Here is a 57,671-nt window from a genome sequence, read left to right as displayed (position 1 = left end):
CTTTAGGAGAGTTGGGGGCTGCCTGGGGTCCAGTATGTCTTGTAACGGGGGATATGTAGCTGCCGCTCGAGTGCGTCTGCTCGTCGATAATGACCCTCCGACGCCCGTCACTTAACTACTGTTTGGCCTGGTCGGGACGATATTCGTGGTGGGAGGTGTGTAAGGCGCCCCCGCTCTTCAGATGCGGGTGCTCTAGCAGAGATGGTGGCTGTTTCATCCTGGACAACAACGAGGGCGGGTCCTGGTCGTAGATGGCCGAATCACCTTTGCCGCATTCGCGCCGATCTGCCTGCCTCGGGGCGTGTGGGCTCATTGGCATGGCGGCCTTGCTGTTCTGACGGCTGTGGCCGACGGTCATTAAGAGATCGTCTACTTTGTTCGACTGTGGCCGGAGCCGCTGGGCTCGACGATGGTCTGCCCGGCCTGGTACACGCCGTCGGACTCGCAGGTGGAGTCGCAGTGGCTGAGCGTTCCCTTGCGGATGACGCCGTAGAGGGTGCCGTCGTGGTAGTGCCAGCCGGTGCTGCCGCCCGGCTCGACCGTGATCTCGCGCAGGATGTAGTCCTGGTCACCCACTGTCCTCTGGAACAGGATCGTTGCGCTGACGCCGCTGCTCGGGGTGGCGTTCGCCGTGCCGGGAAGCAGGGCGAGGCACGCGGCGGCGGCGGCGGTCGCCGCGAGTCCCATGCGATGGAGCTTGTTCATCTCGTCCCTTCTGATGCGTGGCAGCCGTGCGCTTGGGGGCGCGGCCGCGGTTCGTCCCTGTAGACAGGGCAGCTCCCGATCTTGTGACACGGCTTCGCGACGTTACCCGGGGGCGACCACGCGCGGGGAGGGGACGGGTGCCGGTCAGCGCGGGATGGTGTCGCGGTGGGCGGCCAGCCACGTGTCGAACGACTGCAGCCTCGGGTTGAGCTCGCGCAGCAGTTCGAAGTCGATGAGCTCGGCGATGTCCGGGGCGGCCGCGATCAGGTACTGGAGCATGTTGCCGACCTCGCCCGCGCCCGGGAATCCCGCGGCCCGGATCATGTCGGGGCTGACCGCCTGGTAGGTGACGGGCTCGCCGAGCGCCAGGCTCAGCGCGGCGGCGTACTGCTCGCCGGTGAGCAGGGACCCGGCGACGCTCACCCGCCTGCCGGCCATCCCGATCCCGTGGCGGAAGATCCCCAGCGCGGTCCTGCCGACGTCCTCCGCGGCCTGCGCGGCCACCCGCGCCTCGCCGAACCCGAGCGGCAGCACCAGCGCGCCCGTCTCGTCACGCCGGGGCGCGAACATGTCCCGGAACGCCTCGTAGTAGACGTTCGCCTGCAGGAAGGTGGTGGGCACGCCCGACTCCAGGAAGAACCGGTCGGCCTCGGCCTTGCCGTCGGCGTGCGGCACCTTATATGAGCCCTCGAAGCTCGGCGTCCCGTCGCCCGGCCGGAAGTAGCCGCGGGTGTCGGACAGCGTGGACCAGACGAAATGCCGTACGCCGGCCTCCTGCCCCGCCCGCGCCGCGTTGCCGGCCTGCTCCCGCTCCTTGGTGGTCGCGGGCCGCGCCCGCTCCTCCTCGGGCGTGCGAGGCTCCCAGAAGTTGGTCACCACGAAGGCGCCGTGGGCGCCGTCGAACGCCTTGCGCAGGCTGCCCGCGTCGTCGAGATCGGCCCCGACGACCTCGGCCCCGAGCGCGGCCAGCTCCCCGGCCCGCGCCGAACCCGGGTCCCGGGTCAGGGCCCGCGCGGCGAACCGCCCACTGCGGTCGTCGAGGATCGCGCGGACCAGCCCGCCCCCTTGCGCTCCGGTCGCGCCCACCACGGCGATGATCTGCTGCTCGCTCACAGAGACAAACCCCTCACATGCTCAGGTTGATGTATCAACCCGGCCACCATACAACGCCAGGTTGATACGTCAAGCAACGGATAGAGTGGGCGTCATGGGATGGGAACAGGAGCTCGGCGAGGCCGACCGGATGTGGCGCACGTACATCGAAATGGCCAAGCACCTCAACTCGCACCTGCAGCAGCACCTGCAGCGCGAGTGCGACCTGTCCGCGGCCGACTTCGAGGTCCTGGTCCGGCTCACGGAGTCGGAGCGGCGGGAGATGCCCGTCGCGGAGGTGGCCGCCGCGACCCAGTGGGAGAAGAGCCGCCTGTCCCACCAGCTCACCCGGATGGCGCAACGCGGGCTGGTCGAGCGAGTGGACTCCAACGACCGCCGCTACCCCGACGTGCGGCTCACCGACAAGGGCTACGCGGCGATCAACAAGGCCGTCCCCGAGCACACCGAGATGGTTCACGCCCTGTTCGTCGACGTGCTGGGGCCCGAGCGGCTGGCCGGCTTCGCGCAGGCCTGCGCGGACGTGCTCCGCGCACTCGACGAGCACCGGGAGCGGGACTGCTCGTTGTGATCATGCTCCCGCGTCGCGGAAAGCACCCCTAGGGTGTGGCGAAAAGCGGAGATCATTCGTGCCCCGATTACCCCTGCTCCCCTGGGTGGCCACGCTGGCCGCCGCCGCGTATTCGACCTGGGACGTTCATCAGGCCGAGTACGGGGCCTACTGCGTCCCCGGCTGCGTGGGCTGTTCGGCGGATACGGCTTCGGCCTTGCCGAGCTGGCCTCGCCCCTGGTGGGGGACGCCTCCGACCTCGCCGGCCTGGCGGTCCAGTGGGGCGTGCCCGCGATCCTCGTCCTCGCGGGCCGGCCGCCGGCCGCTCGTCTGAGAACTTCGGCAGAGAGCTCCGCCGCACCCACCTGACGCCGTGCGCGGGCGCGAGTTGGAGGCCTGAGACGGTTGGGCGCGCCCGGCCCCCATGAGGGCCGGGCGCGCAACCTCTTTATGTGAACGGTGAGGCCGAGTCAGTACCCGGTTGCCGGTCGGCGGTCAGGCGTCGGACCGACCGTGCCGTGTCTGTCACTGAGTGACTGGATCAAAGGCCCACAGGTCCACCGGGAGATCGGGTGTGCGTGCGCTGAGCGTCAACGGCAGGTTCTCGCCGTGAGCGTCCAGGTACAGGCGCTCGTCGGGGGCCGTGTGGTTGCTCAAGAACATCGCCGTCCCGTTGAACGTCGCACACCACAGGTAGCCGTCGTCGTTGGGGCGGAAGGTGTTCAGCGTGATCTTGTTGCCGTCCTGCGGCAGTGTCTGAGTCGCCGTCGCATTGACATATTTCCCGCCGTAGGCCAGGTAGTAGCAGTGATCATCGCCGGTTTTGTCCGCGTAGATCGTGATGAACCCTTCGTTGCCCGCTTCGGTGTCGTAGCGCACCTCCACCGAGGTGCCCTCCTCAGTGCGGCCGTCCGCGACAGTGACCATCAAAGGCGGTGAACTCTTTGAGAAGGATCTCGGCGCCTCGGTGACGGGGTCTTGGGCTCGATGACCACGACACGTACGCCTGGGTGGTGACCTCCTGCCGCAGCGATTCGGAGAAGGCGGTGATGCCGAACTTCGTCGCAGCGGAGACACCGGCGTTGGCCGACGCGATCCGGCCCGAGGTCGAGGAGTGGCCTGCCGACTTGTGACAACCACCGCGACGATCTGTCACAGATCGCGACGCCGTCCGGTCTTTCTAGGCGAACCGGACGCCGCAAGAGCGACAGGAGCGTGAGCGTGCCCTCAACCAGGACCACCATCCGGATCCGGGTCAGGATGAGCTCGCGGCCCATCGACGAGCCGCATCGCGTGTCGAGCCAGCTCGAGCTCCTCTTCGATCTCACCTTCGTGGTCGCGGTCGCGGCCATCACGGCACAGTTCGCGCACGCCATCGCCGAAGGTCATGGCCTGACCGGGCTGGTCCCGTTCCTTCAGGTGTTCTTCGCGATCTGGTGGGCGTGGATGAACTTCACCTGGTTCGCCTCGTCCTACGACACCGACGACGTCCTCTACCGGCTGCTGACCATGGTGCAGATGGCGGGCGTGCTGGTCCTTGCCGCCGGAGTGCCCGCCGCGGTCGGCCACGCCGACTTCGGGATCATCACGCTGGGGTACCTCATCATGAGGATCGGGCTTGTCGCCCAATGGCTGAGGGCCGCGTTCGAAGACCCGGCGAGCCGCCGTACGGGGCTCCGCTACGCCGCGGGCATAGGTCTGGCCGAGTTGGGCTGGTTGCTCCGGCTCGCTCTCGTGGAGGCGGGCCTCCTGCCGGCGTCACTCCGGCTGCCGTTCTTCGCCTGCCTGGTCGTCCTGGAGCTGGCGGTGCCGTGGTGGGCGGAGCGGGTCAGGGCAACCACCTGGCATCCACACCACATCGCCGAGCGCTACGGCCTGTTCACGATCATCCTGCTGGGCGAAAGTGTCCTGGCCGCGAGCAGAGGGGTGGAAGGGGCGCTCGAAGCGGGTCCCCTCGTCGTCATCGCCGGATCCGGTCTCGTCCTGCTGTTCGCCCTGTGGTGGCTGTACTTCCTGGTCGAGGCAGGGGAGGGGCTCAGCGACCGGCGTCATCGGTCGTACTGGTGGGGGTACGGCCACTTCGGCATCTTCGCCGCGCTGGCGGCTCTTGGCGCCGGGCTCGAGGTGGCTGTGGAGCAGAGCGGGCGCCAGGTGGTGGCATCGCCGATGGCGATCGGCTACGCGGTCGCCATCCCGGTCGGGGTGTATCTCATCCTGCTCTGGGCGGTCCACGCGCTGGTCGACGCGGACTCCGTCATCCCCCGCACTGCCGTGGCAGGGTGCGTCGGCGCCGTCGTGTTGTCGCCGCTCGCGGCGCCATGGATCGGGGTGGCCGCCGTGGTCGCGCTGATCGCGGCCGCCTGCGTCGCGCTGGTCGCCGTCGCCATCTGGGCGGCACGTAGCTGAAGGAGCATCATGCACGCATCAGAGAACAGAATCGCCACGTCCGTCCTGGTCATCGGGACCGGAGGGGCCGGGCTGCGGGCGGCCATCGAACTCGCCGAGCGCGGGGTGGATGTCCTCGCGGTCGGCAAACGGCCGAAGGCGGACGCACACACCTCGCTCGCGGCGGGCGGCATCAACGCGGCCCTCGCCACGATGGACCCCGAGGACACCTGGCAGCAGCACGCGGCCGACACTCTCAAGGAGAGTTACCTGCTGGCCAACCCCGAGACGGTGTGCATCGTCACCGAGGGGGCCGCGCGTGGCATCGAGGACCTCGTGCGGTACGGCATGCCGTTCGCACGCGAGCAGGACGGGCGGATCTCCCAGCGCTTCTTCGGCGCCCACACCTTCCGGCGCACCTCGTACGCGGGGGACTACACCGGACTCGAGATCCAGCGCACGCTGATCAACCGGACGACCCAGCTCGACGTCCGCGTCCTCGACACGGTGTACATCACGCGGCTTCTCGTGCGCGACAACGCGGTCTTCGGCGCGTACGGGTTCGACCTGACCGACGGCAGCCGCTACGTCATCCATGCCGATGCGGTGATCCTGGCCACGGGCGGGCACACCCGGATCTGGCGGCGCACCTCCTCCCGCAGGGACGAGAACACCGGCGACTCCTTCCGCCTGGCCGTCCTGGCCGGCTGCCGCGTCCGCGACCCCGAGCTGGTGCAGTTCCACCCATCTGGCCTCATCGCGCCGGAGAACGCGGCCGGCACGCTCGTCTCCGAGGCGGCACGGGGCGAGGGCGGGATCCTGCGCAACCGGCTCGGCGAGCGGTTCATGTCCCGGTACGACCCTGAGCGGATGGAGTTGTCCACGCGCGACCGGGTCGCGCTGGCCGCCTACACAGAGATCAAGGAAGGTCGCGGCACCCCGGACGGCGGTGTGTGGCTGGACGTGTCGCATCTGCCGCGCGAGACGATCATGACGCGGCTGCCTCGCGTCTACCAGACGCTCCTGGAACTGCAGATGCTCGACATCACCAAGAAGCCGATCGAGGTCGCGCCGACCGCGCACTACTCGATGGGCGGGGTCTGGGTACGCCCCGAGGACCACGGCACGGGCGTCGACGGCCTGTACGCGATCGGTGAGGCGGCCAGCGGCCTGCACGGCGCCAACCGCCTGGGCGGCAACTCCCTCATCGAGCTCCTCGTCTTCGGCCGCATCGTCGGCCAGGCGGCGGCGGAGTATTCCGCGCGCCTCGACGCCCAGCGCCGCTCCGCCGAGGCGCTCGCCGTGGCGCGGGAGGAAGTGGACGAGCTCCTGTCCGCCGACGGCCCGGAGAACGTGCGGTCGCTGCAGCGAGCGCTCCGCGACATCATGACGGAGCACGCCGGAGTGGTACGCGACGAGGGCGGCCTGCGAAAAGGCCTCGCCGAACTGGCCGCGGTCGAGGCGCGCATCAGCGGGATAGGCGTGCACCCGGACATCGCCGGCTTCCAGGACCTGGCTCACGCCTTCGACCTGAAGTCCGCGGCACTCGCCGCGCGCGCGACCATCGAAACCGCGATCGAGCGCCGCGAGACCCGCGGCTGCCACAACCGCTCCGACTACCCGGAACTCGACCCCGCACTGCAGGTCAACCTCGTGTGGTCCGGCCCCGGATCGGTGGAGCGGGAGAGCATCCCGCCGATTCCCGCCGAGATCGCGGCGCTCATGCGCGAGGTCTCGACCGTGGGAAAGCTCGTCGAGTAGCCGGATCTTGTCACAAGTGCCGGGGCTGTCCTGTCTTAGCTGGCGATCAGCCACATCACTGAACGGGGGAAGTTGTTGTGACCGCGTTGGCGATGGTCGCCGAGTTCGACGATGTCGCGGGCTGGACCGCCGACGCCGTCGAGCTGCTCGGGGAGCGGCATGCCGTACCGGCTGCCCGCCAGGGCGAGCGCTTCGCCCGCCTGTTCGCCACCGGCCAGATCGCCGTCCGTCTGATCCACGCGGTCAGCAGGCCGGCCGTACAACCCATGGAGGAGACATGTGCACCCCGAACGGTGAGAACGAGTTCCTGTACGAGCTCCACGTCGAGATCGAGGAGGAGCTGATCATCGCCGAGGCCAGCCACCCGGAGAAGGAGATGGGGCGGCCGGTCACCGAGTGGCTGTACGACCCGACGGACGTCGAGCGCGAGGAGATCGCTCTGCGGGTGCTGCGCGACGCGGTCGAGGTGCTGGAGGACGGCTCGCGGCCGGGTGGCGACGTTGCCTGAGCCACGGATCGACACGCTCGACAGCCTCCGCGAGCACCTGCAGTGGGCGATCGAGCTGGAGCACGCGACGCTGCCGCCGTACCTGACCGCGCTGTACTCCCTCGACCCGGAGCGCAACCCGGCGGCCGTCGAGGTGGTGAGCAGCGTCTTCGTGGAGGAGATGCTGCACCTGGCGCTGGCGGCGAACCTGCTCAACGCCGTCGGCGGCGCCCCGCGGCTCGACACGCCCGAGATGCTGCCGCCGCACCCCCGCAAGCTGCCCCACGGCGACCTCGAGCTGTCGCTGGTGCCGTTCGGCCCGGAAGCGCTGGAGATGTTCCTGCGCCTGGAACAGCCCGCACCGCCCGGCGCCCCGCCGGAGGACGACAACTACGAGACCATCGGGCAGTTCTACGCCGCGATCGAGCAGGGGTTGCGCTACTTGTGCGAAACGCTCGGCGAGAAGGAGGTCTTCTCCGGCGACCCGGCCCGGCAGGTGAGCGGCGGCCACTTCCGCCATACCGGCGGCAGGCTGGTCGCCGTCACCGACCTCGCCTCCGCGCTGGACGCGCTTGAGGAGATCGTCGAACAGGGGGAGGGCACCGCCCGCAGCGAGGTCTGGGACGGTGACCAGGACGAGGTCGCCCATTACTACCGCTTCATGGAGCTGAAGCTCGGCCGCCGCTACCGGCGCGGGGACACCCCCGAGTCCGGGCCCACCGGTGAGAAGCTCTCGGTGGATCTCACCGGGGTGCTCCCCATGACGCCCAACCCCGCGGACCGCGCCGCGCAGGAGGAGTTCAACCACACCTACTGCGCGATCCTGCACCTGCTGGAGGTGGCCTTCAACGGCAGCCCGAGGATGCTCGCCGTCGCTACCGGGGAGATGTACGCGCTCAAGGCCCAGGCGCAGGAGCTGATGCGGCGGGGCGGCCTCACCTTCGAGTACGTCCCGCCCGAGCTGCGCCGCTGGAGCGCGGGCGACCAGCAGCGGGTCGTCGTTCTGCGCGACGGGCCGTACGTCGTGTACGGCCGCGTCCCCCTGCGGCGCAAGCGGAAGATCGTCTCCGCCGAGCAGAAGCACGCGCTCACCTGGAAGACCGGCGAGCCGCTGGAGACCGAGGAGACCTATGCGCTGTGCCGCTGCGGCCATTCGGGCGCCAAGCCGTTCTGCGACGGCACCCACGCCGCGATCGGCTTCGACGGCACCGAGGCCACGCCGATGCGGCCCTACCAGGAGCTGCAGCACGTGCACGACGGCGTCGGCATCTCCGCGCAGCGGGTGGGCGAGCTGTGCATCCACGCCGCCTTCTGCATCGGCCGCGCCAGGCCCATCGCCGAGATGCTCGACGACACCGCCGACAGCGACGTGCGCTCGAACATCATGGGCCGCATCGATCACTGCCCCTCCAGCTCCTACAGCTACGCCCTCGAACGCGGCGGAGAGACGATCGAAGCCGACCTCCCGCGCGCCATCTCGGTGCTGGAGGAGGAGGACGGCCTGGCCAGCGCGCTGTGGGTGACCGGCGGCATACCCATCACCCGGTCGGACGGCCGGCCCCTGGAGACCAGGAACCGGATGACGCTGTGCCGTTGCGGCCACTCCGGCAACAAGCCGCTGTGCGACGGCACCCACCGCGAGATCGGCTTCCACGAGTGAACAACCAGAAAGGCAATCCCATGAACCAACCCGTCGTCCTCCTCGTCCACGGCGCCTTCGCCGAGTCGGCCAGCTGGAACCGCGTCATCCAGCGCCTGCGCAGCAACCAGCTCACCACGGTCGCCGTGGCCAACCCGCTGCGCAGCGTGGAGGGCGACGCCACCTACCTGCGCGACGTGATCAACGGCATCGGCGGCTCTGTCGTCCTGGCCGGCCATTCCTACGGCGGCATGGTGATCAGCCAGGCGGCGGCGGGCAACCCGGCTGTGCGCGCCCTGGTCTACGTCGCCGCCTTCGCCCCCGAGCCCGGCGAGAGCGCGCTGCTGCTGTCGAGCAAGTTCGAGGGCAGCACGCTCGGCCAGGCGCTGCAGGCCTACCCGGTGGCCTCCGGCGGCAACGAGTTCCGCATCGACCCCGCGAAGTTCCACCGCCAGTTCTGCGCCGACCTCGACACCGAGGAGGCCGCGCTGATGGCCGCGACCCAGCGGCCGGTGACCGAGCGCGCCCTGTCCGACGGGCTCGCCGTCGACGAGGCGCCCTGGCGCACCATCCCGTCCTGGTTCGTCCACGGCGACAAGGACCTCAACATCCCGGCGGCCGCATTGCGCTTCATGGCCGAGCGCGCGGACTCGCGCGGCACCCGCGAGGTCGCCGGCGCCTCCCACGCGCTCGCGGCCTCCCAGCCCGACGCTGTGACAGCGACTATCCTCGACGCTGCCGACCACGCGCGAGGCTGACGAACCCTGCCCAGGCCAACGGGCGAATCGATGTGGGGCACATGAACGCGGAATCACCGGAACAGGCGGACGCTCTCGATCGGGCGGCGTCCGCCTTCGTCGAGCTGCGCCCGCGGCTGTTCGGCATCGCCTACCGGATGCTGGGCAGCGCGGCGGAGGCCGAGGACATCGTCCAGGAGGTGTGGCTGCGCTGGCAGGACACCGACCGCGAGACAGTCGAGAACCCGCCGGCCTTCCTCGCGCTGGTCACCACCCGGCTGGCCATCAACCTGGCCCAGTCTGCGCGCGTGCGGCGCGAGTCCTACATCGGCCCCTGGCTGCCGGAACCCGTGGACACCAGTCTGGACCCCACTGTCGGCGCCGAACGCGGCGAAGCGCTGGAGCTGGCCTTCCTGCTGCTGATGGAGAGGCTGAATCCCACCGAGCGCGCCGCTTACGTCCTGCGCGAGGCCTTCGACTACCCCTATCCGCAGATAGCGGAGATCCTGCGGCTCACCACGGTCAATGTCAGGCAGATCGTGAGCCGTGCCCGCAGGCGCCTGACCGCCGTACGCCACGAGCCCATTGACAGGCTCCAGCACCGGCGCCTCCTGGAGACGTTCCTCAACGCCGCCCAGACGGGAAATGTCGGCGCCTTGGAGGAGCTCTTCGCCGCCGACGTCGTCAGCTTCTCCGACGGCGACGGCATCAGGGGATCGGCCAAGTTCCCCGTGCTGGGCAATGAGCGGGTGGCCAGGTTCGTGGCCGCGTTCTCACCGCGGTTCTGGCCGGGCACCGCCATCACGTGGGTCGAGATGAACGGGCTGCCAGGCGTGCTCGTCACCCGGGGCGGCAGCGGCGTCGCCCTGCTCGCCATCGAGGCATCCAGGGAGGGGATCCACCACCTGTTGTGGATCCTCAACCCGGCCAAGATCGAGGCCTTCGAGCGGTCTCGTAGCCGCTTTGTCACAACGTAAGGGGCTATCCGGTCTTATCTGCCAACAACGAAGGAGGCGGCAGACCATGACCGAGGCGGGCGCCGAGTCGCTGGCGGAGATGCTCGACGAACGGCAGCACCTGCTCGAGATCGCCCTGTGGATGTTCGGCTCGGACACCACGGCCGACCACGTCGTCCAGGAGACCTATCGCCGCTGGTACGCCCTCGACCAGGAGGAGCGCGCCGCCATCGCGGTGCCGCGCGCCTGGCTGACGCGGACAGCGGGCAGCATCTGCCTGGAGCTCCTCGCCGACCCCGACCACGTACCCGGCGGCCCGGTGACCCCGGCCCAGCCCGTGCCCGGTCCGACCTCGTACCAGGCCGGATACGGCCAGGCGATGCTCGCCAGGCACGAGCAGGTGGCCCGCAGGTTCGCCGCGGCCTGCCAGGCGGGCGACACCGAGGCGCTGCGGGAAGTCCTGGCCGCCGACACGATCGTCGTCAGCGATGGCGGCGGCAAGGTACGCGTCGCCGTACGGCCGACTTACGGCGCGGAGGCGGTCACACGGGTCGTCACGGCGTTGCTGATCGACCAGCCAGAAACCAAGCTGGCCATCGGGTCGGTGAACGGCAGGACGGGGCTCGTCCTGCGGCGGGCGGGCAAGGTCGTGGCGGTGGTCAGCGTGAGCGTGGCCGGAGCCGAGGTCACGGCGGTATGGATCATCCTCAACCCCGACAAACTCCAGCGTTGGCGCTGAAAGGCATACCAGTGAACGACCAGATCCTCTCCACTGACCACGACTACAACGGGGCGGAATTCAAGCCGCTCTACTCCACGCGCGTCGCCGTGACCGGTGGCAGTTCCTTACACGGACGGGCCAGCGGCCAGGCCAGATCCGCTGACGGCGCCCTCTCCCTAGAGCTGCGGATGCCTGACGAGCTCGGCGGTGACAGCCCCGGGCCGAACCCTGAGCAGCTCTTCGCCGCCGGATACGCCGCCTGCTTCCACGGCGCGCTCAGCCTGCTGGCCAGGCGGCACCTGCTCGACCCGGCCGCGATCTCGGTGGAGGCCACCGTGGCCTTCGGCCGGGATCCCGCCGACGGCGGTTACCAGCTACGGGCGGACCTCGTCGTGAACTGGCCTGGGGTGGCAGCGGCGGCGGCCGCCCCGTTGCTGGAGCAGGCGACGGCGCTGTGCCCGTACGCGAAGATGACCCGGCAGGGCATCCCCGCCACTATCAGCTTCGCCTCCTGACCCTGGCCTCACCCGGGCCGCCGGCTCGCGGGTGGCGCGGACGCGGCGGCGCTCGTCAGGGGTGGTGCCGCGCCTCATCCCCCTCCGGCTCACCTGTTTCCAGGGCCCACCTCAGGCACGGCGCGCGCACCGGGCGGCCCTGACAGATCCACCGGGCGACCGCTGGGCCGAGCAGGCTGCGCGGGCACTTCTTCGGGTCCAGCACGGTCTGCGTGCTCTCGCCCTTGTCCAGCAGGAACGCCGCCACGTACACGAGCGCCTTGACTTTGGAGGCCTGTCGGGCTCACGCTGCCGCCGTAGGAGTGGCCGACCAGGGCGCACGTTCCTGACGACGCTGGCAAGGTAGGCGGCGTCGCCCGACAGGCTGCGCAGCGGGTTGGCGGGCGCGATCACCGGACACCCGCGCCCCGCGCCCTCGTGGACGGCAGGCCGACCACGGGCTGGGACAGCCTGACCGCCTCCGAGCTGCAGATCGTCAGGCTCGTCGCGGGCGGCGTCACCAACAAGCAGGTCGCTGATCGGCTCTACCTGTCGCCGCACACGGTCAGCACGCACCTCTGGCACGCCTTCACCAAGCTCGGGATCAGCTTGCGCGTCGAGCACACGAGGCTGCCTGTCACAACTGAGGGGGGCTGCCTTGTCTTAGCTGACGACGACGGGGCGCACCACAGCGCCCCGAAAGCCAGAAGGGTGCCAACAATGAAAATCGTGGTGATCGGCGGGACCGGGCTCATCGGGTCGAAGCTGGTGAAGAAGCTGGGCGAGCACGGCCACGAGGCCGTGGCCGCGTCGCCGAACACCGGCGTCAACACGCTGACCGGCGAGGGCCTGGCCGAGGTGCTGAAGGGCGCCCAGGTCGTGATCGACGTGTCGAACTCGCCCTCGTTCGAGCGTGAGGCCGTCATGAAGTTCTTCCAGACCTCCACCGGCAACCTGCTGGCGGCCGAGGCGGCCGCGGGTGTGGGCCACCACGTGGCGGTGTCGATCGTGGGGACCGAGCGGATGCCGGAGAACGGCTACTTCGCGGCGAAGATCGCCCAGGAGAAGCTGATCGAGAAGTCGGGCATCCCGTTCTCGCTGGTGCACTCCACCCAGTTCTTCGAGTTCGCCCGCGGCATCGCCGACGAGAGCACGGTCGACGGCAAGGTGCACATCGCGCCGGTGCTGTTCCAGCCGATCGCGGGTGACGACGTGGCCCAGGCGGTCGGCAGGACCGCGGTGGGGACGCCGCTGAACGGCCGGATCGAGATCGCCGGACCGACCCAGTACAAGATGGACGAGTTCTTCCGCAAGGCGCTGGCCGCCTGGGGCGACACCCGCGAGGTTGTCGCCGACCCGCAGGCGCGCTACTTCGGCAGCGTGCTCGGCGAGCGGTCGCTGGTGCCCGGTGAGGGCGCGCAGCTCGGCACCATCACCTACAAGGACTGGCTCGACCAGTCCACCGCGAAGTAGGGCCGGGCGATGGACAAGCCGCGATCGACCGCGTGGCAGACGGCGCTGACCGTGCTGCAGGAGGCGCAGCCTCCGTTCATCCCCGAGGGCGCGCACGCGATGACCGTGGTCATCGAGTACCCGCCCGGAGACCCGGGCGCGCCGCCGCATCGCCACCCGGGTCCCGCCTTCGGCGTCGTCCTCGAGGGCGAGATGCTGATGGAGCTGGAAGGCGAGCCGGAGCGGGTGATCCGCGCCGGCGAGGCGTTCTGGGAGCCGGGTGGCGACGTCATCCACTACCAGGACGGCAACAATCGCGACGATGTCCCGGTACGGTTCACGGTCACCATGCTGTGCGAGCCGGGCAAGCCGATGTTCACGCTGGTGGAAGAGGCCGAGCTGACCCAGCGCAAGGACCGCCGCGCGCCACGCCCGTCCTGAACCCCGGCGAAGTATCCGCAGCGTGACGGCACCGGCTGCCGTCATCGCTGCCTGATCCCAGGATCGAACCAGACCGCCGGCCCACCGGCCGGCGGTCCGATCCGCCATGCCGACAACCCGAGGTATGACACGAATGAACCACGAACGACCGGTTCGGATCGACACGCTCAGCAGCCTCCGCGAGCACCTGCAGTGGGCGATCGAGCTGGAGCACGCGACGCTGCCGCCGTACCTGACGGCGCTGTACTCGCTGGATCCGGAGCGTAACGCGGCGGCGGTGGAGGTGGTGAGCGGCGTCTTCGTGGAGGAGATGCTGCATCTGGCGCTGGCGGCGAACCTGCTCAACGCCGTCGGCGGCACGCCGCGCCTGGACATGCCGGGGATGCTGCCGCCGCACCCGCGCAAGCTGCCGCACAGCGATCTGGAGGTGTCGCTGGTGCCGTTCGGCGCGGAGGCGCTGGAGATGTTCCTGCGCCTGGAGCAGCCGGCGGCACCGAGCGCGCCGCCGGAGGACGAGGGCTACGAGACGATCGGGCAGTTCTACGCGGCGATCGAGCAGGGGTTGCGCTACTTGTGCGACACGCTCGGCGAGAAGGCGGTCTTCTGCGGCGACCCGGCCCGGCAGGTGAGCGGCGCCCGCTTCCGTCACACTGCCGGATCGCTGTTCGCCGTCGAGGATCTGGAGTCCGCGCTCGGCGCGCTGAGGGAGATCGTCGAGCAGGGGGAAGGCAACGCCCGCGGCGAGGTCTGGGACGGTGACCAGGACGTCCTCCACCCCGAGCGGGACGAGGTCGCCCACTACTACCGCTTCCAGGAGCTCAAGCTCGGCCGCCGTTACCAGCGGGGCGACACTCCGAACACCGGCCCGACCGGCGAGGAGGTCGGCGTCGATCCGGACGGCGTGCTCCCGATGACACCCAACCCGCGGCCCGCCGCGCAGGGCAGTGCCGTACGGGCGGCGCAGGATCTGTTCGACATCACCTACAGCACCCTGCTGTCCCTGCTGGAGCAGGCATTCAACGGCGACCCGAAGCGGCTCACGGACGCCACCCGCACCATGTTCACGCTCAGGGCCCAGGCGCAGGCCCTGATGGCGCTGCCCGGCGGTGCCGGCCCCACCTTCGCCTACGTGCCGCGCGAAGCACGTAGCTGATCCATAGCGAAAGAAGGCACATCATGAACAAGCACATCCTCGAGCCCGCCGCCTGGGAGCTGGCGCAGGCCACCTCGAAGCCGCCGTTCCTGTACGAGCTCGGCCCCGAGGGCGCCCGCAAGGTCCTCGACGACCTGCAGGCCGCCCCGATCGCCAAGCCGGACGTGGACGAAAAGTGGATCGTCGTCCCCGCCGGGGTCGGCAACGTGCGGGTGTGGATCGTCAAGCCGGTCGGCTCGACGGGCACGCTCCCCGTCGTCCTGTACGTGCACGGCGGCGGCTGGGTCATCGGCAACGCGGGCACCCACGACCGGCTTGTGCGCGAGCTCGCCGTCGGTGCGAGCGCGGCCGTCGTCTTCGTCGAGTACGACCGCTCGCCCGAGGCCCGCTACCCGGTGGCCCTCGAGCAGGCTTACGCCACCGCACAGTGGATCGTGAAGTCCGGCGCCGAGGAGGGGCTGGACCCCTCCCGGCTGGCCGTCGCGGGCGACTCGGTCGGAGGCAACATGACCGCGGCGCTGACCATCCTGGCCAAGCAGCGCGGTGACGTGCGTTTCGTGCACCAGTCCCTGTACTACCCGGTCACCGACGCCGGCCAGGACACCGACAGCTACCGCGAGTTCGCCGACGGGCCGTACCTGACGGCCAAGGCGATGGCCTGGTTCTGGGACGCCTACACCACCGACCCCGCCCAGCGCGCCGAGATCACCGCCTCGCCGCTGCGCGCCTCCCTGGCCGACCTCGAGGGCCTGCCACCCGCGTTCATCATCGTCGACGAGAACGACGTGCTGCGTGACGAGGGCGAGGCCTACGCCCGCAAGCTGATCGCGGCCGGGGTGCCCACCTCCAGCGTCCGCTACAACGGCACGCTGCACGACTTCATGATGCTCAACCCCGTCCGCGCCACTGAGGCCACCAGCGCCGCCATGGCCCAGGCCATCGACGTCCTCAAGACCGCCTTGAAAGCCGGAGAGTCTCGGTGAGAATCGGCGCCGGTGCTGTCGACTACGTGCTGATCTTGGTCTACTTCGCGGTGGTCCTGCTGGTCGGGGTGGCCGCGCGCAGGAGAGTCTCCAGCAGCCTCGACTTCCTGCTCTCCGGGAGGTCGTTGCCCGCCTGGATCACCGGGCTCGCCTTCATCTCGGCCAACCTCGGCGCCGTTGAGATCATCGGGATGTCGGCCAACGGCGCCGAGTACGGCATGCCGACCATGCACTACTACTGGATCGGCGCGGTCCCCGCGATGCTGTTCCTCGGCGTCGTGATGATGCCGTTCTACTACGGGTCCAAGGTGCGCAGCGTCCCCGAATTCATGCGCCGCAGCTTTGGGCCCGGCGCGCACCTGGTGAACGCGATCAGCTTCGCGCTCGCCCAGGTGCTCATCGCGGGGATCAACCTCTTCCTGCCCGCCACGGTGGTCAACGGCCTGCTCGGCTGGCCGCTGTGGGTGGCGCTGCTGCTCGCGGCGGCCATCGTCCTCAGCTACATCACCCTCGGTGGGCTCTCGGCGGCCATCTACAACGAGGTCCTGCAGTTTTTCGTCATCGTCGCCGCGCTGCTGCCGCTCACCCTCATCGGGCTGCACCGCGTCGGCGGTGTCAACGGGCTGATCGACAGGGTGCGGACGGCCGTCGGCGGCGGCGCCGAGCAGCTCAACTCCTGGCCGGGCAGCGAGCTGGCGGGATTCAGCAGCTCGGTGCTGTCGGTCGTCGGCATCGTGTTCGGCCTGGGCTTCGTGCTCTCCTTCGGCTACTGGACCACGAACTTCGTCGAGGTGCAGCGGGCGATGGCCACCCGTTCGATGACGCGGCGCGCAGTCTGATCGGGGGACGGAAGGTCGGCGAGAAGTAACAGCACCAAGGGACGTCCGAGAATCACCTAGTGCGATCATGTGATGACGAAATGGCGCTCTCGTGCCCGGTGCCGCCGGCGGTGCCGATCCAGGCCCAGGTGTAGCGGCGCTCGCCCTTGGACCCACTGCCACAGGAGTCGATGATCCAGTCGGAGGCGATCAGTGTCTTGGAGGACGCTGTCGGCGCGGGGCAGCGGTGAGGGTGATGTCGCGATGCCCAGCACGTACCGGTGTTGACCTCGCTGCTCTCCAGTCAAGCCCGCAGGCGCGGGTCGCGGCCGTCGCATCGTCGACGGGAGATCGGTCGACGATGCGGCCTGGGGTGATGCCCGGCGGGGCAAGGCCTTCGGGCGGCCTGTCCATGGGCGACATGGTTGGGCGTCGATTCTGCGGGCCTAGCAGCCTCCCGGGCCTATCGCGGGTAGGGGGCGGCGGAGAGCGTCGCAAGCGGTGAACCGTTACGGTGTGATCGCGTCAGCGGCCGGGGCCGCCGGCTTCAACAGTCGCCATCCCAAGGGCGCCAGGGCCAGCCACATGCACAGGACCGCGAACGGCATGAGGGCCTGGCGGCCAGGTCCGTCCAGCACTTCGTAGCCGATGAACAGGGCCAGGGTGGCCAGGACGAGTGTCAGGGTCGTCGTGCTGATTCGCTTCAGGACGGCCAACTGAATGAGCAGAGCCAGGAACCCAAGGTAGACAAGCTGGGTGCCGAATCCATACAGGATCGGCTCGGCTCCCGGGATGCTTCGGATCTGCTGGTCCAGGGCCTTCAACTGCGCGTGATTGTCGGTGGCGGATAGGACATACAGGTCGACGAGCATCTCGGCGATCGAGGCGGTGACGCTGATCAGCGCCACCGCCAGGCTCACCCTGGCGAGGATCTGTCCGGCGCCGCGGCTTCGGACCCGGCGAAACAGTTCGACGCAGGCGATGGCCAGCAACACGAAACCGATGAGCCACACCGAATGTGCGATCGTCGACTGTGGCTCGACTCCTTCGTTGCCGCCGAACCTCATGAAGATCCAGCCGCCGATCTGTCCCACCGGCGCCAGGATGAGTGACCACCCGGCGAGGGCTTGCCAGGCGGTCGTCGCCGCCCCGCTCGGGTCGGATGAGCTGCGGCGCAGCAGTTCACGCCCTACCGGCAGGAACGCCAGCCACAGAATCAGCGCCGATCCGGCCTGGGCCAGCCGCAACGGGATCTCCACCAGCAGCTCGGCGCCATTGACGAGTACCGCCACGGTCACCAGGGTCGCGAAGAGTGCGGTGGCCCTGCCCTGTGTCGCGAGGTGTATCGCCTGCACGATCAGTGCCAGGAACAGCAGCACCGGCCCGACGTCGTAGATGGCCAACTGCACCCCGGGCAGGTCGTGGATCTGGCCGCTCAGGGCCCGCATGCCGGTGCGGTTGTCGGTGGAGAAGCCCACCACCAGATCGATCAACATCTGGGCGAGCAGGCAGCCCGCGCCGATGACACCGACGATCAGCGAGCCGGTTGCCAGCATCCGCCCTCCCGGGGCGGTGTCCTTGGCGCGTCGATACAGCTCGACGCAGACGATCGCGTACATGACGCTGTTGACGGCCCAGGCGATGTGGGCCAGAGTCCAGCCGGGTTCCCGGCCACCGGTACCGCCCAGGCGCATCAAAGCCCAGCCGACCAGGACCAGCAGTGGTGCGGCGACGAAGGACAGCCCGGCGATTCGTTTCCAGTTCATGGGCCCCTGACTGTAACGTTGCAGAATTTCTTCTGCAAGTTTTTCTCTGCAGGAAGTTTTCTGCACCTGGTCTCGGGACGGCTAAGCTGGTCAAATGTCAACCGACCCGGTCATGCACACCCCGGCGGCGATGAAGGCACTCGCCAGCCCGCTGCGGCGAGAGATCCTCAGGCACCTCGCCAATCACGGTCCGGCCACCTCCACCACGCTGGCCAAAGCCATGGGCCAGAACACCGGGACGACCAGCTACCACCTGCGGATGCTGTCCGACACCGGTTTCGTGACCGAGCTGCGCGACCGCGCCAAAGGGCGGGAACGCTGGTGGGACGTCGTCAAAGCCGACCGGCGGATGCCCGCCCGCGAAGAACTGACCGACGCCGAACAAGACCTCGCTGAGCGACTGGGCGACTCCAAACTCGCCGAGGATCTACGGCTGCTGTCAGCCTTCGCCCACAACCGGGACGAGGACGGCGACTGGCAGCAGGGCTCCCGCGCCAGCACCTTCATGACCAAGGCACGGCTCAAGGAATTCCATGAGGAGTACCTCAAGCTGGTGCACCGCTTCGGCACCGACCGCGACGCCGCACCCGCCGACGCCCGGATGATCCTGCTGCGCTGGATCGGCTTCCCCGACCCCCGCGGCTCGTGATCCCCTCCACCCCGACGTCTTGGTTCGCGACTTGGGCTGCACCAGCGCCACCTCATCCCGCAAAGCACATCAATGCTTCCACCGCAAGCCTCGAGCGCTGTTACTTCTCAGCGACGTCGCCTTCCAGCGGAAACGATCGCTGTCGCAGTAGACCGGCAAACGCTGTCACATGTCACCGACAAAACCACCCTTGCCTAAGCCGGCGTCCGCTCGGTTCGGTGCGGGCCTGTTCCGGGCTGCCCCATCTTTGAGATCGTCGACGTCGGCGGGCCTGGTCGAGGGTGAAGACCTCGATCACGGGGCGGATGCCGACGATCTCACGACGGCATCGCAACCTCGTGGCGCGAAAGCGGACCATCACGGAGGGGCCCCGGGACGGCCCCGCATCCGCCGGCTGGTCAAGACGTTGGTGGTGCGGATGGCGCGGGAGAATCCGACATGGGTCACAGGAGAATTCAGGGGAGCACCGGTGATCGTTCGGCGTAGGTGCGCGAGTTGAGGTTGTCGTTCGAAGGCACATAAGAGCCGACCATCCAGACCCGGTCTCCGACGATCGTCAGCCCTTCATGAGCAGGCCCCGCCCAGACCGCCGGGTCCGCGCCCGCGATGAGCTGCCACGTGCCGCCCGACAGGCGAGCGAAATTCTCGCCGGTATGGCTAGAGCCGGTCAGCCATACCTCGCCGTCCGGGGCGATGGCGACGTCACTCACGCTGGTGCCCTCGCTGTCGAACGAGGGCACGTTGACGTAGTTCCATTGGCTGCCGTCGTAGCGCATGACCGCGGCCTTGGCGGTCAGGCCGCCTGACCAGGTGCGCCAGCGCCAGGCGCCGGTGGCGTAGACCTGGCCGGACGGGCCGACCGCCACATCGGTCAGCCAGGTGCCGATGGCGCCCCCGTTCGGGGTGTCCACGCGGGTCCATGAGTGGCCGTCGAAGTGCACGGCGTACGGCTCGATCTCGTGGCCAGCGGTGCGGCTGGGCGCGTACCCGACCGCCCATACATCGTCGGAACTCCGCGCGGCCACCCCCGATAGCACGCTGTGACCTGCTCCCGGGGAGGGCAGCGGCGCCGGCGTCCACGAGCGGCCGTCCCAGCGCTGGGCGATGGGCCTGCTCACGGCGTTCTGGTGGGCATAGCCGACCGCCCACACGTCGTCCGGCCCGGCGGCGGCGACCGCAGTCAGATGGTCGGGCGTGTTCTCGTCGCCCACGTTCGGGCTCGGGACGATCTTCCAGGAAGCGCCGTCCCAGTGGGCGATCAGGGTGGTGATGCGCAGGTCGCTCGTGGTGCCGGCCTATGATCAGGGGACATATGCGGGATGATCTTGGCGACGTTTCCCCAGGCCAGACCCCCGTCGGCTGCCTATCAAGGTCCACCGAGCAAAAGACCTGCGGCCGTGAAACCGCAGGTCGGTGGCTGAAATGCCTGTTCAGGTGAGTGCCCCCGGGGATTCGAACCTGCGGCACCCGCTTTAGGAGAGCGCGGGCAGTATTGGTTCTCCGTTAGGGATGACCAGCAAGAACACGCTAAGCGGCCCTCGCCGGTCGCATGATCATCCCGTGCATGTCCCGCGTCACCGCCAGCTGCGGACAACACAAGCCGCTGCAAGAGGCGATGCCTACAAGTGTGATGCTCCCGTTCTAGCGGCGGGAGCATCACTGCTGTTCAGAGCACACATAGCATGCGATCACCAACGGAGAGTTGACTCTTGCCCCAGCGCAAGCGTAGCATACCAATACCGGGTATAGGTATAGATCTTGGAGGGAATATGAATAATCGGACCCGTCAGGAGTTAATTAGTTCGTTCGGTACTTGGATAGATACCCTTCGCCGCGACGAGGTCCTAGGCGGACTTCCCGTTTGGGTTTCCGGAACCCGAGGCTCACCTGCCCGCTACCACGCCGCTCCTGGCTACCGCTGCAACCTGCTGCGCCGAGCTGACCTTGCGATTGAGATGACCGTTGATGAGGCCCGAGCCCGGCATCTGGGGCCGTGTCCGGCTTGTCAGTTCTCTCGCTACACACGCTTTGCGTTGAGAAGGGCAGGGCTCGATCCCGATAGGCGGGGCTCGCTCATGTGGTGACGTGGTCGTTGGTGTTGTCCCCTACGCAAATGCCCCGAGGCATTGACAGCTTCGGGGCGTTTGCGTAGGTGAACTGTGGTGGCCGCGGACAAGAGCGGGCTGCTGATCTTCCACGTGGCGGTCGTAGCGCTCAATGCTCTCCACGGTGCCGAGCTTGCCCGGCTGTACCACCTGATGCTCATCCAGCAGGAAGACCGGCACCTGTGCTGCGGACATCAGTTGGTCGAGCTTCTGGCGCGCGGTCCGCTTGGCGGCGTAGGTCGCGAGCTGACTTGCTCGGTGCCACCCTGTTATGGGGAGGCGATCGGCCCACGTCCGCATCAAATTAATCATCAAGGCGTTCGTGCAGGTAGCGGGCCCCGTGACATGTGTAGGTACTAAGCACCGTATACGGCATCCGGCCTATCCAAGTCAGTTAGTCTTTGATTCAAGGTCGGTCAGTCATGCATTCGCAGTACCGGCGCACCTGCTTTGCCGGTTCAGCGTCGCACGGGGAGCGCCCCTTTGCTGCGGCCTGGGGATCTCAGATCGGCTGGACGTTCATGCTTGTCGCTGTGGTGCGGCCGTTCGTCTGCAACGCGGTCGATGAGGATGTCGATTCCGTCGAGTGGTGTAGATCAGCCGGCGTTCTCTACGACGGCGTATACGTCGTCGCCAGGGTGCTGAGGAGATTGACGGCTTGGCAGATGTAGCGCCAGGCCCCGGTGGTGCCAATCACTGGCAAAGTCGCCCACCATACGTGCGTAGGTGTGGCAGCTGCTCATGTCGGCCAGGACAAGCGGCGCTTGCCGGGCCCAGTCCAAGATCTGCCACCGGGAGCTGAGCGGTGACCGGTGCTGAGCGAGCGTGTGGTTCATGCCCGCGGTCATGTCTGGACTGTGCGCCCGGGCCGCATGACTTCCTCGACGATGCGATCTGCTGCTTCCGACGGATCCTCGTGCTCCCATATACGAATGACCCGCCACCCTGCCTGATTCAGGTGCTCGTTCGTGGCAACGTCTCGGGCGATATTCTTCGCCAGCTTCTCTGCCCACCATGTGTCGTTCGCAGCAGGACGTGTGGCGTGCTCAGGGCAGGAGTGCCAGAAACACCCGTCTATGAACACCGCGACCTTCGCCCGTGTGAAAGCTATGTCGACCGTTCGGCGCTTCATGCCAGGTATTGGCCAGGCCACTCGGTACCGCAGCCCACGGGCGTGCAGTAGCTTCCGCACGGAGGTCTCAGGCGCGGTGTCCCTGCGACGCTGCTTGCTCATCCGCGCCGACACGCCGGCCGAACTGGGAGAAGGCATGGAGGCCACGGGACAACGGTATCTCCCGTCCGCAACCCCTGACGCCACTGATGCCCTCGGCGACCGAGACTCGGCGTCTTCGGAGCAGTGCCGGGAGCGGAGCCTTCAAGCTGGTCAGGTTCAGAGTGCGCCGTCTCTGCCCCTCATACTGTCGGGGGCCGCCAGTACGCTGTGTGCGCATCGGCCAGCTTGCTGCCTCTGGTGCCAACCGACCATGGCACCTGTGGCAGCATCGTCCCGCACGACACACCCTTGGAGACCAAGTGCACCCTGTCAAGATTGTTGACTTGTTCGCCGGTCCTGGTGGGCTCGACGTGGCAGCGGAGAAGCTTGGTGTCACGACGGTGGGTGTGGAATGGGACGCCTCGGCTTGTAAGACGCGCCGGGCTGCCGGCTTGGACACGGTGGAAGGCGACGTGCGTGGCTACGGCCCTTCCGACTTCCCTGAAGCGGACGTACTGGCGGGGGGCCCACCGTGTCAGACCTTCACTGTCGCCGGCACCGGAGCCGGCCGCCGGGCACTCGATGAAGTACTGCGCTTTGTCAAGCGTATGGTCGCCCGGGAAGATCGGGAAGAGATCGATCGAGATCTCGCCAAGCTGGAGGACGAGCGCACCGGCCTGGTCCTGGAACCTCTCCGCTGGGCACTTGAAGCGATCGACGACAAGAACACTCCTTATCGGGCGATCGTTCTCGAGCAGGTTCCGGCCGTGCTCCCGGTATGGGAAGCCTATGCAGCGGCCTTGCAGGGCGAAGGTTATTCCGTGGACTGCGGCATCCTGCGTACGGAGGAATTCGGCGTTCCACAGACGCGTAAGAGGGCAGTACTGATCGCGCGCAAGGGCGATGAAGAGGTGACTCTGCCCCGGCCTACGCATCGGCCATACCGCAAGGGAGTTCCGCGCGAGGCCGGGGATCAGAAACTTCTCCCATGGAGGACCATGGGAGAGGTGCTTGATCGACAGCAGAAGTTCCAAGTGATCTCTAACTATGGCACTGGCGGTGACCCTAAAGCTCGCGGTCGACGCGCCTCCTGGGAGCCCTCGGCCACGGTAACTGGAAAAATCTCCCGCAACCGTGTCGTCTCCTTGGACGGTGCTGAACTGGAACGCTTCTCCCTCGCAGAAGCTGGCTGTCTTCAGACCTTCCCCGTCGACTATCCGTGGTCCGGCGGGGACGTGAGCCAGCAGATCGGAAATGCTGTCCCTCCTCGATTGGCCATGCACATCCTTTGTGCTGCATTCGGTTGGAATCCCCCAGGCGATGACCTGCTGCAGAGCCTCAGGACCTGGAGGTCTGCAGAAGCTTCTGAGTCGAAGGGCATCGACAGCGCCGCCCTGGCGGAAGTGGAATATGCCTGACTTATGGGGTGTACTTTGACAATTGCTGCCTCTCAATACGGTTGAAGCCGACAGGATCGAGGCGGCTCTGCCAGCGCACGTAGCACTGTCTTGAGCTCAGACACATGTGGAGGAACGCTATGGTCGGCGGGCGAATGCGTGTGGGGCAGGTGTTCCGGTACGCCAGCGGCAAGAACCCCGTACCAGCAGTGTTGGACGACTACGACAATTTTCACCATGTTACCCATTCGCCTGGTTTACCGCGTGCATTGCTGGAAGCGGGCATCAACGGGATGGCCAAGGTCGTCGGGCCTGACAGAACACGGAGGCCCGCAATCTTGATTCGGTCAAGCCCGTGGAAGGCAGGCTCTACGGAGACTCCCTGGCATGACGTGTTCGACATGGACCATGGGCACGTCCGATACTTCGGCGATCAGAAAGCAGGGCAGAAGGCCGCTCCCGGAACAACTACAGGCAACGCTGCGCTACTGGAAGCGTTCAACGGTCATCAGGCTGCGACGCCGGCAGAGCGCGCAGCGGCAACACCGCTGTTGTTGTTCCGGGCTGTGTCGCGCAACGGCCGGCCAAAGGGATATGTGGAGTTCTGCGGGCTCGGTCTGGTGGAGCGCGCAGAGCGAGTGGTGCAGTGGGGAGGGCCGAAGCACACGACCTTCACCAACTACGTCTACGACATCGCGCTGATCGATCTCACGGACGAGGGCGATGCGGTGTCCTGGGACTGGATACACGCCCGGCGAGACGCATCGCTGACTGCAGCTCAGGTCCTTACGGCAGCTCCACGTGCATGGCGGGCGTGGGTCAAGGACGGCAACTCAGCGCTACCGCGACTCCGACGCCGCGTTGCCAAGGCTCGGATCATCAAGGTCAAGGATCAGAGGCCAGTCGCGGGCAGCCCGGAGGCTACAGACCTCGAGGCGGTCTGCAAGCGCTTCGACGGCAACAAACATGATTTCGAAGCCGTGGCAGCCACCGTGGCTGCTCGTGTACTACGAGGTTCTGGCCAGCGCTACACCGACGGCTGGCTCACCCGTCGATCTGGCGACGGTGGCGCCGATTTCGTCGGTCGCCTCGACCTGGGCAGCGGACTCGCCGGCACCAGCTTGGTTGTGCTTGGGCAGGCCAAATGCATCAAACCCGACAGCCTGGTCTCTGCAGAACAGATTGCCAGAGTGGTGGCAAGACTGCGCCGCGGCTGGATCGGCGTCTACGTCACCACAGGCTCGTATTCTGAACCCGCCCAAGTGGAGATGGTCGAAGACCAATACCCGATCGTCCTGATCAACGGCATGGATTTGATCAGGGAACTGCGTGCCATCGCCCGCGACGACCACGGTGGTGACCTGCTGGCATGCCTCGACCACATCATGGCGAGCACAGCCACAACGATCACCAATCGACGTCCTGAGGAGATCCTCCTCGAGTGAACGTCGCTGGCGGTGTGCTGTACTTCCGTGCAGCCACATCGATCTGGGGCGTCATGCTTCGATCCATGGAAGGGAGCCTGCCTCGAGTCCTCGCCTTGGATACTGAGGGAGGAGCGACGATCGGCCGGCCCTTGAGCGGACAAGACGCGCTCCACTGAACGGTGAATTGTCTGTTCGAGACCGTGGAGATCAGGTCTACAGAGCTTCTGAGAAAACCCCTAGACTCCGCCTGTGGCCGACACTCTTGATCTCCAGTTCCCAGAGCCCAAGCCTGCGCGAGGAGAAGCCGCAGCCGGCGCTGGGGACGACCAGGCACTTGACGCGGTGGAGTCTTGGTTCCGCAGCCAGTCGAAGATGGAGGAGCGCTTCGGTCAGATCTTCCGTCAAGCGATCGACGAAGTCCTCGACGGGCAGCGCACTGCGCGGTTCGACATCTACGCCGACGGCGTGGTGGCGAAGACGGAAAGAACGTATTTGGGCACCAAAGTTGAGATCATCTGTCAGGACGAGTTTCACCTCGACCGTGGGCGGAAGATGGACTATTCCGTCGCTGGATATGACGTGGATGCCAAATTTTCGATGCGCTCGCTCTTGGGGCAGGAGATTCCTCGCGAGGCGGTAGGTCACATCTGTTTACTCATGCACGCCTCCGACAAGACAGCAGAATTTTCGGTCGGACTCGTACATGTGACGCCGGAGATTCTCAATGCGTCGTCGAACCAGGACGGCAAGAAGACCATCAGCGCGATCGGCCGTTCTCGTGTTCGATGGTTGGTGCGCAAGGGAAAGCTTCCGGAGAATCAGCTGCTGCGGCTGCCGTCGACCGTCCTGCGCGCGATCTTCGATCCCGCCCTGTCCAAGCAGGAACGTGTCAATCAGCTTTTCCGTCTCGTGCAGGGCAGAATCATCTACAGGCGCACTGTGACGACGGTAGCGCAACAGCACGACGGCCCGAAACGCGTACGCGATGCGAGACTGGCGCTGGCCGACCAGGGAATCATCATTCTCGGCTACCGCGACGGCCATCCCGCGATTGCACGCGCTCTCGAACTTGCGATTCCCCGACAGAGCGAGTGGATCAGTGTGCGCGTAGTGCCTCGCCCGCTTGAGGACACCCGCCCTGCGGCTCTGATTCAGGGCGGCTATTACGTTCAGGCGCGCCATGACGAGGCTTCTTTCCCCGTCACGCCTCGCTATGGCGTCGGGGAGTGATTCCTGCTGACAGAGCTGTACGCCTTGGGATTTTTGGCAGGGATTGTTGGGCGGAAATGCTGCCTGCGGTTGCGGAATGATGTCCACGGGAGCGCCCCCGCCATTGCCGTCCGTCGCTTGATTGTCCGTAAGACGAGTCGCGTGAGCTGCAGTGAAGGCATGTTTCTTGATCCTACTTGCTGCCTTCGGCGCAATATAAGCAGAATCAACAATGCCTTCGGAAGTATTGCAGCGTGCAGGCTAATGAGGCAATGCATGACAACCGGCGATTGATTTGATCTCCGCTCAGTCAGGGCCTGGCTGTTTTGTGTACATCTGAGAGTCGGCATCAGTGGCGCAGGGCTGCCCGCGAAGGGCGGCAATGTGGGGTCGTCTGTGAAGTTTTGCCCTGGATCGCTTCTGTAAGCATCCCGCTTGCCCTTTGCATCCTGCCCTGAGCAAGCATCGGCCTTGGTCGGTAGCGCGGGGGCTGTGCCCAAAGCAGTCAGGAGGTTCACGCGGCCGATGGGCGTAGGTGCACCGAGAACCCCGGAGATAGGCGTCGTCGACAGTAGTGGGCGGCGTGCGCCTAGGACGCCTGATTGCTGGCACCAGAACGGGAGGATTTTTCGTGTTTGCCAGCACAGAGGTAGTCGGGTCTATCATTGCGCCGGTGATGTCGGTGACACCCCCTCGCGGTCATAGGTCTGATCTGACCGCTTTATGTGCGATGCGGCGCAAATGCGGCAGTGGGTGTGCCAAGCGTATTTGGTGATGCCGCGGGTGGCGGCAGCCTTTCAAGGCCAGGCGAGAGAGGCATGAGGTCGTAATGGCGAGGCGGCAGGACTGGACACCGGATGTCGGACTCATACAAGAAGTCGAGAAACAGTTCGATCGAGCGATCGCGTCGTACCAGGCAAATCCCAACCTCATCACCGAGCATGCGAACCACGAAGAGTCGATCCGGGTCGGTGGGTACGCCAACCGCACGCTCCTTGAGCTGGTGCAGAACGCGGCGGACGCAATGTCCGGCGGGTCTTCGGATCATTTCGGTGCAGGGCGGGTGGAGATCGTCCTCGACATGCGATCCGCCACGCTGTACTGCGCCAATGCCGGACGTCCGTTCTCGAAGAGCGGCTTGACGTCAATCGCACACGCTCACCTCAGCGGCAAGCGCGGTGACGAGATCGGGCGCTTCGGTCTGGGCTTCAAGTCGGTCCTGGCGGTGACTGATGCTCCCCAGGTATACAGCCGATCGGTGTCCTTCGAGTTCAACTCGGACAAGGCAAAGGCGGCGATCAATGCTGTCCGAGCGCCTGTGACGAGGCTCCCTGCGCTGCGGACCGCCACTCTGATCGATGCTGAGGCGGCGTTCGAGGAAGACCCCGTGCTCGCCGAGTTGGCCGAGTGGGCGACCACGGTTGTCAAGCTGCCACGAGCTGTCAACTTGGAACGTTTAAATGATGAGATCCGCAAGTTCCGGTCGGAGTTCCTCCTGTTCGTCACCGAGGTACGCGAAGTGCGGCTTCGTGTCATCGGGTCCGAGGAGGAGTCCTACAGCACTAGCCACATGTCGAGAGACCTCGGCGACGGTAGCTTCAGGATTGAGCGCCCGGACGGGTCCGGCGACGAGTGGGTCGTGGAGCATCTGATGCACTCTCCGTCCCATGAGGCTCGGATCGAGGTCGGAGGGGCGGTTTCACGGGATCAGGTCAAGGTCACGGTCGCGATGCCGTCCCGCCAGGCTCGGCTCAAGACCGGCGAGTTCTGGTCATACTTCCCTTTGCAGGACAAGACCACTGCCTCGGCGCTGTTCAATGCTCCTTGGAGCGTCAACGACGACCGGACGACGCTGCTCGAGAACACCTACAACCGAGAGATCCTGAAGACTCTCTCCGAGATGTTCGTAGAGATGCTTCCCAAGGTTGCGTCGAGTGACGACCCTGCCGCCCACCTTGAGTACATGCCTGCGCGTGGTCGTGAGGCGCTTTCGTTCGGTGACGACATTCTCTCCGCGCATGTGCCGAGAATCGCGGCGCAGCGCGAGATCGTTCCAGACGCGACAGGCAGGCTGAGGATCGCTGGAGAGCTTCGCCCGCTCGACTTCATGGTCAGCGGTGTCTCGGAGCAGGACCATAGGAACTGGATCAATTCCCCGAACACGGGCGACGACGTCCCGCATTGGCGCTGCTATGCCATCCAGCAGAGAATCGCCCGTCTACGGCAGCTCTGCGTCTTCAGCGTTGCCGAGAAGTTGGAGATCAACGCTCGGGACGAGAAGCGAGCTCTTGAGGCAATGCCGAAGCGCGGCATTCTCACGTGGTTGCGCGAGTGGGCCGAGGGCACGGATCCCGGTTCGGCAGCGAGAGCCTTCACCTTTGTCGTCGATCACCTGGCCATCGAGGGGATTCGGACCGCACGGGTGATCCCGACCACGGATGGTTTGTGCGCCTTGGAGGACCGGAGCAACGTCTTCCTGAGGCGGGTCGACGACGTCGACATCGAGGGCGCACGGTTCGTTGCCGAAGACTTTCTCGCAATTCCGAAGATCGACGAGCGTCTACGCGGTCAGGGGTTCCGCGACCTGGATCCCCTCGCCATCCTGCGAGCACGTCTCAACAAGCTCTCTGTGGACTCCGATGACGAGGCCCTGACCAGGTTCTGGGATGCGGTCCTCAACGTTTCGCCGTCAGAGGCCGCGAGGATGTTGTCGAAGGACACGTCGGGGCACATCAAGGTACCTACCCTTGACGGTAAGTGGTCGTGGCCGAGCCAGGTAGTGGACATGGACGGACTCGGGGATGAGTTCGGCGGGCGCCTGCTGGACCGATCCCGATGCGTCCCACAGGTGGCTCACGCAGTCGGCGTCGTCCACGATCCAGTAAAGGAGTATCCCACCGAGGACGAGGTCTTCTTCGGGGACTACTGCCGGTGGGTGAGGGACTTCCTCAACACCAGGCGGGGGCCGGGTGAACGAGAGATCGAGCGCATCGAGTTCGTCGAGCACGCGGGCCCTGGTCCGTTCTCGGTCCTTTTCATGCTCCGGGACGCAGCCGCGCCCGATCAGCTGCGAGAGAGATGGACGACGCAGCTGTTGGGGTTCGAGGATGAATCCTGGACCGTCGAGGACCTCGATTCCCGTCAGACCTACCGGGTGACCTCACCGCTTCGATGGGCGGTCGACCGAGCAGGCGTGCTTCCCTCGACCCGGGGCCGCAGATCTCCACAGAAGATCGTGTCGGCAGCCATGGTCGAGTACGAGGACCTGCTGCCGCTGTACCGAGGGCCCCGAAATGTCGAGCACAAGCTGAACCTGCCTCGTGAGCTGGCTCAGGTGCCGTCGGATGTGCTGCGGGAAGCTCTGGAGGCGGAGCTCTTCCCGCCACGCGTCAAGGACCGCACCTTGACGACGTTCGTCATCGCCGCGAGCAGACTCGTGTTCTCGCAAGGGCATCCGTCACGGATCCCGGCCCGTATCGGGCAGGGGGTCGAATCACGGCGGCCGGACACGGTCTACATCGCGACCACCGACGAGGAGCAGCGCTTCCTGGCGTCTCGGCAGAAGCCCTACCTGAGGGCGAACAGTGACGAGGTCGCCGCTCTGGTCGAGGTCGTGGGATGCCGTAGGTTCGAGGACAGCTTCTCCTTCTCCATGTTGATCGAGGGGCAACAGGACGGCGAACGCATCATTGACCTGTACACCGGACTTCGCTCGACCTACACGGCGGACAAGGTCTTGAGCGCCACGGTGGCGAGGGCTGTGCACATAGCCAAGCGCGTGACCACCGAGGACGGTGTGGAGGACCAGTCGCTCGACAGGTATCTCGACGGACATGCGTTGATCGTGCGGGCAGACCTCGGAGAGCGGGAAGTCCTGGAGGTCATCAACCAGGCATTCGGTCTGGGGTTGGACAACGCCCAGCTGAGCGAAGTACTCAAAGCAGGGCTGGACCAGCGTCTTGAGGAGCAGCGCCAAGCCGCCAAGGCGGCCCTCACCGACGAGGAGCGTCTGGAGGTGTTCTTCGGGGACGACACCCTCCGGGAGGCGTTGCCCAAGGGCCTCTGGTCGGCACTTGAGAGACAAGGCCTGGTGAACAACGCGACGTCTGTCGCGGAACTCTTTCTCACTGTCTACAGAAGCGATTCGATCCGATTGCTCGCCGACCAGTTCCGCGGCGAGGGATACACGGACGTTCCCACGACGTGGGCCGGCGGGGCGCCGACTATCACGTGGCTTCGGAAGATGGGGTTCGGTGCCGAGTACGCCGGTCAACGGAACGAGCGTCAGGATGACGAGTTCGTCATTCCTGGAGCCGTCAAGCTGAACCCCCTGCACGATTTCCAGCAAGACCTCAGTACCCGCCTGAGGGACGTCCTGATCCTCAAGGAGCCGAACGGCAACTCGCTCAAGGCCATGGTCGAGCTCCCTACAGGTGCAGGGAAGACTCGCGTGGCGACAGAGACGGTGCTGCGGCTGTTCATCGACGGTGCCCTGAGCGGACCCGTGCTCTGGATCGCGCAGTCCGCCGAGCTCTGCGAGCAGGCGGTGCAGACGTTCAGCATGGTGTGGCGCGGCCTGGCTGACGAACGCCCGCTGACGGTCGGTCGGCTTTGGGAGAACAATTCGGTGCATGAGCCCGACACGCAGTTCGGTGTCGTCGTCGCCACGGATGCGAAGCTGGTCAAGGTCATCGATCGCCCGGAATATGCGTGGCTGAGCAACGCGTCCGCGGTGATCGTCGACGAGGCCCATCGAGCGGGGAGCTCTTCCAGATACACGAAAATCCTCAGATGGCTGGGTGTGGACGGGCGCAGTTGGGAGCGGCCTCTCGTCGGCCTCTCCGCGACGCCGTTCAAAGGTTCCATGGGAAACGACGCTCAGACGAAGGAGTTGGCTGCGCGCTTCGGACGTCGCATGATCAAGGCCTTTGAAGGGGGCGAGGCCTACCGGAAACTGTCCCGGATGGGTGTGCTTGCTCGCGTCCGGCACGAGGTGCTTCCGGGGATCGACATCGTTCTGGACCCCGGCGAGGAGGCCAACGTCCGGACTCAGCGCAAGCTCGAACCACAGGTCCTCGATCGCATCGGTCGAGACCAAGCACGTATGGCGGTCCTCGTGGACCACATCATGCAGCAGGATCCGGAATGGCCGATCCTCGTCTTCACCCCGAACGTGCTGTCGGCCCAGGTGCTCGCGGCGACCCTGCGTTACCGCAAGGTCGAGGCCGCCGCAGTGAGCGGACAGACCGGTCGGCAGGAACGTCGGGATGTCATCGAGCAGTTCAAATCGGGAGAGATCCGCGTGCTCGCGAACTGCGACCTGTTGATCCAGGGATTCGACGCTCCTGGTGTCCGTGCTCTTTACATCGCGCGCCCGACGTTCAGCCCGAGCGCCTACATCCAGATGGCCGGTCGTGGTCTTCGCGGTCCGGAGAACGGCGGCAAGGAGGAGTGCCTGATCGTGGACATCGCCGACAACTTCGGTGCAGTCAACGACTTCCTCGGCTACCGGGAGTACGAACAACTCTGGCGGGAGCACCGCGCATGATTCTTGTTCCGGACCTCGCGGACATCGAGGCGACAGCGACGAGCAGTGCCGAACGCCGGGTCGCACGTGTGCTGAATGCGATCGAGGGACCAGAAGGAGCCGTCGCATTCCACTCGGTGTCGCTCCGAACCCACGGGACCAAGCAACAGGCGGAGGCTGACTTCGTCGTCCTGTGGGAGAACGTCGTCATCCTGGTCGAGGTCAAGGGCGGAGGCGTGAGCAAGCACGACGGCCTCTGGTACACCGTCGACCGACGAGGCGACTGGAAGAGGCTCCGTGAATCCCCGATGCGGCAGGCCCAGTCGGCCATGCACGCGCTACGAGCGATCTTCAACGAAGATGGCATCGGTTGGTACGCGAGCGAGGCAGTCGTCATCACGCCTGACATCGACGCCCCTCCTCCGACGGTCGAGTGGAAGGGCAGCCACTGGTGGGCCAAGGAGGAGATGAGCGTCGCTGCCATGACCGCAGCCCTCAAGGCCGTTGCCGACGGGACGAGAACGCCGCCGCATGGGGTGAAGATCGCGCGTACAGATCTCTTACGGGCACGTCTCTTCGGTGAGTTCACCCGGATGCCGGTCGTCGATGCTCAGCGCGGGGCTGTGATCGAGGAGCAGAACCGCGCGACGGACGACCAGGCGCGTGTGCTGGCCGCACTCTCACGCAATCAGCGAATGATGGTGGTCGGAGGCGCCGGTACCGGGAAGTCCCTCGTGCTTGCCGAAGCCGCGAAACAAGAGGCCGGCGAGGGCAGATCCGTTCTGATCACCTTCCACTCGCCGGCGTTGGTCGGCTTCTTCTCGCCGCGGATCACAGGCCGTGAGATCGACCTACGTCCCTTCTCCGAACTCGACGGAGAGAAGAAGTACGACGTCGTTCTCGTCGACGAGGCACAAGACCTCATGAACGCCAAGGGAATGGACGCGCTGGACGCCGTCATCAAGGGAGGGCGGGCGAAAGGTCGGTGGCGGATGTTCCTCGACCCCAACAACCAGGCACACGTGGACGGCTCCTTCGACCAGGACGTCTACGAACTCGTGTCCGACGAGGCGTTGCTCCTCGACCTCAACCGCAATGTCCGCAACACGAAGGCGATCGTCCACGTGGTCCAGGAGTACCTGGGGGCCGACATCGGAGACCCGGGGATCGTCAATGGTGAGCGAGTGCACTGGAGATGGGCCGACGCGGAGGCCGATGTAGCCGCCGCGGAGAGCGTTGCACGTCAGCTCGTCGACGACGGTGTCCGTCGCGAAAGCATCTGGATCATCAGAGCCACGTCCGACGCTGCTCCCGTTGCGAGCGCCGCAGGTTTCACCGTGACCAGCCCGCGCTTCGCGAAGGGGTTGGAGGCGGAGCATGTGATCGTCTGCGACCTGCCCGAGGATTATGACGAGCTCGGGCTCGCCGGGTTCTACGTCGCCGTCACCAGACCACGGGTCACGCTTCATGTCGTCGCGTCCAAGGGCGACAAGCAGCGGCTCCAGGAACTCGTCCGGAAGCAGGTCGGGAAGTGAACCTCACCGAGGCACAGCGTGCCGCGCTGCGGCACCTGCGTGACACCTACGTCGGCCCGGACGCGGGACCGGAAGAAGTGACACGCAACCTCCCGCATCGGCAGTACGCCGTCGGGATGCTGTTCCCGGCCGCGCCGGAGGCCGACGGGCAGGCTCAGACCGAACCCCAGGACGAGATCTCGGCGGACGTACCCGAGGGAGATCTCGAGGAGGACGGGGCGGCTGTTCCACTGGCCGAGGACTGGCGTCCCTCGTCAGTAGCGATATCCTTCGTCACCGACGGTGCTTCCGTGGAAGCAAGCCTCTCGTGCGGTACATACTCGCAGGAGTCGGTCGAAGGGCCGCCCAAGTGGCGTCGTAGGCCGTTCGCCTCGGACAAGATCTCACTGGCCAAGGGCCGGCGCCCGGAACTTCTCACAGTGGGCGACGTGCCTGTCGAGATCGGGTCACGCTGGCGCGACTTCAGAGGGAACTTCCTGGTCACCGTGCACGTCAGGGTGCTGTCGGAGTCCACCGGAGACGAGCGTCTCGACATCCCTCAAATGCTCTTCCAGGTTGGGCTGTCCGTCAGTCCGGCCGCGGGCGCCCAGTTCATGGAGTACGACACCACCCGGCTGTCCGGCGGCGATCAGGAGACCGCCGAGCTTCGGCTCAGGTACCGCAACCGCAAGGTCTACGCCGTCGGTCACGGGATGGCCGCGGACTGGGAGGTCGCTGACGGTTGCTGTACAAGGGTGGGCCTCGAACCGGTGCCGGCGTTCGTCGTGCCTGCCGTCGAGACCACGGGTTTCCCGGAGAACACCCCCGAAGCGCAGTCCCTGGAACTCGCACACCTCATGAGGATGGACTCGGACCCCGAGCCGGTGCTGCAGTCTCTGGATGCGTTCACGGATGCGTTCGCCGAATGGGTGGACGAACAGATGTGGCGGGCCGAAGGATTCGGTGACGAGGTGGAGGTCGCTCGACGAATTGCCGGCCGCTCCCAGGATGCGCTCGAACGAATGCGGGCCGGCGTGGCGCTGCTTCGTGATCCGGCTCAGGGACGCCTCCGTACGGCATTCGCTCTGGGCATGGCGGCGATGCGTCTGCAGATGCGTCAGTCCTCGATCAACAGGGGTGGGCCTGAGGCCGGATCGAAGGAACCACAGTGGAGGCCTTTCCAGCTCGGGTTCCTCCTCGTCTCGCTCGCCTCCACAGTCGACGAGAAGCACGGCGACCGTGACCTCGTCGATCTCATCTGGTTCCCGACCGGCGGTGGCAAGACCGAGGCATACCTGGGCCTCGCAGCGATCGAGATCTTCCACCGGCGACTGCTTCACGGCACGGCGGGGGGCGGCACCGCTGTGATCACCAGGTACACCCTCCGGCTCCTGACGTCTCAACAGTTCCAGCGAGCAGCAGCGCTCGTCTGTGCAATGGAGCTGTTGCGTCGTACGGATCCTCGGGTGATGGGCATGACACCCTTCACGATCGGCCTGTGGGTGGGCAAGGACGTCACCCCGAACAACCGCCTCGCGGCGAAGGCGGCGCTGGATCGACTGATGAAGGCGGCGCGACCTGAAGAGGCCAACGAGTTCCAGGTGGAGAGCTGCCCGTGGTGCCTGACACCGATGGTGCCCAAGTCCAGGAGCGCACGGCCGAAGGACTACGGCATGCGTCTGCTCGGCAAGGACGTCGTACTGCATTGTGTCGACACCTCGTGTCGATTCAGCGACGAACTGCCGCTCGCCGTCGTCGACGAGGTCCTGTACGACGAGCCGCCCACGATCCTCCTGGCGACGGTCGACAAGTTCGCCCGGCTCCAGTTCAAACCTGCAGCGGGAAGGCTTCTGGGCCTCGGGACCCCGTTCAAGCAGCCCTCCCTGGTCATCCAGGACGAGCTGCATCTTCTGTCCGGGCCGCTGGGTACCACCGTCGCCGTGTTCGACGCCGTGATCCAGGTTCTGCTGAGCCGAATGGGGACCAGCCCTAAGATCGTCGCTTCCACCGCGACCATCCGCGCCTCGGACGAACAGGTGCAAGGGCTGTACGGACGAAAGGTGGCGCTCTATCCGCCATCTGGACTCGACGACGACCGGACCTTCTTCTCCCGACCCGTCGAGAACGGCGAAGGACGGCTCTACGTCGGGCTCATGCCTCAGTCGGTGTCCCAGCCCTCGGCAGTCATCTCCGCGGTCACTCCGCTCATCGAGATACCCGATGTCCTCTCCAGCCGTGGGGAGGACATCGTTCCCAGGGACGCCTACTGGACTCTGGTTATGTACCACAACTCCCTCCGCGAGCTCGGACGTACCGGAACGCTCGTCGTCGACGACGTACGGGCCCGACTCGAGCCTCGTGCAGAACGTCTGGGCCTGCCGCCGAGGACGGTCAGAGCGGAGCGTGTGCTGGAGCTGACGAGCCGGCGGGGAGCGGAGCAGCTTCCGAGCGATCTGCGGGCCCTTCGGGTGCGGGTGGACGAGTCCCCGACGGCGATCGACGTGGTCCTGTCGTCGAACATGCTCTCCGTCGGCATCGACATTCCCCGGCTCGCCCTGATGCTCATGGTCGGGCAGCCGAAGACGACCGCCGAGTACATCCAGGCCACGAGCCGCGTCGGGCGCGGCGACACCAGGGGCATCGTGGTGACCCTCTTCAGATCGAGTCGTGCCCGGGACCGGTCGCACTTCGAAACCTTCCGCGGATACCACGAGGCGCTCTACCGCAGCGTCGAACCCACGAGCGTCACACCATGGTCGTTGGCGTCGAGGGACCGCTCACTGGCCGGAGCACTGGTGGCACTGGTGCGGCAATCGTTCAACCAGCTGGCCGAGAACGACACAGCAGGCAGGTTCGACCTCGACGACATGGCGCTCAGTGACGCAGTGACGGGTCTTCTCGATCGTTTCCTCACATACGTGGCACGAGCCGACGACCTCGAGGTGGAGGAGACACGACGGGCCGCCTGGAGCCTCTTGCGCGACTGGGACCGCCGAGCGCACTCGGCCCGCGACGCAGACGAGACGTTGGGCTACGAGCGGCTGGGGAAGATCGACACCGCGCTGCTCAAGAGGTTCGGGCAGATGGGGGAAGGGTGGCTCGTCGGTGACTCGATGAGGTCGGTGGAACCGAGTGTGGCCGTGAACGTCCAGGAACCCCAGGAGGAGGCACACCGTGGAGAAGATTAGGCATGACCTGCGGTTGTCGGAGACGATCACACCCTTCGGGGTCGGAGCGATCGTGGACATCCGAGGTGAGTCCCTGATCGCTCCCGACACCTCCTGGTGGGACAAGAAGTACTCTCCGGAGATCAGCTGTGAGCGACTTCTCGCCAGGCTCGGTCCGGGTACCCTCAGGCAGCCACCGACCCATGCCGGCCATGCGGGCAAGGACACAGCCTCGTTGCTCTACTGGCGCTTTCCCGCCTGGCGATTCTGCGAGAGGTGCTCGAAGCTGTCAAAGATGACCGGCAAGAGGAACGGCAAGTGGAGCAACACCTGTGAGTGTGGAGGGCTTCTTGTCCCGATGCGCTACATCGCGATCTGTGAACAGGGCAGCCACGCCCAGGATGTCCCATGGTTCCAGTGGGCGCACAGGGGCCGCGAGGCGGCTCTCGATGATGCCGTTCGCTTCTGTCAGTCCTACAAGGAGCTCCGTTTTGAGAGGTTGTCCGGTCAGGGGGAGGGCCTGGCTTCCCTCCGGGTCAAGTGTTACGGGTGCGGACACGCCAGATCACTGGCAGAGCTCGTGACGAAAGACGCCCTGCAGCGCGACGGCCTCCACTGTGCGGGCCGGCAGCCCTGGGAGCCGAAAGATCCGGCGAAGAAGCCGTGCAACCATCGTCTTGTCGCGGTCCAGAGAGGAGCGACGGGAAACTACATCGCCGAGCGGATCTCTGCGCTCGACATCCCTGAGGAACGGCCTCAGTCAGCGGAGTTCGCCGACAAAGTACGCGGTCATGTCTTCTTCGAGAGACTTGTCGCGGACAACGGTGGCCCTCAGGCGGAGATGATCGCGGGATGGATTGCCGGCGAGCTCGGAGTCGCTCCGGAGACCGTGCTCGAGATCGCGGCAGGGGGTGATGTTCCGGACGACGACGACGTGCTCCTCGACCTCAAGGACGGGGAGTGGGCCGCCTTCCTGAAGAAGCTCGACAGTGGACGAGACCGTACCGGTGGCGACTTTGTCGTCGATGGATGGAGCTTGGAGACGACCTCGGGCCCTGAGAGTCTCGTCAGCCGGATCGCCGGTGTCGGACAGGTACATCGGGTACGCGAGGTGACTGCTCTCCGCGGGTTCAGGCGCTACAGCGCGGAGGCCGATCTCATCACAGCCGACCTCGGAGCCAACCGCCGAAGGTCCCCCACCTATCCCGCCATGGAGATGTTCGGCGAAGGAATCTTCCTGAAGTTCGATGAGGACAAACTCACACAATGGGAGACGCAACCCGGCGTACAGGCACGCGCAGGCATCCTCCTGAAGCGCCGAGCGGGCATCGCATGGGCGGACCGCCTCGACGTTCCCGAGCCGCGCTACATCGCCTTGCACACGTTGTCGCACCTGCTCATCCGTCGGCTTGCATACGCCAGTGGCTATGCGTCAGCCTCCCTTCAGGAACGGATCTACGCGAACTCCGATCGGAAGGACAAGACCGCCGGGATACTGATCTTCACGGCGGCAGGAGATGCTCAGGGGACTCTTGGAGGACTCGTTCGGCTGGGACGGCCCGAGAAGCTGATCCCGCTACTTGTCTCAGCGCTCGACGACGCGGATGTCTGCTCGAACGACCCGGTATGCATCGAGAGAGACAAGCAGGGCTCGTCTCAACTCAACCTGTCCGCATGCCACGGTTGCTCCCTTGTGAGCGAGACTTCGTGCGAGACCGGCAACAGGTTGCTCGACCGTCAGCTGGTGCTTGGAGGAGGAAGCGTCGTCGGTTTCTTGGACGGAGTTTTGGCAGAGGTGCGTCAGGCGACCGTCACAGGATGACCAGAATAAGAACCGTGCAGGGATGGCGATTGCGTAATCAGCCCTTCGCGATGTGCTAGCCGAGCGCGCGTAGGGGTGAATCGGCGGTCGACACCGTGGGGCATGCGAGCGCTCCGCCACTCAGGTCGACCTCGCAATTGCCGACGAAATGCCAGCAAGATGGTGATAATCAGGAATGTCTGCGTCCCTGCGTTTCCATGGTGGGAGAGCGGGACGAAGCCTAATGTCGCTTCTGGTCTGCACACTAGGGACGCCCCGAGCCTTTCCCGCGGTCCCTTGTCAGCGGATTGGCTACCACACGTACAGTCGTAGGGATGAAGAGAGGGCACAGGTGGCCACTGTCCAGCTGCTGGGTTAAGTAAACGTGCTTGGTAAGGGAGTCGCGCTTCTAGCCGGCGACGGGGCTCGCTCCGTAGAGGCCGCGATCACAACGACGGTGTGATTTGCTCGCTTAAGTCAGGATCACATCGTGCAGATCGCCTTCGGTGGACGGATTGGCAGGAGTAGCCCATGCCTTGAAACTCGGGACCCAAGCTAGACCGTCTACTTAGGAAGCTACCAACGATCCTCGTCCTCGTCCTGCTGAGAGATCATCTCTATGTAATCATCTTCGGGATGATGCGGATCCTGGGGATCAAACTGGCGCTCATATTCAAAATTTGGGTCGTCGAAGTAAGGAATGAAATCTCTGCGGTCGACGTAATCGTTAGATTCCAAGTCTGAGACTTGCGCCTCAGCATAGGGGACCTTCTTCGCGATGCCTGCGTGTTCAATCTCCAACGATCCTTGTAGCGTGAGCTGGCATGATCGACAGATCAGCGTGTGTCCGTGGAGTGTGTAGCTGATTGTGTGTGTACGGCTTGGATCAAGTGCCGCTTCCACATTTCCAATATAGGTTGCGGCCTTTCGTCCGCACGCCGGACAGGTAGTGGTGATGGCACCGAAGCCGCCGTACAGGTTGCGAACCTTGGTGATGGCCTGCAGGATGCTGACCTTCTCTTCCAGGGAGAGGAAGGTTTCCGAAACGTGTCTGGACTGCGCGATGGCTATCTTCCTCTCGACCGATTTCCTTATTGCTTCAAGGGAGGTGCGAACTAGGGCGTTGACGAGATCTGCGTGTCGACCCCAAATATTGTTAGGGTCAACCCCCACCAGCGGGTAGAGGTTGTTACAGGTGTGTAGATATGCGGAAAACACACTGATATTGAGGGTGGGTTCGGAATATCCAGCGTGCACTACGCTATCTCGTGCATGAAAGAGCTGTTCGATCAGGTCGGAGGGCATAGAAATTTGGTTGTTGAGGCGCCGGACAGTATGAATGGCGTCTCTTGCCCCTATGGTTCGTACCTTGTAGTCGTCCCCTGGACGGCCATGTCCCGTGAAGTAAATTAGCGTATCGGTATGCTCTTTTCCTCGAGAGTTTGGATCCACAAGGAAGGCTGGATCCATTTGGTATAGATATGCCTTGCATAGATGCTCAAGGCTGATCGCCGAAAACATGAGGACGACGCGACTGTCGTTCGCAATGTAAGCATCGAGAGCGCGTTTGGTGAAGTCCCGGGCAGAGAACAGCAGCTGATCGCGGTCAATATCCGGCATGTTGGGACTATAGCGATCTAGGCTAGCTGATGCGACCCTATTGGTGCATCGGCCATCAGCCGCTCATCCGGCAAAGTATCAGCAGGTACGTCATGCTAGATTCGGGCTGGACGCAACATAGAGAGTCGCGGGCCTGCGTGTTTGTGGTTCGTGGAGAGGGCCTCCACTGGCATGGCGTCAGGAATCCGGGGGTCAGTGCCCTAGATCGCCACACCCATCAGCTCCAAGCGCCTCAGCGCGGCCAAGCCGGTGCCGATGGCCGGCACGCGACCACGAATCGCATCGAGTGCCGCCGCCAGATCTTTGCCCCGTAGCCCGGTCGCGCCGTCGATGTGTTCCAACGCCCACGTAGCACCGGGCTCAGAATCCAGACGATTACCGCAGCCAGCACCACGCTGATCACGAATACCGCGATGGAGAGGAGCCTCACTCAATGAAGATGACCCGGATCTCGACTCGCGACTAGCCCAGCCAAGGATATGAGTCTCCACGATCGTGGCCTGGACCGCCACCTTCAACCAGCGACACTCAGGGCGATTGCGGTTAGTTTGAGCTCGTTGGAGAGCGAGGTTCGGGCGGCGTGGAGCATTGCTCGAAATGATCGCTGGCGGCTCATCGCCGTCACGAGCTACTGGATGTCAATCGACACTGGGCTCGGAGCTCACCAGACTGCGGGTGCTTCGGAAGCCTTTCAACGCGCACGGCCGAGGTCTGTACGGGGGAGAAGGCGGTGGGCGGCGACCCTCGTACCAACTCTGACGCGAGGAACGGTGTCTATCAGCCCAGTGAGGTATCCGCTGTAGGAGAGCGAGGGTAGAGCGCTGTGGAAACATGCTCTGCACTGGTGGAAGCCTCTGTGTGGCTCGTATCGATGTCTTGATCATCCCGGGTATGTCTCGCGCAGCGTCATGACTGTCTGCATGAGAAGGGAGCCGGTTACGACTCGTAGAGTCATGCGCCCTGTCCAGGTGCATGATGGTGGGCGTCAAAATCGAGTGCCGCGCGGCCCTGTTGCTGTACTCCTCTGCTATACAGCAACCCATTCATCACGGACCTCGTCTCTCACCTCTACGTGCTGGCGCCAGCGATCCGCATACACGCCAGGTTGTACAAGGGCGGAACACGACGGTGCGTCTCTCTGCGCAAGAGACGCCCCACACTGCTTGATTCGGGGCTCACTCCGTAGCAAGGTCACGGGCTTTCTACAGGGGAACCTGATTGGCCGAGCACGGTGGCGATCGTCAGTGTGGCACCGGCTACGACGTTCCGTCTACCAGTTTGGGCGCCTGAGATGCGCGCTCACGATCTGCTGCGACGCAGGTATGCCGAATACGGTGCTTCCTCGTGGAGGTTTGCGAGTTCCCATGATTCACCGCCCTGATGGGCACGTGCTCGCGCCCGGTGTGCATGTCGGCGCTGGTGACGACGGTTCTGTCAGGTCGGCGACGATGTGCAGTAGCGACTGGAAGCAGGTCGGACAGGTCTCCACCTGCGCGGGGGTGACGGGACAGCCTGAACCGATCGAACTTGCGGGGCGATGAAACGCGCTAGGATTATTAGACGTTTGCCTGGAAGATCGCGTGGTGACGCGGCCGAGGCGGTAGTGCCGGCTTCATCACTTTCACCCAGTGCGGCGCAGGTGTAACGGCTGAAGCACGCACGTGCCCAGCTCGATGCTTGCTGAGGGGAGACGATGGCCGCTGTTTCGGGGCTACCCGAATTCTGGAAGGAGTTCAGTTCTCTCGGGCATGAAGTTGACTACTTTGTGACTGCCCGACTGTTCGACGGAATACCTGCGGTGTGGCCTCAAGAACTCGACTACATCAAATGGCGACATCTTGTTGCAGCCGAGCTAGGCGTGGATCCGATGGCTGTCCAGCTGGTCGGAAGCGCCCGTCTGGGCTACTCCATGAACCCGAAGAAGAATTTCAGGAGATTCCACGAAGGCTCGGACTTGGACATCGCGGTGATCTCGCCGGAGTTCTTCGAAAAGGCGTGGGCTGAACTCCGAGAGATGATTGAGGACGAGTTCTTTTTTAGAAATAGGCGCTATCTCCGCAAGCTGGTTTTCGAGGAGTGCATCGCTCTCGATATCGTACTGCCGCGACTGTCCTTTGGCGAGCAGTGGTCACGGTCCAGAGATCTCTTTATCCAGGATCTCGGTGACGCCTTCAGGAACTGCGAGGTCAATTACCGGTTATACCGCAACCATGCGTCGCTCAGAAGCTATCAGGTGAAATCTGTCAACATCGCGCGCGACCGCGCGATCGAGGAGGGCGTACACCATGGCTGATCATGGACTCAAGTTCGAGATCGAGTCGAAAACGGTGGCGGAGTTCCGGTCGCTGGACAAGTCCGGCGAGCTGATCCTCCAGCCTGAGTACCAGCGCAAGGCCGTCTGGCCCGAACGCGCCAAGGTGTCCTTGATGGAGACCATACTCCTCGGGTATCCGATCCCGGAAATCTACCTCGCGTATGAGACGTCGCCGGAAGGGGAGCAGACAGCGTCCGTTGTCGACGGTCAACAGCGACTCACCTCCTTGCTTGATTTTATCAAAAACAAGTATCCGCTGGACGGGCTGGAGGATGAGGAGCTATGCGAGAAGTACGAGGGGAAGCTCTTCAAAGAACTGCCCGATGATGTACGTCAAGAGTTCTTCCAATATCGTTTCCCGATTCGACGCCTGTCTAACCTTGCCGATGAGTTTGTGCGCGCAGTTTTCGCGCGTGTCAACAGAGTCAACATGGTGCTGACGGAACAAGAACTTCGAAACGCTTTGCTGCCTGGCCCGTTCAACGACTTCCTCAAAGACTGTGCGGCTCACCCGATAAGCGAACTCTCCGGTGTCTTCAGTGGCGAACGACGTAAACGAGGCGGTGATCTGGAGTTCTACGCCGAGGTTTTCGGCACCTGCATATTCGGGCTATCCAACAAAAAGACCGAACTTAACGAACGCTACGACAAGATCTCCGCAGATTTCGAGGACTATCAGGATCGTTCGGTGGAATTTCTCAAACTGCTGACAGTCCTCAGTGATACCCTCAAATGGGTTGGCCGAACCAGATGGTCGAATATCGTCGACATGTTCACGCTGCTACATGTCTCCTGGGGACTGCGTGAGAAGCTAAGCAACGCCAGCCCGGCTCTGACAACGCAAGTTCGAAACCTTCTGGACCTGTTCCAGCGTGCAGTCTCTGCTAGGAAGCGCAGTGGCGAAAACGAAGAAACAACCGGTCTTTTGGCATCCCTGGCAGCTATGGTCAACATGGCGGCCGAGGAAGTCGATGAGATCGTCGATAAGTATACGTCGGGCATCCGGAATTCATCCGACCTGGGCTCACGGCGAATTCGCTCGCAGCAGCTGACGTTGCTTCTTTCGAAGAAGCTTCAGAGCTAACCTAATCAAATTTGTCTTTGAGGTCAGACCAAGCTGTGTCCGAGATAACGTAGGCGGCGCGAGGGCAAGCGCCCTGCTTACTGTGTGCCCGACTGTACCAAGTATGCGGTTTCGACCTCGCAGCGTACCGGCGGTCGGGCGTTCATCAAGCCAGAGGAAAAGGTAAGAGAGGTTCATCTCCGTTCCTCGTCAGCTCGTGGATCGCCTGAGGATGCACGAGGAAGCACAGGAGTAGGAGTATCGAAAGGCTGGCGACTCATGAGCGGATTGGGATATCGTCTGGTGCGGAACTGAACGGCACCCATCGATGCTCGCGATTGGGCCGCCAAATGGATAAGTCCAGAGAAGTCACTGGCTTCCAGCCAGCTTCTCAGGCTAACGCTCCGTTATGGACGGGTGCCCAGGATACGCCATCTCACTATGGACTGCGTCAAACCCCGGGATGTCCGGTGGCGAGGCCTGACGAAGGAGGGCCACGGCAGTTCGCTCTGACGCGCGTAGATGCTTGGTCCTGCCTTACCATCAAAAAAGGTTGACCTTTGGCCTGCACACCGAGCACGAACCGGACCACTTGGCGTCCCTGACGCTCGCGCACGTGGGACCTAACCAGGCAAGATCTGTCGAACGAAGGTCTGCTGCGGTATCCCGCTGAACAACCGCGGTTCCTGGTCACCGGAATAGCAGATGTAAAGCTCTCCACGCGTCCTCGTGGCGAGCACGTAGTAGAGCATCTTCAGATCGACGCTGGATGGATGGCCCGCGTCCAGATGAGCGTCCGGGACAATGACGGTGTCAAATTCCAGGCCCTTGACACTCGCTCGGTTCACCAGCCGTAGACCAGGACGATCTGCGTCGACGTTCTTGTACCGCTTGTCTTCGGCAGCGCCGATGTAGATCTGTGGTTGTAGGCCGGGGCGCACCCGCTCGATCTCCCTTAGCAGCTCTACCTGCTCATGGCTGCGTTTGACCACAACTCCGATCTTGAGCTTTCGGTGGTCATCGACGTAGCGGGCGAGCCAGCGCGCGAATGGACGTCGGGCTTCCGGGCGTCGCAGCAGCACCGGAACCCGTCCGTCCCGGTGCGGCAGCGGCGGGTGGTACAGGCCGGGGTAGAAGTGACGGGCAAGTTCCGCGACTGGGCGTGGGTTCCTCAAGTTGGTGCTGATTTCGAGTCGACCGCAGCCGCCAAGAGCTTTTTCGATCTCGTCGAGAGTGGATTGGGTACTGGTGATCCGCTGGTACTCGTCGGCAAAGGCGATCACGTCCATACCGAGGACTCTGCATAGGCTGAAGAACTCCTGCGGGAGGTCCTGAGCTTCGTCGACGACGAGAATATGCCCTCGTCGTCCGGTGTCATGAAGCGCCGCGGACATCAACCGCGGCCAGTCGAAGGAGCCGTTCCTCGCTCCGAGTGGCGAGCCGGTGGTCTCCCGGTACCAGCCGTGCACCCAACCATGGAAGGTCATGATGGGCAACGACGCGCCAAGTCGCATGCCATCGGCGTCTTCTCAGCGCAACCGAGGAGCTCGGTCTGGGCATCCTGCTACGCGGCGGCGTCGACCGCGTGGACGTCGAGCCGACCGACGAGGAGCTTTCGGCATTGCCCGCCGACGACATCCGCAGGGTTGCCCGCGACACCTTCGTCCTGCACAACACGCGGCTGGTCTATAGCATCCTCCTGGGCTATTTAGGGCAGGGGCTTGAGGAAGAGGACCTCGCCCAACACGGAACCCTCGGCCTCATCCACGCCGTGCGGAAGTTCGACCCACGGATGGGTCACAAGTTCTCGACATACGCCACCTGGTGGATTAGACAGTCGATCACCAGGGCGATCGCCGACGAGGGCGCGGCCATCCGCGTCCCTGTCCACATGCACGAGAAGATGCGCAAAGTCGCGGCCACAGAATCAGCGCTGCGTCAGGCTGGTAAGTCCGCCACTGCGGTCGATGTGGCGCTGGCCACCGGCCTGGACATCCGTACCGTGGACGAGGTGCGTGCGCTGAGCAAGGTCACCGACTCCCTCGACCGTATCGTGGGGGATGGAGTTCACCTGGGCGAACTCTTGTCCTGGCTCAACCCCACACCGGGCCCGGAGAAGATGCTGGAAGAGATGATCTCTGAGCAGGCCGTCGAGGAGTGGCTGGCCCCTCTCTCGGACAAGGAAGTCGACATTCTCCGCCGGCATCTGGGCCTTGACGGTGACGAACCCCAAACTCTCGACCAGATTGGCCGCCACTACGGCGTGACCCGTGAGCGCATCCGGCAACTGGAAGTGAAGGCTCTGGAGCAGATCCGCAGGGGACTTCCCAAGGAACTGCGCAAGCGACTTGCCCCCCACCTGCGCCTTCCCGCGCACCTTCGCAAGCGTGCGAAGAAGAAGGACCAGCCCGCAACCACGCCGGAGAGTCCAAGTGACCCGCCAGAGCAGGGGGAAGCGGCAGAGCTACCCGACCAAATGGGGCCCTCGTCTGCGTTTCTGACGTGGTGATCCATCGCCATCATCCATTGCCCCTCCGGGCTGGCTGGCCCGATTCGGGATGGCCGATGCCCTCTACTGCTGGGCTTGGTCGATGGTGATGTTCCAGCGGTAGAGCGGGTGAATGTCATGTGGCCCAGCGCTCCAACCGCGGCCGCAGGCATCGCATCGTGGCAGAGCGAGTGTCGCGACTCTCTATGACGTGACATCGATAGGAGTATCGGTCGCCCGAAATGTAAATTACGGGCCGACAAAAAGATCTGTCAGCTTCATCGGACCTATGTGACCGCCCTCCACCCTCGCTGCTCCAAAGTTGCAGTTCACACACACTCCCTCGCTCTGCGGCATGTCTGGAGGAATGTCGGAAACGGGCACCTTGAAGTCACCCCTGCGGAGAGATGCGCCAATGGGATGAGTCGACAGGCATCCGTCAAAAACGTTACCCATACTGCCCTGGAAAGCCTTACCCAGATCCATTGCCATTGCTTTACCATTTGGGCGAACAGATCGGCTTCCGTTCAGCGGCCGGCGAGACACAGCATCGACAGCGGAGTAGGCGCATGCTCATAGGCCGGTGGACCATCGTCACCGAGTCCGAGTTCGACCATGAGCGCCGCGGCCTGGAAGCCATCCGTGTGTTGTTGCCGGACGCTGACCCATGGCGGGCCTGGTCGAACTTCACCTTCACCGCGCACACCGGCCATGTACGTGAGGTTGACCTGCTGGTCGTCACCCCCGGCGGCGTGTGCATGGTCGAGCTCAAGGACTGGCACGGGAGCCTCACCACCGAGAACGGCACCTGGGTGCAGACTGCTCCGAACGGCCGTCGTATCTCCCACGGAAATCCTCTTCACCTGGTCAACAAGAAGGCCAAGGAGTTGGCGGCGCTCCTGGGACGGCATGGAAAGCGCGTGTGGGTGTCGGAGGCGGTCTGCTTCACCGATTCCTCACTGCGGGTGCGCCTGCCCGCCCACGACCAGAACGGCGTCTACACGATCGACACCCTCGTGGAGATGCTGCAGCGACCTGCCCGCGAGGAGCGGCGGCGAATCACCGCAACCGACTCCCGGGAGATCAAGGCCGCGCTGGGCCGGGTGGGTATCCGCCGGAGTGACGCCGAGTACAAGGTCGGCCCCTACCTTCTGGAGCGTAAGGCTTTTGACACCGGCCCTACCTGGGCCGACTACCTGGCGCGCCACAGCGAGCTGCCGGAGCCGGCACGGGTGCGCATCTACCTGCGCGAACGCGGCTCGGATGCCTCAATCCGCGCGTCGGTGGAGAACGCAGCCCGGCGGGAGGCGGCTGTACTGCGCCGGTTCCGGCACCCCGGCGCCGTACAGCTGAAGCAGTACGACCCATCCGGGCACTCGGCCGGGCCGGCGCTGATCTTTGAGCATCACCCGGAGACGTTGCGGCTGGATGAGTATCTGGTCCAGTACGGTGACAAGCTCGACATCCTTGGCCGGATGGCCCTGGTCCGGCAACTTGCCGAAACGATGCGCTCGGCGCACTCCAGTCGTATCCACCACCGCGCTCTTGCGGCGCGCTCGGTGCACGTGATCCCGCAGAATCGGGAGGGCGGCTGGCTCACTCCGCGGCTGCAGATCTCCGACTGGCAGATCGCCGCGCAGCGCAGCGGCAGCGGGCCGTCTCAGGGCATGACGCGGTTCGCACCAACGGCGCTGTCGGCGATCCACCTTGCTGAGGGAGCTGACCCGTACCTTGCTCCAGAGCTGACCGCAGTGAGCCCGGATCCGATCGCCCTGGATGTGTACGGGCTCGGCGTGCTCACCTACCTGCTGGCGACGGGGAAGCCGCCGGCCGCGAGCCAGGCCGAGTTGCTGGCCCGGTTGGAGGCCGGGGAGGGGCTGCGTCCCAGCGCGATCGTGGACGGCCTGTCAGAGGACATCGACGAGCTGGTTCAGGCCGCGACCGCCTACAAGCCGGAGCGGCGGCTGGCCACGGTCGCCGAGTTCCTGGAGATGCTGGAATGCGTTGAGGACTCGCTCACCGCTCCCGCCTCCGCCCCGGCAGATACGAAGGAGAAGGATCCGCTGGAGGCGGTGGCGGGCGACGTGCTGGCCGGTCGCTGGGAGGTGCGGCGCCGCCTGGGCACCGGTTCGACGAGCCGGGCCTTCCTCGTTCGCGATCTGCGGGCCGACCCGGAGGCGCGGGGCGCTCGCGCCCTCGCCGTCCTGAAGATCGCCTTGTCGGACAGCCGTGGCGAGGTCCTCGTTCGCGAGGCCGAAGTCATGGGACGCATCCGAGCGCACTCGGGCGTCATCCGGCTGGTCGAGCCTGAGCCGCTGGTGATCGGTGGCCGTACGATTCTCGTCCTGGAGTACGTCGGCAACGAGCGCGACCTGGACGAGAACGGGGAGGGCTCAAGCGGGACGCGCCGTCGCCAGGAGACCGTGGCCCGGCTGCTGCGCGAGAGCGGTCGGCTCCAGGTCGATCAGTTGGAGGCGTACGGCGACTACCTGTTCGGTGCGGTCGACTTCTTGGAGGGGGAAGGCGTCTGGCATCGCGACATCAAACCGGACAACATTGCTATCCGTGTCCGGCCGAACCGCACTCGTGAGCTGGTGCTGATTGACTTCTCGCTGGCCGGATACCCGGTGCAGGAGACGGAGGCCGGCACCGACGGCTATCTCGATCCGTTCATTGGAACGCTGATCCGCTCGGTGTACGACGCTCACGCCGAGCGGTATGCCCTCGCCGTCACCCTGCACGAGATGGCCTCCGGCGAACTGCCCAAATGGGGCGACGGCAAGGTACTGCCGCGCCAGACCGACCCGGAGGAGTGGCCAGTCCCGGCAATCGCCGCAGAGGCGTTCGACCCCGCGATCCGCGACGGGCTCGTCGCCTTCTTCCAGAAGGCCCTCCACCGGGACGCCGCACGGCGCTTCAGGGACCTCAAGCCGATGCGGGACGCCTGGAAAAAGATCTTCCTGGACATGGCGGAGACGACTCCGTCCAATCCCCGAGCCTCCCGGCATCCGGCGCCCGCCCAGGATGAGGTGGCCCCCGTCATCGCCGACGCCGAGCCGGAGTCCGCCGAGCAGCAGCGTGACCGGCTCGCCGCCGAGGTCAGCCGCGAGACGCACCTGTCGGCCGCCGGCCTGACCCCGGCCGCCGAGTCGTTCCTGTACGGGCTCGGCGTAACCACAGTGGGCGAGCTACTGGACTACAGCCAGCGCACCCTCGTCAACGCCCCCGGCCTGGGTGCCAAGACCCGCAACGAGATCCAGCGCCGCCAGCGCGAATGGGGCGAACGGCTGCGCCAGACACCCGTCTCCCCCCTCACCCCCGAGGGCCGCCGCGCCGCCAAGGAGGAGCTGGAGCGGCTCGGCACCGCGGAGTCCGCCCTGGCCAACGCCCTCGCCGAGGGCGAAGGCGCGGACGACCTCCCGCTGCGCGCCCTGCGCTCGGTCAGCCTCGACACCCTTGCCACGCTGCTGGTGCCGGAGCTGAAGAAGAACGGCGCCAACCGGAACGAGGTCGAGATGGTGCGGCTGCTGCTGCGCCTGCCCGACGAGCAGGGCGAGCTGCCCGACATCGGTGTCTGGCCAAAGCAGCGGGAAGTCGCCGACGCCCTCGGCCTCAGCCGCGGGCGCATCCCCCAGATGTTGAAGACTCAGCGGACCCGGTGGAAGAAGCTCCCGGCGCTACAGGTGCTGCGGGAGGAGATCCTTTCGCTGCTGACCGGGCTCGGCCGGGTCGCCTCGGCTGCTGAGATCGCCGATGCACTGGCCGTACGGCGTGGCACCCGCCTGCAGGAGCGTGAGCAGCGCCGGGCGCTCGCCCTGGCCGCCGTCCGTGCCGTGCTGGAGGTCGAGCAGCTCGTGCCGGAGGACAGCGCCTTTCGGCACGCCGCCAACCGTGAGGCCGCGGACGAGGCAATGGGCGCAGGTCTGCTGGCCCTGGAAGTCGGGGAGGACGACGCCCCCGACACCCCGTCCGCTCCCGGACTGCTCGACTACGCCCACCGCCTGGGCCGGGTCGCCGACCGTCTCGCCAAGCTCGACACGCTGCCCACCGCGATGACCGTACTGGGTGAGCTCAGCGCGATCACCCCGCCGCCGGGCGCGATCGAGTGGGACGAGCGCCGCATGGTCGAGCTGGCCGTCGCCGCCTCTCGCAACGCCGCGGCCACGCCGCGGTTGGAGATCTACCCTCGCGACCTGGCGTTGGTGCGGGCGCTGCGGCTGACGCAGGCTGGTCTGGTACGGCTCATCCCGGGGGTGTCCGAGGAGCGGCAGCCGGGTCTGACCGCCGAGGACGTTCATGAGCGGGTACGCGCCCGCTTTCCCGAATTGACCCACGCCCGGGCCGGCGGGGCCCTGACCAAGGCGCTACGGGATGCCGGTTTCGACCTCACCCTGTCGACCCGCGAAGACACGGGCACCCCGCGCTACCTGCCCACTCGCATGGACATCGCCTCCAGCTACCTGACCGTGCGCGCCTGGCGGCACAGCACGGCCGACGCTGGCCTCACCCGATATGCCGACGATCCACAGCTCGCGGGTGCGGTGCGCGCGGAGGAGAGGTTGGGCGCCTCGGTGCGGCGGGACGGGTTCCGGGTGCTGACGGTACGTGCGGGCCTGACCCGGGAGGCGGTCACCGAGCTTTCCGGTGGCAGGTTCGCGACCGAGACAGTCTCGATGACCGGGTTGTTCCTGGAGGTCATGCACGAACTCGTGCCGCCGGGAACGAAGCCGACCTGGGAGACGATCATTCGGGCGGACGTGGCCGAACCCGGTTCGCGGGCCGCGCTGAAGTTGGCTGAGTACACGCGCACCGCCTGGGGCCGGATCGAGCCGCGGGTGCGTCAGCTGCTGGCGACGGGTGCCGGGCCGGTGCTGCTGACGGATGCCGGGGTGTTCGCCCGCTACGACGCGATGGGCGTGCTGGACCGGCTGGCGGCGGCGTCCAGGCAGGGCTTGCGCGGGCTGTGGCTGTTGTGTCCGCAGGGCGATCCGGCGCGTGAGCCCAGGCTGGGCACGGTCGCGGTGCCGTACCAGGCGGGGTTGGGCGAATGGATCGTGCTGCCAGACGCGTGGGTGAGCAACGAGCACCGGGCCGCGGCCCGACAGGAGGCGAGATGATCGACCGCAAGGCGTTGCTGGAGGACCTGAAGCAGCAGGTCAAGGCGGCCGAGGCCGACCTCGCCAAGCAGGTCAAGGCGCTGCCGGAGACCGGGGAGCAGCTGCGTGCCGAGTACGAGCGGGCGCGCAAGCTGGGTCGAACGGCGGCGACCTGGGCTTCCTGGCTCGACGAGCGTGTCACGCAGGTGGCGGTGGCATGGGTGCTAGGCACGGTCTTCGTCCGCTTCTGCGAGGACAACCGGCTGATCCCGGAGCCGTACCTGACCGCTGCCGACACCGAGCGCCGTGACCTGGCGCAGGCTCGGTACGAGGCGTATGTCGAGGACGATGCCGATCCGACCTATCGAGGCTGGTTGGAACGTGCCTTCGGGGAGTTGGGGAAGGGGCAGGCCGGGCGGCTGCTGTTCGATCGGGCGCACAATCCGCTCTTTCAGATCCCGCTCTCGCATGATGGTGCTCGGGTGTTGGTGGAGTTCTGGCGCGAGCGCGATGGGGTGGGCGCACTTGTCCACGACTTCACCGACCCGCTCAACGACGGTGGCACTCAAGGGTGGGACACCCGCTTCCTCGGTGACCTGTACCAGGACCTGTCGGAGGCGGCGCGCAAGACGTATGCGCTGCTGCAGACGCCGGAGTTCGTGGAGGAGTTCATCCTAGACCGGACGATGGATCCGGCAGTGCGGGAGTTCGGCTTCGAGGAATTGAAAACGATCGACCCGACCTGCGGGTCGGGGCACTTCGTGCTGGGGGCGTTTCGGCGGCTGGTTCGTCTCTGGGGTGAGCGCCGGCCTGATGTCGATCGATACGAGCGGGTTAAGGCTGCGCTGGATTCTGTCCACGGGGTGGACGTGAATCCGTTCGCGGTGGCGATCGCCCGGTTCCGGCTGCTGGTTGCGGCCATGGCGGCGGCGGGCGTGACCACGATGGAGAAAGCGGCTAAGTATGACTGGCCGGTTCATCTGGCGATCGGGGACTCCCTTATCAAGGAGCGGCAGCTTGAGCTGACTTTGGGTGAGGAAGCACCGCGTGATCTGCTCGCGGAGTTCGCATACGCCGTGGAGGACGTGCACGAGCACCCCGGCATCCTGGAGCCAGGCCGCTACCACGTCGTGGTCGGCAATCCGCCATACATCACGGTCAAAGACAAGAAACTGAACGAGCTGTACCGAGGGCTGTACAGCGCCTGCGCGGGTACTTATGCGCTCTCAGTGCCGTTTGCGCAGCGGTTTTTTGAGCTGGCCAAGCGGGATGACACCGGCGACGGGCGTGGCTATGGCATGGTCGGCCAGATAACGGCGAACTCTTTCATGAAGCGGGAGTTCGGCGAAAAGCTGATCGAGGAGTTCTTCGCACACAAGGTTGAATTGACTGAGGTCATCGACACATCGGGAGCGTATATCCCCGGACATGGGACGCCGACAGTCATTCTCATCGGCACACACCGTTCTGGGAGCAAGCGTTCTGAAACCGTTCGGACAGTGCGAAGCGTTCAGGGTGAGCCGGCCGCTCCGGACAACGCTGAATATGGGCTTGTCTGGCGGGCGATCGTGGCGCAGATCGATCAACCGGGTTCGGTCAGTCAGTGGGTTTCAGTAGATGATCTTAACCACAAGCGATATTTCAGTAAGCAGCCATGGATTCTTGTCGATGGCGGCTTGGAGATGATTGAGCAGCTTGATAAAGCTGCAGTCTCTGTGATCAAGGATGTCTCGGTAAGTATTGGTCGCACTACGAATAGTGGAGCCGACGACGCTTATTTCGTCCCTGATATGGCAACGACGAAGAGAATTGGCCTGGAGTCTTGCTTTCGAGATCTAGTTATCGGGGAATATGTTCGCGACTTTGCTATTGCGGCGACCATTAAAGTTGCTTGTCCATATAAAGATTCAAACAATCAAGATCCTTTTGACGATAAACATCCGCTCGTTTCTCGATTCCTTTGGCCTGCACGTGCCGTACTGTCCCAAAGGGTCATTTTCGGCAGAAAAATTACAGAGCGTAACTCTTGGTTCGTGCATCTGGAGAGCTATGCTGCAAAGCTTCGGACACCACTATCGATTGCATTTGCATTCGTGGCAACAAATAATCACTTTGTGCTAGATCGCGGCGGGAAGGTATTCAAGCAATCCGCACCGGTGATTAAATTGCAGGAAGGGGCGGGAGAGGAAGAGTACCTGAGACTGCTCGGGCTGCTCAACAGTTCGACTGCCTGTTTCTGGCTCAAGATGGTGAGTCATGACAAAGGGATTCGTGGCGAAGGAGGTGGCTTCACTAGTGATGACTGGGAACGCTTTTACGAATTCACTGCTACGAAGCTGCAGGAGCTTCCCATTCCTGCACAATGCCCCACTGTCTTCGCTGCTGCTCTCGATGCCATGGCTCAGAAACTCACTGCTGTAAGTCCTTCCTCTATTGTTACGGCTAGGCCGCTCTCTGCTGCCATCCTCCGTCAGAAGAAGGCGAGCTGGCACTTCATTCGAGCTCGGATGATTGCGCTCCAGGAAGAGTTGGACTGGCAGGTCTACTCCTTCTACAACCTTCACCCCGAGGACATCCGCACCCCAGACGAGGCCGACATCCCCGAACTTGCCCTTGGAGAGCGGGCCTTTGAGATCGTGCTTGCTCGAAAAGTGGCCAAGGGTGAGGCGTCTGGCGAGTGGTTCAAACGGCATGGGTCCACGCCGATCACGGAGATTCCGGAGCGGTGGCCTGAGGCGTATAAGCAGACCGTGCAGCGGCGGATCGAGGCGATCGAGTCGTCGCGAGCCCTTGGGATGATCGAGCAGCCCGAGTACAAGCGGCGCTGGGCCACCGAGGGGTGGGACGCGCTGCAAGAGAAGGCGTTGCGGTCCTGGTTGCTGGATCGGATTGAGCGGGGGGAGCACTGGTACGACGAGAACGGGCAGCCCACCATCGTCACGCTGACCCGGTTGGTTGACGGTCTCTCGCGGGATGAGGACTTCGTTTCCGTCGCAGGACTCTACGCTCCTCGCCGGGAGTTGATGGCCGTCGTCGCCGATCTACTGGCCGATGAGCATGTCCCATGCCTGGCCGCGCTGCGCTACAAGCCGTCCGGGCTGAAGAAGCGCGCCGACTGGGAGCATGTCTGGGACCTGCAGCGGCAGGAGGACGCTGCCCCCGACGAGCCGGCCAAGAAGAGGATCCGGGACTCGATTCCGGTGCCGCCGAAGTACACCTCGGCCGACTTCGCCAAGCCGTCCTACTGGCGGGCGAGGGGCAAGCTCGACGTGCCCAAGGAGCGGTTCATCTCCTACTCGGTCCCCGGCCTGTACGGCTGGGCAGGCTGGGACCACCGTGAGCAGGCGCAGGCGCTGGCTACGTACTTCACTAACCAGCCCATGACGACCGAGGACATCACCCCGTTCCTCGCCGGCCTGCTTGAGCTGCAGCCGTGGCTGTGGCAGTGGCACGACGAGCCCGACGCGATGTACAGCGGCTCCCCGGCTGGCTTCTTCACGGGCTACCGGCAGCAGATCCAGGAGGAGCACGGCCTGACCGACGACGCCCTGCGGAACTGGCGGCCGACTGCGTCGGCGCGCGGGCGCCGTACCACCAAGAAGTAGGGAGAGCGAGACAAGGCCATGACAGAGCAGCCCCTCCTGAAGGATGTCATCGACATCAAGGAGTCCATCTCCACTTCGGACTTCGTGCTGAGCCTCGCCGAGGCGGTGACGCCTGAGGGGGCTGAGCACGCCCTGAAGGACTATGTCGTCACCGAGCGACTGCTGGAGAACTTCGAAGAGGCACTTGGACTGATCAAGTCCGCTCTCGATGGGCACACCTCGAAGGCCGCCTACCTGCACGGCTCGTTCGGCTCTGGTAAGTCGCACTTCATGGCTGTGCTGTACGCGCTGCTCAGCGGGAACCAGGCAGCCCGCGCACGGGACGAGTTTGATCACGTGCTGGCCAAGCACGAGTGGCTGGACACCGACGGCAAGCGGTTCCTGCTGGTGCCATACCACATGCTCGGCGCAAAGGCGCTGGAGCAGCGGGTGCTGGGCGGGTATGTCAGCCATGTCAAGCGGCTGCATCCGGAGGCGCCGACCCCGCAGGTGTACCGGACGGATGCCCTGTTCGCCAACATTCGGGCCATCCGGGAGAGCATGGGTGACGCGGCGGTCATCGGTGGGCTCGGGTACAGCGGTGAGGAGGCGGACGAGTACGACGAGTGGGGGGAGTCGTTCGCCTGGACGTCCGCGCTGCTCGACCAAGCGCTGTCCGCCGAGGAGTTGCACGACGGCGGCGCGCCGCTGGATCTTGTGCACCCATCCACCCCGGCCGAGCTGCGGGCCAAGCTTGTGCACGACGCGAGCACCTACCTGTTGCCCGGCTTCGCCATGAACGCCGCCGAGGACGAGCACGGGTTCGTGTCCCTCGATGCAGGCCTGTCTGTCATCGCCGAGCATGCCAAGTCGCTCGGCTACGACGGCCTGATCCTCTTCATGGACGAGCTGATCCTGTGGCTCGCCACGCTCATCCACGACCAGAAGTTCGTGGCCCGCGAAGCCAGCAAGATCACGAACTTCGTGGAGGGCGGGGACGCTCGGCGGGCCATCCCCATCGTGTCGTTTATCGCCCGCCAGCGCGACCTGCGCGAGCTGGTCGGCGAGGAGGTGTCGGGTGCGGCCGAGGCTTCGATCCAGGACACGCTGAATCTCGCCTCGGGCCGGTTCGACAAGATCACGCTGGAGGATCGGAACCTTCCGCAGATCGCGTACGCCCGCCTGCTGAGGCCGAAGGAGGGCAAAAAGGAGCTGGTCGACGCGGCGTTCGAGCGGACGAAGCGGATCGGCCCGCAGGTGTGGGACACGCTGCTTGGCTCGGACAAGGGGACAACCGGGGCGGATGAGGAGTCGTTCCGACTGACGTACCCCTTCTCGCCCGCCTTCATGGACACGCTGGTGCACATCTCCTCGGCGCTGCAGCGCTCGCGCACCGGCCTGAAGCTGATGGGACAGCTATTGGCAGCCCGTCGGGATGACCTGCGGCTGGGGGACCTGGTCCCCGTGGGGGACTTGTATTCATTGATCGCCGACGGCGGTGACAAGCCGTTCGTCGACAGCCTGAAGGTGGTCTTCGACGCGGCCGACAAGCTGTACAGGACCAAGCTGCGGCCGTATCTGCTGACCTCGTACGACGTCAACGAGGACGACGTCGAGCGGTACATGCACCGTCCGGATGGTGTCACCGACCCCGCCCTGACCCAGCGCTGCAGGTCGTTCGTCGGCGACAACCGGCTGATCTGCACACTGCTGCTGTCGGCGCTTGCGCCGAGCGTGCCCGCCCTCAGCGACCTGACGAACCGCCGGCTGGGCGCGCTCAACCACGGCTCGGTGTCGGCGCCGATTCCGGGCAGCGAGGTCGGCATCATCAAGAACAAGGTGGCCGAGTGGGCCGCCCGCTTCCCCGAGATCAAGGAGACCGGCACCGGCGCCAACGCGGGGGTGCGGCTGGAACTGTCCGGCGTCGACGTCGATTCGGTCATCGCCAACGCGACCGTCAACGACAACCCCGGCAACCGGATGTCGCTCGCCAAGCGTCTGCTCGCCGAGGAACTGGGCATGGAGCGCGCCGAGGGGCGGCTCGGCGCTGACGACCTGAACCTCGTCTGGCGTGGATCCGGCCGCACAGTGGAAATCATCTTCGGCAACATCGCCGACGAGGACGAACTGCCCGACCACGAGCTGCAGCCTCAGTTTGAAGGCCGCTGGCGGATCATCGTCGACTTGCCGTTCGACGAGGGAACATATGGTCCTGTCGATGACGTCAACCGCATGCATCGCCTGCGGGAGCGGCAGGGCGAGCCCGCTGCCACGGTCGCGTGGATCCCCGCGCACCTGTCCGCCCAGCGGTTCGCCGATTTCCGCAGGCTCGTCATCATCGACAAGGCGCTCGCCGACGACAACCGGTTCGCCACCCAGTACGCCGCCCATCTCAACGCCGACAACCGGGCACGCGCCAAGGGGTTGCTGGAGACTCAACTCGGGGCCCTGCTCAAGCAGGTGAAGACGGCTTTTAAGCAAGCGTATGGGCTGGCGGACAAGAAGGCCTCCGATGTCGAGTTGGGCTTCGATGACCACCTCGTGGCACTGCCCGACGTCAGCGGGCTGGCCGTCTCCTTTGCCAAGCCCATGCGTGAAGCCATCAGGGACCTCGCGGGTAAACTGCTCGCTCACCAGTTCCCCGCCCACCCCGACCTCGACAAGGATGGCGTCGGCATCGCGGTGAAGCCTGCCGACGCCAGAACGATCTTCGCTCATATAAGAACGGCTGCCGAGGCGCGCGACGGGCGGGTCGAGGTGCCGGAGAAAGATCGCAAGCTGATGCGCCGGGTGGCTGAGCAGCTGGAGCTCGGACAGCAGAAGGAAGCGTACTTCGCGCTGTCCAACCGCTGGGCCGACCACTTCCGGCGGATGGCGCAGACCGACGGCGTCACCGGAGACCTCAGCCTCATCACTCTCCTCGGCTGGACGGATCGGCCGGAGAGGCGCGGGCTGGAGCCGTTCCTCGCCAACCTGGTCGTCGCCGCGTTCGCGGAGATGGATGACCGGGTCTGGGTACGTGGTGGAGTCCCGCTAGACCCGGCGCCCGAGTTGTCCCAGATCAAGCCAGGGGACGCGCTGCGCAGTCAGCCGCTGCCGAGCGAGGACGATTGGGACGAGGCCCGGCGCCGATACGAGACCATTTTCGGGCGCAAGGCGCCGGCGCTGCGGCGGGGCCGCATGGTGAATCAGTTCGCCCGGCAGATCATAGAGAGCGCCCGCGCATCCCAGGAGCAGGTGGCGGAGCTGGTGCGACGGCTGGAGGCGCATGCAGGCTTCCTCGCCCTGGACGAGACGGACGAGAAGGGGCGTCTTGCGCTCGCTCGCCGCTCCCGTGAC

Annotated in this window: 41 protein-coding genes (1 of these 41 cut by a window edge); 29 read left to right on the top strand and 12 right to left on the bottom strand. The window is 65.2% G+C overall.

Annotation, left to right across the window (positions count from 1 at the left end):
* Positions 1-369 precede the first annotated feature (369 nt).
* Positions 370-705: a hypothetical protein gene (locus AB0J64_RS16965; RefSeq protein WP_364027329.1), complete on the bottom strand. Its 336-nt coding sequence runs from the start codon at positions 703-705 to the stop codon at positions 370-372.
* 144 nt (positions 706-849) lie between these two features.
* Positions 850-1,818 carry an NmrA/HSCARG family protein gene (locus AB0J64_RS16960; protein WP_364027326.1) on the bottom strand — a complete coding sequence of 323 codons (969 nt, stop codon included), beginning with the start codon at positions 1,816-1,818 and terminating at the stop codon, positions 850-852.
* A 94-nt stretch (positions 1,819-1,912) separates the two neighbouring features.
* Between AB0J64_RS16960 and AB0J64_RS16955 the strand changes: the two genes are divergently transcribed.
* Positions 1,913-2,386 (top strand): MarR family transcriptional regulator, encoded by a 474-nt coding sequence (locus AB0J64_RS16955; protein WP_364027324.1) that lies wholly within the window; start codon positions 1,913-1,915, stop codon positions 2,384-2,386.
* Between the two features lie 504 nt (positions 2,387-2,890).
* On the opposite strand, the gene AB0J64_RS16950 is transcribed toward AB0J64_RS16955, so the two are convergent.
* Positions 2,891-3,292, bottom strand: a complete 402-nt coding sequence (locus tag AB0J64_RS16950) for a hypothetical protein (RefSeq protein WP_364027321.1) — start codon at positions 3,290-3,292, stop codon at positions 2,891-2,893.
* A 294-nt stretch (positions 3,293-3,586) separates the two neighbouring features.
* On the opposite strand from AB0J64_RS16950, the gene AB0J64_RS16945 reads away from it, so the two are divergent.
* Positions 3,587-4,771, top strand: coding sequence for a low temperature requirement protein A (locus AB0J64_RS16945; protein WP_364027318.1), 1,185 nt, complete (start codon positions 3,587-3,589; stop codon positions 4,769-4,771).
* A 9-nt stretch (positions 4,772-4,780) separates the two neighbouring features.
* Complete coding sequence (locus AB0J64_RS16940; RefSeq protein ID WP_364027315.1) at positions 4,781-6,511, top strand: FAD-dependent oxidoreductase; 1,731 nt, start codon at positions 4,781-4,783, stop codon at positions 6,509-6,511.
* Between the two features lie 35 nt (positions 6,512-6,546).
* Here AB0J64_RS16940 and AB0J64_RS16935 read toward each other — a convergent pair whose 3' ends face one another.
* The gene (locus AB0J64_RS16935) at positions 6,547-6,750 is read right to left on the bottom strand and encodes a hypothetical protein (RefSeq protein ID WP_364027312.1); all 204 of its coding nucleotides are present in this window, start codon (positions 6,748-6,750) and stop codon (positions 6,547-6,549) included.
* 38 nt (positions 6,751-6,788) lie between these two features.
* Between AB0J64_RS16935 and AB0J64_RS16930 the strand changes: the two genes are divergently transcribed.
* From AB0J64_RS16930 to AB0J64_RS16905, 6 genes are read left to right on the top strand one after another with little or no spacing between them, the layout of a single operon-like run.
* Complete coding sequence (locus AB0J64_RS16930; protein WP_364027309.1) at positions 6,789-7,019, top strand: hypothetical protein; 231 nt, start codon at positions 6,789-6,791, stop codon at positions 7,017-7,019.
* The gene (locus AB0J64_RS16925; RefSeq protein ID WP_364027306.1) at positions 7,012-8,658 is read left to right on the top strand and encodes a ferritin-like domain-containing protein; all 1,647 of its coding nucleotides are present in this window, start codon (positions 7,012-7,014) and stop codon (positions 8,656-8,658) included. The genes AB0J64_RS16930 and AB0J64_RS16925 overlap by 8 nt, the downstream gene beginning before the upstream one ends.
* 20 nt (positions 8,659-8,678) lie before the next feature.
* On the top strand, positions 8,679-9,395 hold the full coding sequence (locus tag AB0J64_RS16920) for an alpha/beta hydrolase (RefSeq protein ID WP_364027303.1): 717 nt from the start codon (positions 8,679-8,681) through the stop codon (positions 9,393-9,395).
* Positions 9,396-9,436: 41 nt separating this feature from the next.
* Positions 9,437-10,351, top strand: coding sequence for an RNA polymerase sigma-70 factor (locus AB0J64_RS16915; protein WP_364027300.1), 915 nt, complete (start codon positions 9,437-9,439; stop codon positions 10,349-10,351).
* Between the two features lie 46 nt (positions 10,352-10,397).
* Entirely contained in the window at positions 10,398-11,069 is a 672-nt protein-coding gene (locus AB0J64_RS16910) for a hypothetical protein (protein ID WP_364027297.1), read from the top strand.
* An 11-nt stretch (positions 11,070-11,080) separates the two neighbouring features.
* On the top strand, positions 11,081-11,566 hold the full coding sequence (locus AB0J64_RS16905) for an Ohr family peroxiredoxin (RefSeq protein ID WP_364027294.1): 486 nt from the start codon (positions 11,081-11,083) through the stop codon (positions 11,564-11,566).
* Between the two features lie 55 nt (positions 11,567-11,621).
* Here the strand turns inward: AB0J64_RS16905 and AB0J64_RS16900 are convergent, their stop codons facing one another.
* A complete protein-coding gene (locus AB0J64_RS16900) occupies positions 11,622-11,813 on the bottom strand; it encodes a hypothetical protein (protein WP_364027291.1) in 192 nt (63 codons plus the stop codon).
* A gap of 170 nt (positions 11,814-11,983) precedes the next feature.
* Here AB0J64_RS16900 and AB0J64_RS16895 point away from each other — a divergent pair, with 170 nt between their 5' ends.
* The 5 genes from AB0J64_RS16895 to AB0J64_RS16875 all read left to right on the top strand — a co-directional run bounded on the left by AB0J64_RS16895 (position 11,984) and on the right by AB0J64_RS16875 (position 16,413).
* Positions 11,984-13,018 (top strand): LuxR C-terminal-related transcriptional regulator, encoded by a 1,035-nt coding sequence (locus tag AB0J64_RS16895; protein ID WP_364027288.1) that lies wholly within the window; start codon positions 11,984-11,986, stop codon positions 13,016-13,018.
* 9 nt (positions 13,019-13,027) lie between these two features.
* Positions 13,028-13,438, top strand: a complete 411-nt coding sequence (locus AB0J64_RS16890) for a cupin domain-containing protein (protein ID WP_364027285.1) — start codon at positions 13,028-13,030, stop codon at positions 13,436-13,438.
* A 133-nt stretch (positions 13,439-13,571) separates the two neighbouring features.
* A complete protein-coding gene (locus tag AB0J64_RS16885; RefSeq protein WP_364027282.1) occupies positions 13,572-14,591 on the top strand; it encodes a ferritin-like protein in 1,020 nt (339 codons plus the stop codon).
* A gap of 23 nt (positions 14,592-14,614) precedes the next feature.
* Positions 14,615-15,574: an alpha/beta hydrolase gene (locus tag AB0J64_RS16880; protein ID WP_364027279.1), complete on the top strand. Its 960-nt coding sequence runs from the start codon at positions 14,615-14,617 to the stop codon at positions 15,572-15,574.
* Positions 15,571-16,413, top strand: a complete 843-nt coding sequence (locus AB0J64_RS16875; protein WP_364027276.1) for a hypothetical protein — start codon at positions 15,571-15,573, stop codon at positions 16,411-16,413. The genes AB0J64_RS16880 and AB0J64_RS16875 overlap by 4 nt, the downstream gene beginning before the upstream one ends.
* A gap of 488 nt (positions 16,414-16,901) precedes the next feature.
* On the opposite strand, the gene AB0J64_RS16870 is transcribed toward AB0J64_RS16875, so the two are convergent.
* Positions 16,902-18,158, bottom strand: a complete 1,257-nt coding sequence (locus AB0J64_RS16870; RefSeq protein ID WP_364027273.1) for a hypothetical protein — start codon at positions 18,156-18,158, stop codon at positions 16,902-16,904.
* Positions 18,159-18,252: 94 nt separating this feature from the next.
* On the opposite strand from AB0J64_RS16870, the gene AB0J64_RS16865 reads away from it, so the two are divergent.
* Complete coding sequence (locus AB0J64_RS16865; protein WP_364027271.1) at positions 18,253-18,807, top strand: helix-turn-helix domain-containing protein; 555 nt, start codon at positions 18,253-18,255, stop codon at positions 18,805-18,807.
* Positions 18,808-19,262: 455 nt separating this feature from the next.
* Here AB0J64_RS16865 and AB0J64_RS16860 read toward each other — a convergent pair whose 3' ends face one another.
* Complete coding sequence (locus AB0J64_RS16860; protein ID WP_364027268.1) at positions 19,263-20,018, bottom strand: hypothetical protein; 756 nt, start codon at positions 20,016-20,018, stop codon at positions 19,263-19,265.
* 894 nt (positions 20,019-20,912) lie between these two features.
* On the bottom strand, positions 20,913-21,212 hold the full coding sequence (locus AB0J64_RS16855) for a DNA/RNA helicase domain-containing protein (RefSeq protein ID WP_364027485.1): 300 nt from the start codon (positions 21,210-21,212) through the stop codon (positions 20,913-20,915).
* Positions 21,213-21,334: 122 nt separating this feature from the next.
* Here AB0J64_RS16855 and AB0J64_RS16850 point away from each other — a divergent pair, with 122 nt between their 5' ends.
* Positions 21,335-21,583, top strand: a complete 249-nt coding sequence (locus tag AB0J64_RS16850; RefSeq protein WP_364027265.1) for a hypothetical protein — start codon at positions 21,335-21,337, stop codon at positions 21,581-21,583.
* A 173-nt stretch (positions 21,584-21,756) separates the two neighbouring features.
* Here the strand turns inward: AB0J64_RS16850 and AB0J64_RS16845 are convergent, their stop codons facing one another.
* Positions 21,757-22,182: a very short patch repair endonuclease gene (locus AB0J64_RS16845; RefSeq protein ID WP_364027482.1), complete on the bottom strand. Its 426-nt coding sequence runs from the start codon at positions 22,180-22,182 to the stop codon at positions 21,757-21,759.
* A 263-nt stretch (positions 22,183-22,445) separates the two neighbouring features.
* On the opposite strand from AB0J64_RS16845, the gene AB0J64_RS16840 reads away from it, so the two are divergent.
* The 7 genes from AB0J64_RS16840 (at position 22,446) to AB0J64_RS16810 (ending at position 38,188) form a co-directional block, all read left to right on the top strand.
* A complete protein-coding gene (locus AB0J64_RS16840) occupies positions 22,446-23,543 on the top strand; it encodes a DNA cytosine methyltransferase (RefSeq protein WP_364027262.1) in 1,098 nt (365 codons plus the stop codon).
* A 119-nt stretch (positions 23,544-23,662) separates the two neighbouring features.
* Entirely contained in the window at positions 23,663-24,967 is a 1,305-nt protein-coding gene (locus AB0J64_RS16835; protein ID WP_364027259.1) for a restriction endonuclease, read from the top strand.
* A 231-nt stretch (positions 24,968-25,198) separates the two neighbouring features.
* Entirely contained in the window at positions 25,199-26,179 is a 981-nt protein-coding gene (locus tag AB0J64_RS16830; protein WP_364027256.1) for a NaeI family type II restriction endonuclease, read from the top strand.
* A gap of 808 nt (positions 26,180-26,987) precedes the next feature.
* Positions 26,988-31,706, top strand: coding sequence for a DEAD/DEAH box helicase family protein (locus AB0J64_RS16825; RefSeq protein ID WP_364027253.1), 4,719 nt, complete (start codon positions 26,988-26,990; stop codon positions 31,704-31,706).
* Positions 31,703-33,220 (top strand): NERD domain-containing protein, encoded by a 1,518-nt coding sequence (locus tag AB0J64_RS16820; RefSeq protein WP_364027250.1) that lies wholly within the window; start codon positions 31,703-31,705, stop codon positions 33,218-33,220. The genes AB0J64_RS16825 and AB0J64_RS16820 overlap by 4 nt, the downstream gene beginning before the upstream one ends.
* A gap of 116 nt (positions 33,221-33,336) precedes the next feature.
* On the top strand, positions 33,337-36,387 hold the full coding sequence (locus AB0J64_RS16815; RefSeq protein WP_364027247.1) for a helicase-related protein: 3,051 nt from the start codon (positions 33,337-33,339) through the stop codon (positions 36,385-36,387).
* A complete protein-coding gene (locus tag AB0J64_RS16810) occupies positions 36,374-38,188 on the top strand; it encodes a DUF1998 domain-containing protein (RefSeq protein WP_364027244.1) in 1,815 nt (604 codons plus the stop codon). The genes AB0J64_RS16815 and AB0J64_RS16810 overlap by 14 nt, the downstream gene beginning before the upstream one ends.
* A 555-nt stretch (positions 38,189-38,743) precedes the next feature.
* On the opposite strand, the gene AB0J64_RS16805 is transcribed toward AB0J64_RS16810, so the two are convergent.
* On the bottom strand, positions 38,744-39,787 hold the full coding sequence (locus AB0J64_RS16805) for a hypothetical protein (RefSeq protein ID WP_364027241.1): 1,044 nt from the start codon (positions 39,785-39,787) through the stop codon (positions 38,744-38,746).
* Between the two features lie 200 nt (positions 39,788-39,987).
* Positions 39,988-40,128, bottom strand: a complete 141-nt coding sequence (locus AB0J64_RS16800) for a hypothetical protein (protein ID WP_364027238.1) — start codon at positions 40,126-40,128, stop codon at positions 39,988-39,990.
* Between the two features lie 1,352 nt (positions 40,129-41,480).
* Here AB0J64_RS16800 and AB0J64_RS16795 point away from each other — a divergent pair.
* The gene (locus tag AB0J64_RS16795; RefSeq protein WP_364027235.1) at positions 41,481-42,080 is read left to right on the top strand and encodes a hypothetical protein; all 600 of its coding nucleotides are present in this window, start codon (positions 41,481-41,483) and stop codon (positions 42,078-42,080) included.
* Positions 42,073-43,185, top strand: coding sequence for a DUF262 domain-containing protein (locus AB0J64_RS16790; protein ID WP_364027232.1), 1,113 nt, complete (start codon positions 42,073-42,075; stop codon positions 43,183-43,185). Before AB0J64_RS16795 ends, AB0J64_RS16790 begins: the two co-directional genes overlap by 8 nt.
* Before the next feature lie 602 nt (positions 43,186-43,787).
* On the opposite strand, the gene AB0J64_RS16785 is transcribed toward AB0J64_RS16790, so the two are convergent.
* The gene (locus AB0J64_RS16785) at positions 43,788-44,678 is read right to left on the bottom strand and encodes a hypothetical protein (RefSeq protein WP_364027229.1); all 891 of its coding nucleotides are present in this window, start codon (positions 44,676-44,678) and stop codon (positions 43,788-43,790) included.
* 71 nt (positions 44,679-44,749) lie between these two features.
* On the opposite strand from AB0J64_RS16785, the gene AB0J64_RS16780 reads away from it, so the two are divergent.
* From AB0J64_RS16780 to AB0J64_RS16765, 4 genes are all read left to right on the top strand, one after another.
* Positions 44,750-45,673, top strand: a complete 924-nt coding sequence (locus AB0J64_RS16780) for a sigma-70 family RNA polymerase sigma factor (protein WP_364027225.1) — start codon at positions 44,750-44,752, stop codon at positions 45,671-45,673.
* A 548-nt stretch (positions 45,674-46,221) separates the two neighbouring features.
* Positions 46,222-50,769, top strand: coding sequence for a BREX system serine/threonine kinase PglW (gene pglW, locus AB0J64_RS16775; protein ID WP_364027222.1), 4,548 nt, complete (start codon positions 46,222-46,224; stop codon positions 50,767-50,769).
* On the top strand, positions 50,766-54,353 hold the full coding sequence (gene pglX, locus AB0J64_RS16770; protein ID WP_364027219.1) for a BREX-2 system adenine-specific DNA-methyltransferase PglX: 3,588 nt from the start codon (positions 50,766-50,768) through the stop codon (positions 54,351-54,353). The genes pglW and pglX overlap by 4 nt, the downstream gene beginning before the upstream one ends.
* An 18-nt stretch (positions 54,354-54,371) precedes the next feature.
* A protein-coding gene (locus tag AB0J64_RS16765; RefSeq protein ID WP_364027216.1) for a hypothetical protein crosses the window boundary here: on the top strand, positions 54,372-57,671 show its 5' portion. It continues 558 nt past the right edge of the window; 3,300 of the gene's 3,858 nt are visible here — the first part of the coding sequence; it begins with the start codon at positions 54,372-54,374; the stop codon falls past the right edge of the window.

Source organism: Nonomuraea sp. NPDC049695, from assembly GCF_040674955.1.
GTDB classification, from domain to species: Bacteria; Actinomycetota; Actinomycetes; order Streptosporangiales; family Streptosporangiaceae; genus Nonomuraea; species Nonomuraea helvata.
Note: the sequence above shows the minus strand (reverse complement) of the source record. Positions and strands in the feature narration are given on the sequence as shown.

Bases quoted from the DNA above. Each gene is read 5' to 3' on its own strand.
- AB0J64_RS16950 (WP_364027321.1), bottom strand. From the start codon at position 3,292: ATGGTCACTGTCGCGGACGGCCGCACTGAGGAGGGCACCTCGGTGGAG.
- AB0J64_RS16870 (WP_364027273.1), bottom strand. From the start codon at position 18,158: ATGAACTGGAAACGAATCGCCGGGCTGTCCTTCGTCGCCGCACCACTG.
- AB0J64_RS16815 (WP_364027247.1), top strand. From the start codon at position 33,337: ATGCTGTTCCCGGCCGCGCCGGAGGCCGACGGGCAGGCTCAGACCGAA.
- AB0J64_RS16790 (WP_364027232.1), top strand. From the start codon at position 42,073: ATGGCTGATCATGGACTCAAGTTCGAGATCGAGTCGAAAACGGTGGCG.
- AB0J64_RS16795 (WP_364027235.1), top strand. From the start codon at position 41,481: ATGGCCGCTGTTTCGGGGCTACCCGAATTCTGGAAGGAGTTCAGTTCT.
- AB0J64_RS16835 (WP_364027259.1), top strand. From the start codon at position 23,663: ATGGTCGGCGGGCGAATGCGTGTGGGGCAGGTGTTCCGGTACGCCAGC.
- AB0J64_RS16850 (WP_364027265.1), top strand. From the start codon at position 21,335: ATGCATTCGCAGTACCGGCGCACCTGCTTTGCCGGTTCAGCGTCGCAC.
- AB0J64_RS16880 (WP_364027279.1), top strand. From the start codon at position 14,615: ATGAACAAGCACATCCTCGAGCCCGCCGCCTGGGAGCTGGCGCAGGCC.
- AB0J64_RS16965 (WP_364027329.1), bottom strand. From the start codon at position 705: ATGAACAAGCTCCATCGCATGGGACTCGCGGCGACCGCCGCCGCCGCC.
- AB0J64_RS16825 (WP_364027253.1), top strand. From the start codon at position 26,988: ATGGCGAGGCGGCAGGACTGGACACCGGATGTCGGACTCATACAAGAA.
- AB0J64_RS16865 (WP_364027271.1), top strand. From the start codon at position 18,253: ATGTCAACCGACCCGGTCATGCACACCCCGGCGGCGATGAAGGCACTC.
- AB0J64_RS16855 (WP_364027485.1), bottom strand. From the start codon at position 21,212: ATGCGGACGTGGGCCGATCGCCTCCCCATAACAGGGTGGCACCGAGCA.
- pglW (WP_364027222.1), top strand. From the start codon at position 46,222: ATGCTCATAGGCCGGTGGACCATCGTCACCGAGTCCGAGTTCGACCAT.
- AB0J64_RS16915 (WP_364027300.1), top strand. From the start codon at position 9,437: ATGAACGCGGAATCACCGGAACAGGCGGACGCTCTCGATCGGGCGGCG.
- pglX (WP_364027219.1), top strand. From the start codon at position 50,766: ATGATCGACCGCAAGGCGTTGCTGGAGGACCTGAAGCAGCAGGTCAAG.
- AB0J64_RS16955 (WP_364027324.1), top strand. From the start codon at position 1,913: ATGGGATGGGAACAGGAGCTCGGCGAGGCCGACCGGATGTGGCGCACG.
- AB0J64_RS16920 (WP_364027303.1), top strand. From the start codon at position 8,679: ATGAACCAACCCGTCGTCCTCCTCGTCCACGGCGCCTTCGCCGAGTCG.
- AB0J64_RS16845 (WP_364027482.1), bottom strand. From the start codon at position 22,182: ATGCCTTCTCCCAGTTCGGCCGGCGTGTCGGCGCGGATGAGCAAGCAG.
- AB0J64_RS16940 (WP_364027315.1), top strand. From the start codon at position 4,781: ATGCACGCATCAGAGAACAGAATCGCCACGTCCGTCCTGGTCATCGGG.
- AB0J64_RS16930 (WP_364027309.1), top strand. From the start codon at position 6,789: ATGTGCACCCCGAACGGTGAGAACGAGTTCCTGTACGAGCTCCACGTC.
- AB0J64_RS16885 (WP_364027282.1), top strand. From the start codon at position 13,572: ATGAACCACGAACGACCGGTTCGGATCGACACGCTCAGCAGCCTCCGC.
- AB0J64_RS16820 (WP_364027250.1), top strand. From the start codon at position 31,703: ATGATTCTTGTTCCGGACCTCGCGGACATCGAGGCGACAGCGACGAGC.
- AB0J64_RS16805 (WP_364027241.1), bottom strand. From the start codon at position 39,787: ATGCCGGATATTGACCGCGATCAGCTGCTGTTCTCTGCCCGGGACTTC.
- AB0J64_RS16910 (WP_364027297.1), top strand. From the start codon at position 10,398: ATGACCGAGGCGGGCGCCGAGTCGCTGGCGGAGATGCTCGACGAACGG.
- AB0J64_RS16785 (WP_364027229.1), bottom strand. From the start codon at position 44,678: ATGCGACTTGGCGCGTCGTTGCCCATCATGACCTTCCATGGTTGGGTG.
- AB0J64_RS16890 (WP_364027285.1), top strand. From the start codon at position 13,028: ATGGACAAGCCGCGATCGACCGCGTGGCAGACGGCGCTGACCGTGCTG.